The sequence below is a fragment of the Sphingobium chungangianum genome (assembly GCF_977014255.1).
In genome coordinates, this window is record NZ_CDRNIV010000006.1 from 1,730,068 (window position 1) to 1,786,681 (window position 56,614).

The 56,614-nt window shown below is 60.7% G+C and carries 54 protein-coding genes (2 of these 54 running past the window's edge); 19 read left to right on the forward strand and 35 right to left on the reverse strand.

Features of this window, described 5'->3' with window-relative positions:
* Nucleotides 1-579: the 5' end (the start) of an aromatic ring-hydroxylating oxygenase subunit alpha gene (locus tag ACWNC0_RS15600; protein ID WP_449472886.1), read on the reverse strand. The gene continues 636 nt to the left of window position 1, outside the view; only the first 579 of its 1,215 coding nucleotides appear in the window; it begins with the start codon at nt 577-579; its stop codon lies off the left edge, out of view.
* Nucleotides 580-723: 144 nt separating this feature from the next.
* On the opposite strand from ACWNC0_RS15600, the gene ACWNC0_RS15605 reads away from it, so the two are divergent.
* Nucleotides 724-1,818: a phosphotransferase gene (locus ACWNC0_RS15605; protein ID WP_449472887.1), complete on the forward strand. Its 1,095-nt coding sequence runs from the start codon at nt 724-726 to the stop codon at nt 1,816-1,818.
* Nucleotides 1,819-1,831: 13 nt separating this feature from the next.
* Here the strand turns inward: ACWNC0_RS15605 and ACWNC0_RS15610 are convergent, their stop codons facing one another.
* The 4 genes from ACWNC0_RS15610 to ACWNC0_RS15625 are packed head-to-tail and all read right to left on the reverse strand — an operon-like array spanning nt 1,832 to nt 3,750.
* Nucleotides 1,832-2,659 carry an SDR family NAD(P)-dependent oxidoreductase gene (locus tag ACWNC0_RS15610; protein ID WP_449472888.1) on the reverse strand — a complete coding sequence of 276 codons (828 nt, stop codon included), beginning with the start codon at nt 2,657-2,659 and terminating at the stop codon, nt 1,832-1,834.
* A 59-nt stretch (nt 2,660-2,718) separates the two neighbouring features.
* Nucleotides 2,719-3,099, reverse strand: a complete 381-nt coding sequence (locus tag ACWNC0_RS15615) for a VOC family protein (protein WP_449472889.1) — start codon at nt 3,097-3,099, stop codon at nt 2,719-2,721.
* A 16-nt stretch (nt 3,100-3,115) separates the two neighbouring features.
* A complete protein-coding gene (locus tag ACWNC0_RS15620; protein WP_449472890.1) occupies nt 3,116-3,325 on the reverse strand; it encodes an SDR family oxidoreductase in 210 nt (69 codons plus the stop codon).
* Nucleotides 3,322-3,750, reverse strand: a complete 429-nt coding sequence (locus ACWNC0_RS15625) for an SDR family NAD(P)-dependent oxidoreductase (protein ID WP_449472891.1) — start codon at nt 3,748-3,750, stop codon at nt 3,322-3,324. Before ACWNC0_RS15625 ends, ACWNC0_RS15620 begins: the two co-directional genes overlap by 4 nt.
* Nucleotides 3,751-4,087: 337 nt before the next feature.
* Between ACWNC0_RS15625 and ACWNC0_RS15630 the strand changes: the two genes are divergently transcribed.
* Complete coding sequence (locus ACWNC0_RS15630) at nt 4,088-4,720, forward strand: glutathione S-transferase family protein (protein ID WP_449472892.1); 633 nt, start codon at nt 4,088-4,090, stop codon at nt 4,718-4,720.
* Nucleotides 4,721-4,724: 4 nt separating this feature from the next.
* Here ACWNC0_RS15630 and ACWNC0_RS15635 read toward each other — a convergent pair whose 3' ends face one another.
* From ACWNC0_RS15635 to ACWNC0_RS15650, 4 genes are all read right to left on the reverse strand, one after another.
* A complete protein-coding gene (locus tag ACWNC0_RS15635) occupies nt 4,725-5,507 on the reverse strand; it encodes a hypothetical protein (RefSeq protein WP_449472894.1) in 783 nt (260 codons plus the stop codon).
* A 34-nt stretch (nt 5,508-5,541) separates the two neighbouring features.
* On the reverse strand, nt 5,542-6,384 hold the full coding sequence (locus ACWNC0_RS15640) for an SDR family NAD(P)-dependent oxidoreductase (protein WP_449472895.1): 843 nt from the start codon (nt 6,382-6,384) through the stop codon (nt 5,542-5,544).
* Between the two features lie 81 nt (nt 6,385-6,465).
* Nucleotides 6,466-7,836: a phosphotransferase gene (locus ACWNC0_RS15645; RefSeq protein WP_449472897.1), complete on the reverse strand. Its 1,371-nt coding sequence runs from the start codon at nt 7,834-7,836 to the stop codon at nt 6,466-6,468.
* Nucleotides 7,833-8,225, reverse strand: a complete 393-nt coding sequence (locus tag ACWNC0_RS15650) for a nuclear transport factor 2 family protein (protein ID WP_449472899.1) — start codon at nt 8,223-8,225, stop codon at nt 7,833-7,835. Before ACWNC0_RS15650 ends, ACWNC0_RS15645 begins: the two co-directional genes overlap by 4 nt.
* Nucleotides 8,226-8,395: 170 nt before the next feature.
* On the opposite strand from ACWNC0_RS15650, the gene ACWNC0_RS15655 reads away from it, so the two are divergent.
* From ACWNC0_RS15655 to ACWNC0_RS15665, 3 genes are read left to right on the forward strand one after another with little or no spacing between them, the layout of a single operon-like run.
* Complete coding sequence (locus ACWNC0_RS15655) at nt 8,396-9,097, forward strand: hypothetical protein (RefSeq protein WP_449472900.1); 702 nt, start codon at nt 8,396-8,398, stop codon at nt 9,095-9,097.
* Nucleotides 9,097-9,678: a cytochrome c oxidase subunit 3 gene (locus ACWNC0_RS15660; protein WP_449472902.1), complete on the forward strand. Its 582-nt coding sequence runs from the start codon at nt 9,097-9,099 to the stop codon at nt 9,676-9,678. The genes ACWNC0_RS15655 and ACWNC0_RS15660 overlap by 1 nt, the downstream gene beginning before the upstream one ends.
* A 12-nt stretch (nt 9,679-9,690) precedes the next feature.
* Entirely contained in the window at nt 9,691-9,948 is a 258-nt protein-coding gene (locus ACWNC0_RS15665) for a cytochrome C oxidase subunit IV family protein (protein ID WP_449472903.1), read from the forward strand.
* 26 nt (nt 9,949-9,974) lie between these two features.
* Here ACWNC0_RS15665 and ACWNC0_RS15670 read toward each other — a convergent pair whose 3' ends face one another.
* The 5 genes from ACWNC0_RS15670 to ACWNC0_RS15690 all read right to left on the reverse strand — a co-directional run bounded on the left by ACWNC0_RS15670 (nt 9,975) and on the right by ACWNC0_RS15690 (nt 13,780).
* Nucleotides 9,975-10,415 (reverse strand): nuclear transport factor 2 family protein, encoded by a 441-nt coding sequence (locus ACWNC0_RS15670; RefSeq protein WP_449472904.1) that lies wholly within the window; start codon nt 10,413-10,415, stop codon nt 9,975-9,977.
* Between the two features lie 38 nt (nt 10,416-10,453).
* Nucleotides 10,454-11,260, reverse strand: coding sequence for an SDR family NAD(P)-dependent oxidoreductase (locus ACWNC0_RS15675; RefSeq protein ID WP_449472906.1), 807 nt, complete (start codon nt 11,258-11,260; stop codon nt 10,454-10,456).
* Nucleotides 11,261-11,327: 67 nt separating this feature from the next.
* Nucleotides 11,328-12,380, reverse strand: coding sequence for a hypothetical protein (locus ACWNC0_RS15680; protein WP_449472907.1), 1,053 nt, complete (start codon nt 12,378-12,380; stop codon nt 11,328-11,330).
* Entirely contained in the window at nt 12,373-13,395 is a 1,023-nt protein-coding gene (locus tag ACWNC0_RS15685) for an LLM class flavin-dependent oxidoreductase (protein WP_449472909.1), read from the reverse strand. The genes ACWNC0_RS15680 and ACWNC0_RS15685 overlap by 8 nt, the downstream gene beginning before the upstream one ends.
* Before the next feature lie 10 nt (nt 13,396-13,405).
* The gene (locus ACWNC0_RS15690) at nt 13,406-13,780 is read right to left on the reverse strand and encodes a limonene-1,2-epoxide hydrolase family protein (RefSeq protein ID WP_449472911.1); all 375 of its coding nucleotides are present in this window, start codon (nt 13,778-13,780) and stop codon (nt 13,406-13,408) included.
* Between the two features lie 220 nt (nt 13,781-14,000).
* Here ACWNC0_RS15690 and ACWNC0_RS15695 point away from each other — a divergent pair, with 220 nt between their 5' ends.
* From ACWNC0_RS15695 to ACWNC0_RS15705, 3 genes are read left to right on the forward strand one after another with little or no spacing between them, the layout of a single operon-like run.
* Complete coding sequence (locus ACWNC0_RS15695; RefSeq protein WP_449472913.1) at nt 14,001-15,377, forward strand: hypothetical protein; 1,377 nt, start codon at nt 14,001-14,003, stop codon at nt 15,375-15,377.
* Nucleotides 15,378-15,391: 14 nt separating this feature from the next.
* The gene (locus ACWNC0_RS15700; protein WP_449472915.1) at nt 15,392-16,804 is read left to right on the forward strand and encodes an acyl-CoA reductase; all 1,413 of its coding nucleotides are present in this window, start codon (nt 15,392-15,394) and stop codon (nt 16,802-16,804) included.
* A gap of 10 nt (nt 16,805-16,814) precedes the next feature.
* Nucleotides 16,815-17,885 carry an aldo/keto reductase gene (locus ACWNC0_RS15705; protein ID WP_449472917.1) on the forward strand — a complete coding sequence of 357 codons (1,071 nt, stop codon included), beginning with the start codon at nt 16,815-16,817 and terminating at the stop codon, nt 17,883-17,885.
* Here the strand turns inward: ACWNC0_RS15705 and ACWNC0_RS15710 are convergent, their stop codons facing one another.
* Genes ACWNC0_RS15710 through ACWNC0_RS15725 form a run of 4 tightly spaced genes read right to left on the reverse strand, consistent with a single transcriptional unit; the run spans nt 17,886 to nt 22,492 of the window.
* On the reverse strand, nt 17,886-19,598 hold the full coding sequence (locus tag ACWNC0_RS15710; RefSeq protein ID WP_449472919.1) for an N-acyl-D-amino-acid deacylase family protein: 1,713 nt from the start codon (nt 19,596-19,598) through the stop codon (nt 17,886-17,888).
* A 13-nt stretch (nt 19,599-19,611) separates the two neighbouring features.
* Nucleotides 19,612-20,826, reverse strand: a complete 1,215-nt coding sequence (locus ACWNC0_RS15715) for an acyl-CoA reductase (protein ID WP_449472921.1) — start codon at nt 20,824-20,826, stop codon at nt 19,612-19,614.
* Nucleotides 20,796-21,068 (reverse strand): hypothetical protein, encoded by a 273-nt coding sequence (locus tag ACWNC0_RS15720; RefSeq protein ID WP_449472923.1) that lies wholly within the window; start codon nt 21,066-21,068, stop codon nt 20,796-20,798. Before ACWNC0_RS15720 ends, ACWNC0_RS15715 begins: the two co-directional genes overlap by 31 nt.
* Nucleotides 21,069-21,076: 8 nt before the next feature.
* Nucleotides 21,077-22,492, reverse strand: a complete 1,416-nt coding sequence (locus ACWNC0_RS15725; protein ID WP_449472925.1) for a hypothetical protein — start codon at nt 22,490-22,492, stop codon at nt 21,077-21,079.
* Between the two features lie 316 nt (nt 22,493-22,808).
* On the opposite strand from ACWNC0_RS15725, the gene ACWNC0_RS15730 reads away from it, so the two are divergent.
* A complete protein-coding gene (locus tag ACWNC0_RS15730; RefSeq protein ID WP_449472927.1) occupies nt 22,809-23,147 on the forward strand; it encodes a nuclear transport factor 2 family protein in 339 nt (112 codons plus the stop codon).
* A 14-nt stretch (nt 23,148-23,161) separates the two neighbouring features.
* Here ACWNC0_RS15730 and ACWNC0_RS15735 read toward each other — a convergent pair whose 3' ends face one another.
* The 5 genes from ACWNC0_RS15735 to ACWNC0_RS15755 all read right to left on the reverse strand — a co-directional run bounded on the left by ACWNC0_RS15735 (nt 23,162) and on the right by ACWNC0_RS15755 (nt 32,424).
* On the reverse strand, nt 23,162-24,049 hold the full coding sequence (locus ACWNC0_RS15735) for a helix-turn-helix domain-containing protein (RefSeq protein WP_449472929.1): 888 nt from the start codon (nt 24,047-24,049) through the stop codon (nt 23,162-23,164).
* 90 nt (nt 24,050-24,139) lie between these two features.
* Entirely contained in the window at nt 24,140-25,450 is a 1,311-nt protein-coding gene (locus tag ACWNC0_RS15740) for a spinster family MFS transporter (protein WP_449472932.1), read from the reverse strand.
* Between the two features lie 278 nt (nt 25,451-25,728).
* Nucleotides 25,729-28,161: a TonB-dependent receptor gene (locus tag ACWNC0_RS15745; RefSeq protein ID WP_449472933.1), complete on the reverse strand. Its 2,433-nt coding sequence runs from the start codon at nt 28,159-28,161 to the stop codon at nt 25,729-25,731.
* A 382-nt stretch (nt 28,162-28,543) separates the two neighbouring features.
* A complete protein-coding gene (locus tag ACWNC0_RS15750) occupies nt 28,544-29,938 on the reverse strand; it encodes a phosphotransferase (protein WP_449472934.1) in 1,395 nt (464 codons plus the stop codon).
* 110 nt (nt 29,939-30,048) lie between these two features.
* On the reverse strand, nt 30,049-32,424 hold the full coding sequence (locus tag ACWNC0_RS15755) for a TonB-dependent receptor (protein ID WP_449472935.1): 2,376 nt from the start codon (nt 32,422-32,424) through the stop codon (nt 30,049-30,051).
* A gap of 337 nt (nt 32,425-32,761) precedes the next feature.
* Between ACWNC0_RS15755 and ACWNC0_RS15760 the strand changes: the two genes are divergently transcribed.
* The 3 genes from ACWNC0_RS15760 to ACWNC0_RS15770 all read left to right on the forward strand — a co-directional run bounded on the left by ACWNC0_RS15760 (nt 32,762) and on the right by ACWNC0_RS15770 (nt 36,890).
* The gene (locus tag ACWNC0_RS15760) at nt 32,762-33,673 is read left to right on the forward strand and encodes an SMP-30/gluconolactonase/LRE family protein (RefSeq protein ID WP_449472937.1); all 912 of its coding nucleotides are present in this window, start codon (nt 32,762-32,764) and stop codon (nt 33,671-33,673) included.
* 107 nt (nt 33,674-33,780) lie between these two features.
* Nucleotides 33,781-35,403, forward strand: coding sequence for a GMC family oxidoreductase (locus ACWNC0_RS15765; protein ID WP_449472938.1), 1,623 nt, complete (start codon nt 33,781-33,783; stop codon nt 35,401-35,403).
* The gene (locus tag ACWNC0_RS15770; RefSeq protein WP_449472940.1) at nt 35,400-36,890 is read left to right on the forward strand and encodes an aldehyde dehydrogenase family protein; all 1,491 of its coding nucleotides are present in this window, start codon (nt 35,400-35,402) and stop codon (nt 36,888-36,890) included. The genes ACWNC0_RS15765 and ACWNC0_RS15770 overlap by 4 nt, the downstream gene beginning before the upstream one ends.
* A 9-nt stretch (nt 36,891-36,899) precedes the next feature.
* Here ACWNC0_RS15770 and ACWNC0_RS15775 read toward each other — a convergent pair whose 3' ends face one another.
* The 5 genes from ACWNC0_RS15775 to ACWNC0_RS15795 all read right to left on the reverse strand — a co-directional run bounded on the left by ACWNC0_RS15775 (nt 36,900) and on the right by ACWNC0_RS15795 (nt 42,954).
* Nucleotides 36,900-37,649: an SDR family NAD(P)-dependent oxidoreductase gene (locus ACWNC0_RS15775; RefSeq protein ID WP_449472942.1), complete on the reverse strand. Its 750-nt coding sequence runs from the start codon at nt 37,647-37,649 to the stop codon at nt 36,900-36,902.
* Nucleotides 37,650-37,764: 115 nt separating this feature from the next.
* Nucleotides 37,765-38,943 carry a hypothetical protein gene (locus ACWNC0_RS15780; RefSeq protein WP_449472944.1) on the reverse strand — a complete coding sequence of 393 codons (1,179 nt, stop codon included), beginning with the start codon at nt 38,941-38,943 and terminating at the stop codon, nt 37,765-37,767.
* On the reverse strand, nt 38,930-40,075 hold the full coding sequence (locus ACWNC0_RS15785) for a sulfotransferase family protein (protein WP_449472946.1): 1,146 nt from the start codon (nt 40,073-40,075) through the stop codon (nt 38,930-38,932). The genes ACWNC0_RS15780 and ACWNC0_RS15785 overlap by 14 nt, the downstream gene beginning before the upstream one ends.
* Nucleotides 40,076-40,211: 136 nt before the next feature.
* Complete coding sequence (locus ACWNC0_RS15790; protein ID WP_449472948.1) at nt 40,212-40,745, reverse strand: helix-turn-helix domain-containing protein; 534 nt, start codon at nt 40,743-40,745, stop codon at nt 40,212-40,214.
* Between the two features lie 1,951 nt (nt 40,746-42,696).
* Entirely contained in the window at nt 42,697-42,954 is a 258-nt protein-coding gene (locus tag ACWNC0_RS15795) for a hypothetical protein (RefSeq protein WP_449472950.1), read from the reverse strand.
* Nucleotides 42,955-43,479: 525 nt separating this feature from the next.
* On the opposite strand from ACWNC0_RS15795, the gene ACWNC0_RS15800 reads away from it, so the two are divergent.
* From ACWNC0_RS15800 to ACWNC0_RS15820, 5 genes are all read left to right on the forward strand, one after another.
* Nucleotides 43,480-44,190, forward strand: coding sequence for a CoA transferase subunit A (locus tag ACWNC0_RS15800; protein WP_449472952.1), 711 nt, complete (start codon nt 43,480-43,482; stop codon nt 44,188-44,190).
* Complete coding sequence (locus ACWNC0_RS15805) at nt 44,190-44,831, forward strand: CoA transferase subunit B (RefSeq protein ID WP_449472954.1); 642 nt, start codon at nt 44,190-44,192, stop codon at nt 44,829-44,831. Before ACWNC0_RS15800 ends, ACWNC0_RS15805 begins: the two co-directional genes overlap by 1 nt.
* Nucleotides 44,832-45,017: 186 nt before the next feature.
* Entirely contained in the window at nt 45,018-46,022 is a 1,005-nt protein-coding gene (locus tag ACWNC0_RS15810) for a zinc-dependent alcohol dehydrogenase family protein (RefSeq protein WP_449472956.1), read from the forward strand.
* A gap of 519 nt (nt 46,023-46,541) precedes the next feature.
* Nucleotides 46,542-47,714: an acetyl-CoA C-acetyltransferase gene (locus ACWNC0_RS15815; protein WP_449472957.1), complete on the forward strand. Its 1,173-nt coding sequence runs from the start codon at nt 46,542-46,544 to the stop codon at nt 47,712-47,714.
* 162 nt (nt 47,715-47,876) lie between these two features.
* Nucleotides 47,877-48,017: a MucR family transcriptional regulator gene (locus ACWNC0_RS15820; RefSeq protein WP_449472959.1), complete on the forward strand. Its 141-nt coding sequence runs from the start codon at nt 47,877-47,879 to the stop codon at nt 48,015-48,017.
* Between the two features lie 949 nt (nt 48,018-48,966).
* Here ACWNC0_RS15820 and ACWNC0_RS15825 read toward each other — a convergent pair.
* The 6 genes from ACWNC0_RS15825 to ACWNC0_RS15850 all read right to left on the reverse strand — a co-directional run bounded on the left by ACWNC0_RS15825 (nt 48,967) and on the right by ACWNC0_RS15850 (nt 53,790).
* Nucleotides 48,967-49,995, reverse strand: coding sequence for a serine/threonine-protein kinase (locus ACWNC0_RS15825; RefSeq protein ID WP_449472961.1), 1,029 nt, complete (start codon nt 49,993-49,995; stop codon nt 48,967-48,969).
* Nucleotides 49,988-50,443 carry a hypothetical protein gene (locus tag ACWNC0_RS15830; RefSeq protein WP_449472962.1) on the reverse strand — a complete coding sequence of 152 codons (456 nt, stop codon included), beginning with the start codon at nt 50,441-50,443 and terminating at the stop codon, nt 49,988-49,990. Before ACWNC0_RS15830 ends, ACWNC0_RS15825 begins: the two co-directional genes overlap by 8 nt.
* A 259-nt stretch (nt 50,444-50,702) precedes the next feature.
* Nucleotides 50,703-51,842 carry an SAVED domain-containing protein gene (locus tag ACWNC0_RS15835; RefSeq protein WP_449472963.1) on the reverse strand — a complete coding sequence of 380 codons (1,140 nt, stop codon included), beginning with the start codon at nt 51,840-51,842 and terminating at the stop codon, nt 50,703-50,705.
* Nucleotides 51,842-52,303: a hypothetical protein gene (locus ACWNC0_RS15840; RefSeq protein WP_449472964.1), complete on the reverse strand. Its 462-nt coding sequence runs from the start codon at nt 52,301-52,303 to the stop codon at nt 51,842-51,844. Before ACWNC0_RS15840 ends, ACWNC0_RS15835 begins: the two co-directional genes overlap by 1 nt.
* Nucleotides 52,300-53,490, reverse strand: a complete 1,191-nt coding sequence (locus ACWNC0_RS15845) for a nucleotidyltransferase domain-containing protein (RefSeq protein ID WP_449472966.1) — start codon at nt 53,488-53,490, stop codon at nt 52,300-52,302. Before ACWNC0_RS15845 ends, ACWNC0_RS15840 begins: the two co-directional genes overlap by 4 nt.
* Before the next feature lie 66 nt (nt 53,491-53,556).
* On the reverse strand, nt 53,557-53,790 hold the full coding sequence (locus ACWNC0_RS15850) for a DUF2188 domain-containing protein (protein ID WP_449472968.1): 234 nt from the start codon (nt 53,788-53,790) through the stop codon (nt 53,557-53,559).
* A 123-nt stretch (nt 53,791-53,913) separates the two neighbouring features.
* Here ACWNC0_RS15850 and ACWNC0_RS15855 point away from each other — a divergent pair, with 123 nt between their 5' ends.
* Nucleotides 53,914-54,237: a helix-turn-helix domain-containing protein gene (locus ACWNC0_RS15855; RefSeq protein ID WP_449472970.1), complete on the forward strand. Its 324-nt coding sequence runs from the start codon at nt 53,914-53,916 to the stop codon at nt 54,235-54,237.
* Nucleotides 54,238-54,281: 44 nt separating this feature from the next.
* Nucleotides 54,282-55,121, forward strand: a complete 840-nt coding sequence (locus tag ACWNC0_RS15860) for an ImmA/IrrE family metallo-endopeptidase (protein ID WP_449472972.1) — start codon at nt 54,282-54,284, stop codon at nt 55,119-55,121.
* Nucleotides 55,122-56,073: 952 nt separating this feature from the next.
* Here the strand turns inward: ACWNC0_RS15860 and ACWNC0_RS15865 are convergent.
* Nucleotides 56,074-56,614: the 3' portion of an IS91 family transposase gene (locus tag ACWNC0_RS15865; RefSeq protein ID WP_449472974.1), read on the reverse strand. Its footprint extends 653 nt past the window's final position; only the last 541 of its 1,194 coding nucleotides appear in the window; its start codon lies off the right edge, out of view; its stop codon occupies nt 56,074-56,076.

Here is a 56,614-nt window from a genome sequence, read left to right on the forward strand (position 1 = left end):
TACCACCATGCGTTCCAGCGGATAACCCTCTGTCAGCGCGACGAATTCGCCCAAAAAATCCGGTAACGGTTTCGCGTCATCATCGAAATTGATGAAAATGAAGCCGCGATAGGTGTCGCATCGCACTTCGATCAGGCCATTTTGCGCCTTGTCGAGGCAAGCGAAATCATGCTGGCTGGGAATCGATTTGAGTGTTCCTTCAAGGTCGTATCCCCAGGCATGATAGGGGCAAATAAAGCGCATTGCCCGGCCCTGCGGCTCCAGCAGAAGCGGGGAACCGCGGTGACGGCAGCTATTATGGAACGCCCGGATCCGACCGTCCCTGCCGCGCGAGAGAATGACAGAGCGGTCCAGATGCTGGAACAGGCGATAAGAACCCGGCTCCGGCAGTTCCGAAGCAATGCCGGCAAGCAGCCAGGTCCGGTTCCAAAGACCATCTTTCTCCAGCGCCTCGAACCGCGGGTCGGCATATCGGCCGGCGGGAATGGGAGGAAGGGCCGGAAAATCGCTGGGATGCTCGGACCGTTTCAATTGCTCGTCCATTGTGCGGTAGAGCAGTTCCAACGCAGCTTCACGCATAGCCTCTCCTGTATCAAGAAGCCCGCGGGCTCCGTTTCCGCCAGACTGACGACGTCGCCGATCGAGGAACCTGCAATTGGATAGGGTCGCCGCGGTCGCGCCGTCGGCAAGCTGAACCGCCTCTCCGTATCGATGAGTATCCCCATGGCCTTGAAACATCCTACGTCCACCGACGGAATCACCGTCGATTACATCAACCAGCTGCTGGCCACGACGGGAGCGGGCGCGACCGCCGTCCGCCTGCGGATCATCGACGCCAAGACCTATGGCGATCAGATGGTGTCAACCGCCGGACGCGTGTCGATCGAAGTCGATTATAGCGATGACACGCCTCCTGACCTGCCCAACCGCCTGGTGCTCAAACTGACCCGGGCGGTCGATGAGATCATGGCCCCCTTCTACGCCAATGAAGTGGCCTTCTACCGGGGCATCCGGCCGGAACTCACGATGGAGGCGCCGCGCTGTTTCGGTGGCGATTTCGATGCATCTACTACGCATTTCGGCCTGTTGCTCGAAGACCTGAGCGTGCGGGGCGCGACCTTCCCGAATACGACCGTGCGGACCGGGCCGGATGATGTGCGCGCCCTGCTGGATCAGTTGGCCCGGCTGCACGCCCGCTTCTGGGAGTCGCCCCGCTTCAGCGCAGATCTGGCCTGGGTCGAAACCCATCTCGAAGGCGCGGTCGCAACGATGATGAATGAACTCGCACCCGCCTATATCGCGCATGAGGTCGAGACCGAAAATTTCAAACGGGAAATGGTGCAGCGGCTGCGCACGACGCCGGACAGGCTGCTTGCGGGCGTGCAGGCAGTGCAGCGGCATCAATCGACCCTGCCCCAGACGCTGCTGCATGGCGACACCCATCTTGGCAACAGCTACCGCCTGCCCGACGGAACGGCGGGCCTGCTCGACTGGCAGCTCATGGTGCGCGGCTACGCGATGCACGACGTCAACTATATCGTGACCACCGGCCTTTCCATCGCGGACCGGCGGACGCATGAACGCGATCTTCTCCGCTACTATCTGGACCGCCTGGGACAGGAAGGCGTGGCGCGCCCTCCCGCCTTCGACGATGCTTGGGAAGAATATCGGCGGACCCTGATATGGGGCGTCTACATCGGCTGGCTGACGACCCCCGTTGTCAACTATGGCTGGGAGATCAACGTCATAAACCATCTGCGGCTGACAACCGCCTATGAGGATCTTGAAACCGCAAAGCTCGTCGAGGCCCTGCTTTGACGGCGAGGATCCGTTACAACTGATTGCTCCCCGATGCCGCGAACAGGCGCTGGAAATCGACCATCGTGGGCTGGTGCGCGGTAAAGCCGCCGTCCACCGGGATCGTCGCGCCGTTGATGAAGCGGGACTCGTCCGACGCCAGAAAGGCGACGACATGGGCGATGTCGCGCGGGCTGCCGAGGTCGGGATTGAGATGATGGTCGCGCAGCACGTCCTTGATCGCCTGCGGTGTGGTTTCGACGGCCGTATCGCTGAGCACGAAGCCGATGGCGATCACATTGGACCGGATACCCTGCTTGCCATATTGGGTCGCGAGAAAGCGGCTGAGATTGATGAGCGCCGCCTTGGACGCGCCATAGGAAGTCAGCGTCATTTCGCCCAGCAGGCCGAAACCGGAAGCCGAATGGATGAGCGAGCCGCCGCCTCCCGCGATCATGGTCGGCAGCGCATGTTTGCAAAGCAGCATCGGTCCCCGCACATTGACCGCAAAGGCCTTGTCCCATGCGCCGGTGTCGAGATGGACGACATCCCGGTCGAGGGCACGCTGCTCGACCGTCTGATAGGCGGCATTATTGTGTATAACGTCGATCCGCCCGTGCCGGCCCGCGATCCGCGCGACCGCAGCGCAGACGCTGTCCTCGTCGGTCAGATCGAACGTCTCCGCCTCGGCCCGCACGCCCTTGCCGCGCAGCGTCTCCGCCGCCGCCTCCACCCGATCCGCCAATATGTCCGCCAGAATGACGGTCGCGCCGCGCTCCGACAGCACGGTCGCCACCTCCAGTCCGATGCCCTGCGCCGCGCCCGTCACGATCGCCACGCGACCGGCCAATGATCCCATCATTTCATGATCCTCCTATTTCACTTATGAACGCCGGGGCCCGACTATCGATAGCTAATCGTCTATGGCGGGTCGAAGCAGTAGGCGCAGATCTTGTTGTCGTCGGGGTCCAGCAGATAGGCGCCATAGGCATGGGGCACCGCTCCGCGCGGACCCGGCGGCCCGGCATCCCTGCCGCCCGCAGCCCGACCCGCGCGATGAAACAGATCGACCGCCCGGCGATCCGGCGCCTTCAATCCCAACGTCGCACCATTAGAGCATGTCGCCCGACCGTGCAGCGGGCGCAGGATAAGCAATTCGGGCACCCGTCGCCCATAGCCGATGCCCTGATCCAGAAACGGACCGAGGTTGACGATCCCCAACGGCGCAAGCGCCGCATCGTAAAAACGGGCGGACCGCTCCAGATCGTTGCTGCCAAGGCAGACATGCGTGAATATGCCCATCTCGGCTTCTATCCAGTCAGTGCGCCCGAGTCATGCTTTCCAGCATATCCGCGACATAGGGCGTGTGATGAACGATACCGCCGTCCACCCCGATCACCTGCCCGGTGATGAAGGCCGCACCATCCGATGCCAGGAACAGCACCGCGCCGGCAATATCATCCGGCACGCTCTCGCGCGGCAGAAGGACATGCCGCTGGACCATGGCGATCTGATCGGCGGTCATCATCTCCCGGGCAAGGGGGAGAGCACAAGTCCCGGTGCGACCGCATTGACCCGGATGTTGAACCGGCCGAACTGCACGGCGGCATTGCGGGTAAGGGCGTTCACGGCCGCCTTGGATGCGGAATAGGACGGATTGTTGATGTCGCCAGTCAACGAAACGCCCGTCGAGGTGTTGATGATGGAACCGCCGCCGCCTGAAATCATGTACGGAGCGACCGCCTTGATCATCAGCATCGTGCCCCTGGCATTGATGTGGAAGGCGCGATCCCAGGTTGCAGCGTCGAGATCGAGAAGGAAACCATCGGCCGCCATCTGCTCCCGTCGGGTATCGGCGGCATTGTTGTGAAGGATGTCGATCCGCTGGTGCTGCCGCATCACGCCTTCGACCAGCGCGGTGATGCTGTCCTCCTGGGCAAGATCTAGGAACATTGCATGCGCCTTTCCGCCCGATTCCTGGATCGAACTCGGCAACGACCTCTGCCCGCTCGACCGCGATATCCGCCAGGATCACCGCCGCGCCGGCCTTTGCCAAAGCCCGCGCGCAGGCTTCCCCGATATTGGCGCCCGATCCGGTGACGATAGCGACGCGTCCCGATAGATCCATCATGGGCATCTTCTGTCCTGTCAATCATGCATACGAAGCCGCCGGGCTTCCGCCGCAGCAGGACGCTGCCACGGCGCACGCTCCGCGATACCTAGATAAAGATAGGTTTGGCGGAATTCATAAGTGGCCCATCTATGGCGCCCCTCAAGCGGAGAGCCCTCCATGAGCATCACCATCTTTCAACTCGACAGGTCCCGTTCCGAACGCGCGGTTTGGCTGATGGAGGAAGTTGAGAGCCCCTATGATATCCGCTTCTATGCGCGGCTGGAAACGCTTGCGGCGGAGCCGTCCTATAAAGCATTGCACGCGCTAGGCTCTTCTCCCGTGATCGAGGCGGACGGACAGCGCCTCGCCGAAAGCGGGGCGGTCATAGAATATCTCGCGAGGACACAGGGGAGCGGTGCCCTCAGGGCGACCCCTGGCCATCCGGACTATGCGGACTATCTTTTCTGGTTCCATTTCGCCGAATCGTCCCTGATGCCAGCGCTGGTAACCGAGATCATGGCAGAACGCGCCGGCATCGCACAGGATCACCCTTCCCGCATCGCGGGACGAGCCCATGCGGCGCGCCTGCTGAAACTTGTCGACAACCGGCTTTCGCATAAACCATATATGGCGGGCGACCGGTTCACGGCGGCCGACATCATGATGACCTTTCCCTTCACCACCACAAGACTGTTCATGTCCGTCGACGTGGAGGGACATCCGAACATCGCCGCCTATGTCGAGCGGATGGCGGCTCGCCCGGCCTATCGCCGGATGCGCGCCATTGTCGATCGCCCCCCGCCCGCCTGACAGATCAGCTCATCGCCAGCTTTTCCGTGCCGCCGGTGCGTACCCGGTCACCCATGTGGCTACGTGCGCGCTCCTCCTCCGCCAGGGCAGCCGCTGTCGGATGCTGGACATCGTCTTTGGTGAGACGCTGGGTCGCCCGATCCCATTGGGTGACACGGAACCCATCAGGCCTGAGCAGGCCGCTGTTCGCCAGCAGGACGTCCGCACCTCTCCATGCTTCCTGGGCGGCCTCCTGATCGTTGATCTTGTATATCGCGACATAGCGATAGTCGGGCGTGATCGGGATCATCTGGCCATAGATGCGAAAGGTCAGGAAAGCTGCCGATTTAACGCCGGGCCGGGCGGCCGCCTCACGGAAATAGGTTTCCGCATAATCCCGTCTGAAACGATCATCGTTGCCCGCAGGCGGGTTCAACTCCTCCAGGATGACGCCGCCGGAATGCCCGGCGTCCGGATCATTGTCCTGAAAGAGCAGCGGATAATAATGGAAGTCATAAAGCAGGCTGTCATCGATCGCGTCCGAAACCTGCATCCGCGATGTCAGCGCATTGTCCAGGTGCTCACGACTGAAGCGAATCGGATCGAATACATCGTAGAGGGCGAGATACTGCCAATCGAAGCCTTCAGGCGGACAGGGTTGCTCCGCGGCGAGCCGAAAACGCTGGGCCGTTACCGATCCCCGGAAACGCAGCGCATCGCGAATATGGATGTTGGTATACCAATCCTCCATATCGGCCTCCCGGCCCGGAACGGCTTTGGTCAGCACGACCAGCACGGCATCGATCATCGCTTTTGCCTTTCCTCTCCTGATTTCTGTCCTCTCAGCCTTGCCGGACGGACGGCATAAAAGGGGTCGGCGCGCCCATCGTCGCCCGATAGGACAGGGGCTGCTTCCCGTCCGTATCCCGGATGCCGTAGCGCTCCCCCAGTTCCGCGCCGATCAGCGCCTGGCCCGATAGGGAGGCTAGGTCCGGGTCTTGCGCGAGCCGGCCGAGGACGAGGCCGGAAAATTCCGGCGTTTCCCAATGGGGCATCGCGGCGCGCAGGTCTTCTGGGATCATTTCGGGCGGCATGGCTTTCACCGCATCGGTCAGGATGAAGCCCGGCCAGAAGGAGACGACGGAAACGCCATGCGGCGAAAGATCGACCGCCATGTCGGCCGTCATCTTGTCCGTGCCCGCCTTGGCCGCGCCATAGGCCGGCCCGTGAAAATAGGACACCGCGCCATAGAAGGAAATGCTGGCGATCAGGCCCCTGCCCGCCGCCACCATCATCGGCGCGGCATGATAGGCCGCAACATAGCTGGAGCGCAGGCCGATGGTGATCATGTCCGCCAGCCTGAGCGGCTTTTCCCAGAAACCGCCCGGCGCGACCAGTTCGGGTCCGTAAACGGCGGCGGCATTGTTGACGAGCAGGTCCAGCCTGCCATCCGTCCGCTCGGCCAGTTGCGCGAACGCCCTCTCCACTGCGTCGTCGTCACGGTGATCGCATTCCAGCGCGATGCCGTTTCCGCCCGCCCGTTCAATCTCCTTCACGACCTCGGCAAGCTGCGCCCGGTCGCGCCCAGTGACCGCCACCACATGGCCGCGCGAAGCCAGGCCCCGCGCCATGCCGCGCCCCAGCCCGCGCGTCGCGCCCGTCACCAGCACTATCTTTTCGCTCATATCCTGCTCCTGTCCTCAATATTGGTATCGCCATGAAGGACAGCGGCGTGACCTGTCCGACGGCAAGGGCGCGACAGTCCTTCAGTCCAGACGCGTCACCGGCAGGACGACATGGCGCGCCGCTTCGCCCAGCACAGTCGGCCCAAACAGTTGCAGCCGCCGCCCCTCGACCGTCGCGAGCAGAGTGATGAGCGCGGCGTCCTCCTCCGGTCCCGCTTCGATGATATGCGCTTCCAGCGCCTCGGCGGCGTCGACCCAGCGGTCGAAGCGACGGCCGAGAAGCGCGGACACATCCGTGATGTTGCGCGCCACCATATCCGTCCCATGATCGTCGGCGCGCTGCACCCATTCGATCAGTTCGGCGACCTGCGCCTTATGCGTTTCCGCCGCCTCCCCCGTCACCGGAAGCGCCCCGAGCGTATCGGCAAGCTTGGCCAGCAGAGGCGCATTGTCACCCGTGCGCTGTTCCAGCGGCGGCAGTTCGGGCAGCGCTTGCCCCGTCAAGTGCGATAGCGCCAGCAGGATGGAGCGGCGCAGCGCAAGATCGAACATGAGATAGACCGAATGCGGATCGCCGGGGCATGGCTTGCCGACAGTCCCGGTGAATTGCATCGTGCCGAGCAGCGAAAATTGCAGGACGTGGAAAACCACCGCGTCATGATCGACCGGCTCGCCCGTCGCTTCCTCATAATAGCGCACCAGTTCCGGCAACGGCGCGCCCAGCGGTTCATAGCTGTTGCGCATCCCCATGGTAGCGATGTCGACCAGCGGATCGCCGATCATCGAAAATTCGAAATCGTAGAGCTTGGTCATCGCGCCCTGATCGACCAGATACTGGCCCGAATCGAACTGGATGAAGCTGGCGCGCTGGCGGTGCCGCGGCACATTTCGGCGAAGCCATCCGATGACGAATTCCAGCAACGGCTCAGGCCGGCTCTTGGTCCGCCGGTAATGCGGCATATAGGCGTCCAGTCCGACCAGCGCGATCGCCTCGGCGCCCACGGGCCGATGCACGCCGGCGGCCACGAAGGGTTCGACCGGCAACCGGTGCATGGCGGCAACCGCCCGCATATAGACGCGGCCGATGGCGCTCTTCGTCGTGGCATCGAGCGCCGAGAAATCCCGCGTGCCCTCAATCGCCTCCATCACGATGCACGGCGGATCGGCAAGATACCCGTAAATCTCCGGCACCGGCAGTCCCTGCCGGTGAAGCAGGGCGATGACGTCGGCCTCGCGCTTGAGGTCGGGAAAGATGGACACGTCGCCGCCCCGGTCACCGCGCAGGTGCAGGCGGCGGATCGTCCCCTCCCTTTCGACGTCGACGAACCAGGAGGGGCGCCAGCGGACGAGGCGTTCAAGCCCGACAACCTTGCCGCCTGTCAGCTGCTCGACAAAGGCGGTGATCCGGCCGACCGCCGCATCGTCATAATTGAGCGGAGCGGCGTTCGTCACTGCCCGCCCTCCCCCGCCGAAAAGGCCTCGGCCACGGCGCGGGTATCCATATATTCCTTGCCGAAAATGATCTGCCCGTCCCGGATGATCAGCAGATTATGATATTCGTTGCGATAGACCCGATCCGGAAAGACCATCTCGCCCCTGACTTCCACCGCCACCCGGTCCCCTTCGGCGGTTATCCCGACCACCTCGGCCGTCCGCTTCTGCGCGCTCAGCAGTCCGCCCTTCACGCTGGCGATGAAATCGGCCCGGCTCATGTCGCCATGGCCCAATATCCACCACCGGCAATCGGGATGTTGAAGGACCTCGATCGTCTCGACATCGCCTTCCTCCACGGCCCGCATGTAGCGGCGGGCCACCGCCTTGTTCGCCTCAATGTCGCTCATCACCCTCTCCGCTGCTCCTCTGGCGCCGCCTTTGCCGGTGGCCGTGGCAAGAATATTACCCTTGTGCAGGCGGGATCGCCGACAGGAACCCTATCCATGGGCGGGTGGCCTGTGAGCCTTCGCTTCACAATCTTCCGCCTGCACAACAAAACAGGGCAGAGGGAGGCCGCATGACGACCAAGAGCATGACGATGAAGCTATGCACCTATATGGGCGCCATTGCCGGTACGATGATGTTCGTCGGGATATGGCCGGTCGCGCACATGTTCCCGCCGCTGGCCCCGTCCATGCCCGCTGCGGAAGTAGCCGCCTATTATCGCAGCCACCAGATCGGCATATTGGCGGGCGCCATCCTGATCGCTTCCTCCTCCGTGCTGTTCTTCCCCTTTCTCGCCGCGGTCGCTACCTTCATGAAGAAGATCGAAGGCCCGGTTTCGCCTTTGACCTGGGCCTTTGTGATGGTCGTGGCCTTTGGCTTCGTCACTTTATTCTTCGCCGGGCTGATCTTCACGGCGGCCGCCTATCGGCCCGGCCGGCCGGACGCCATTATCAGTGCATTGAGTGATATCGCCTTCCTGCTGTTCGTCATGCCAGCCGTGCCCGCCTTCGTGCAGAATCTGCTGACCGGCTTCGTCATTCTGGGCGACCGCCGCGCGCGGCCCATTCTGCCGCGCTGGCTGGGTTACATGAACCTGTGGACCGGCGTGCTGCTGCTGCCCGGATTGGCGATCGGCCTGTTCAAGACCGGCCCCTTCGCCTGGAATGGCGCCCTTGCTTTCTGGATGCCCGCCGTCGTGTTCGGCCTCTGGTTCAACCTGATGATCTTCGCCATGATCGGAGCGATCAAACGAGACGCGCTGGGCGGGGAATGATGGCTGCTTCGCAAGCCGCCGCTTCACCTCCGCGCGGCCATGTGCCGGGAGAGGAAGGCGTATGGGTGTTCATCGGCGGCGATCTTGTCGTCTTTGCCGTCTTCTTCATCACCTATGCGCTCGCCCGGCAGCAGGAACTGGCGCTGTTCGAAAGCTCGCAGGCGCTGCTCGACCGGAGCCTTGGCCTTCTCAACACGCTTTTGCTGCTGACCAGCAGTCTCCTTGTCGCACACGCTGTCGCGGCGGTTCGCCGGGACGACGACAAGGCGCGATCGCTGCTGCTGGGCGCAATCCTGCTCGGCAGCGGCTTCGTCATCGTCAAGGCGTTCGAATATTCAGCGAAGATCGCACAGGGCTTCACGCTCAACAGCAACAGCTTTTCGATCTATTATTATATGTTTACCGGCATTCATCTGGTGCATGTGCTGATCGGATTGGGGGTGCTGTGCTTTACCCTGTCCCGCTTCGACCGGACCGGCCGGATGCAGGGTGGCGTCGCCCTGATCGAGGGGAGCGGTGCCTTCTGGCATCTGGTGGACCTGCTCTGGATCATCCTCTTCGCCCTGCTCTATCTGCTTTAGGGAATCTGTTTCATGGCCATGATCTGGCGTAGCCGCATCACACTGGTCTGGGGGACGTTGATCGCGGCGACCTTTCTGTCGTTCGAGACGATGGCATTGGGCAACGCCTTTCTGCTTCGTTCCGTGATCCTCGTCATCGCCTTCACGAAGGTTCTGCTCGTCGGGCGCGAGTTCATGGAGTTGCGGCACGCGCCGCGCTGGCTGCTCTGGGGATTTCAGGCTTGGGCGGTCCTGACCTGCGCGGTCCTGATCGCCCTTTTCCAGGACTGACGCAAGATTGCAGCGAGGAGACGTGGTCAGGCCGGCACCTCGGTCCCGCCTGCCGCGGCTTCATCTATGCCCATCTTGCGGGTAAGGTCCGCCATATCGAGATATTCGCGCCAGCGAGAAATCAGCCCGTCCCCGTCAAATTCGTAGATCGCGACCATCTGATGCGGACAGGGCCGTCCCATGATGATGGCAGTGTCGGACCGTTCCTGCATCACCATCCGGTCGTTGGAGAGGATGTTCACCTCATTGCATTTGTTGTTGGTGGCAAAGGCCATCTGCCGCTCAATCTCTGCCCGCAGCGCCGTCTTGCCTTTAACCACGGGACCGCCGGGAACCCATAGCTGCCACTCTGCATCCTCCGCCATCATCGACAGAATCTTCTCTACATCGGGCCGGCTGGCATCGCCGCCGTCGCCCCATGCATCGCAAAATTCCCGTACCTTCTGTTCCAGTTCGACGCCCATCATTCTCTCCTCTTCCTGTTTCCAATATGGATTTATGGCGTTCACCCTCGCGAAAGGTTTCGCGTCACGCTGATGAACGGGACGGTGCAGCTCTGGCCGCCATCGACTGGGTACAGCATGCCGTTGACGTAGCGGGACTCGTCTGACGCAAGGAAAAGCGCCATGGCGGCAATGTCCTCCGGCTCGCCGATAAAGGGGGTGTTGAGCACCTCCAGAAACAGCCGGTCCATCTCGGGCGAGGACCATTGCAGTTTTGCTGGCGTCTGCGTCGGGCCGGGAAGGATCGCATTGCTGCGGATGCCCTGTTTGCCATAGGTGGCGGCAATCGCCTGTACGAACCAGTTAAGCGCCGCTTTTGACGATCCATAGCTGTAGGCGGTGATATCCCCGCCCATGGAACTGCCGGACGAGGTGGAGATGATCGACCCAGTCCCGCGCTCGAGCATATGCGGAATGGCGAGCTTGCTCGCCAGAACCGCGCCCAATACGTTGACCCTCAGATTGGCAAGGAAGATGTCGGGGTCAAAAGCCAGGAAATCCATATCGCGCATGGCGTGGTCCTGATTGACATACAGAGCATTGTTGAAGAGCACGTCAATGCGGCCAAAGTCCGCGACCGTCTGGCCGATCAGGCGTTCAAGGTCGGCCTGTTCACCGACATCAACGGTCATCGCGCGCGCCGATCCGCCTGCGTCGACAATGGCCTGCGCGGTCGCCTCAGATGATTGGGCGCGAATGTCCGCGACGATCACCGTCGCGCCTTCTCGCGCAAACATCAGCGCGCTGGCGCGTCCGATCCCGCTTCCGCTTCCAGTGATGATGCAAATCTTGTCTGCAAGGCGGCCCATGCTGCTTCCTCTCCTTAGTGGTTCGTTGCCGATGGGGGACCAGGCGCCCCGCTCAGCAAATCCCGCTTCAAGCCGGCTTCCTGATGGACAGGATCAGGATGAAGGCACGGCTGCGCTGCGGATCTGCCTCGACGCGGGCCGCCACACGCTGCACCAGATTGGCCAGCAACGCTGCCCGATCGCGGGACGCATCGACGCGTGCAAGGAAATTGGGGCCATTGGCCGCGCCCATCATCCCCCCCCACTTCCGCCCCAGTTCTGCCGCATCACCGGTCTGTTGATAGCCCTCCCAGTAGGGATCGGGGGAGGGGATCGCAGCCAGGCGCTCCAGCACCAGATCGGGCACCTGCCCAACATCGAAAGGCGCCCTCACCTGATCCACTGAGCGCCCCGCCGAGGGAGCGGTCATCCTCAGCGTCTCGTCGGCGCTGAGCAGTCCTTCGCCTTCCATCTCGACGATTGATTGCCAGAAGTTCCCGGCCATCCATTCAAACCCGTGGCTGTCTGGTCCCCGGCCCATGAACTGGCAGATCAGGCGCCCTCCTGGCCGCAATTCAATCGCGCGCGCCTTCAAAAAGCGCAGCCAGTCCTCCGCCAGCACCGCGTCGACTGCGGCACGCGCTTTCGCGGAACCGCTGAAGATCGCCCAGCCATGATCCGCGACGTCGACCGGATTGCGGCTCATCCAGTGCAGCGCGTTGGACGACCAGCCCAAATCCACACTGCCGGGCGGCATAATTGAATCGAAATAGGATCGGCCGATGGCACATGGAAAGACGCACTGCCGGCCCTCAAGATAGCTGGCTGGATCTTGATCCAGCAGCCCGAACAGCGATGTAAAATCGTTGGAGGGCAGGTCCGTATGCACGATCTGAACCGGCCGCTGCGTATCATTCGCGCGAACCAAGTCGATGGCCTTAGCCATCGGCGCCATGGAATTGCGTCCTTGCGATGCGCCATAGTCGACGATGGTGACAGGACCGGCTGAGGCATCGCCAATGGCGCGCGCGGCATCCTCGAGAAAAGGGAGTGCCGATTGCAAGTTCGCCTGTTGCAGGCCCGAATGCCGGTTATAGAGCCCGCCCCCCGCCATGGCCGCGACGGCGGCGGGATCAGCCATAAAATGTCTCCGCGATGCGCTGCGTGTAGATCGCGCTTTTTTCGCGCGAGATGCCATAATGAGGGACAACCGGCGTGATCGCGTCGGCCAGCGCGGCGCGCCGCGCAACCCGGGTCCGCACGTCATCGGCCGTTCCGACCACGGCGATGCTTTCCACCATCTCGTCAGTGCAGGCGGCCGCCATCCCGGCCATGTCGCCCTGCGCGAAGGCGGCCTGGATTGCCGCAGCCTCGCGGCCGAACCCGATTTCTTTGAAATAGCGAAGATATTGGGGCGACTGGCTGTAGTAGGCCACGGTCCCGCGGCAATCCTCGATCGCCTCACGCCTGTCATCAGAAATCGCCGTGAATATCGAAATGTTCAGCGAGAAGTCCTCACGCGCCCGGCCGGCGCGCTCGAGTCCCGCTTTCATCTGGACGACCACTTCCCGCTCGATCCACGCGTCGCTCCACAGAGGGTGCCCGAGCAAGCCATCTGCAATCTCTGCGGCCTGCGCGCAGGCTTTCTGAAAAAGTGCCGGCAGGACGATCGGAATATCGCCGCGCACCGGCTTGTGAAGCAAGCGAAAGTGGGAAAGGTCGAGACGGTGATAGTCTCCCGCAAGTTCGGTCAGTTCACCCGTATCCGCGCGCGCCACGATGGCACGGATCATGCCCACGATCTCGCGCATGTGGGCGAGCGGCTTGCCATAGGAACTGCCGAAAGATCCCTCGATCTGGCTCTGCGCGCTTGAGCCCAACCCCAACACCACCCGACCGTTGCTGATCAGGTCGAGGTCGATGGCGCTGCACGCGGTTTCCAGCGGACTGCGAACGAAAGCCAGCGCAATTCCAGTTCCCAGCTTGATGCGCTGCGTGGCGGGAGCGACGGCGGCTAGGGTCCCGAACGGCGCGCCGAACATTTGCGGCGCCCATACCCCTTCCACGCCCGCCGCTTCATAACCCTGCGCCAGCGCAGACAGATTGGCCCCCGGCATCGGGACGATTTGCGCCCAGACAGCCTTGCGATCGGTCATACCATCCCCTTCAAAAGCCGCTCGTGTGGAAATAGTCGCGCCAGGCGACGATATGGGGACCGTCCATTTCGAGCGCGCCCATCAGCCGCAACGAGAGCATTTCCTGCCCATCCGGCCCATAGAAAATGTCGCTGCGCTCGGTCAGAACGACATTGCCAGTGGCCGCCGCATGATGCACCACGATGGCGCAGTGATCGAACGGGATCCGGCCCAGAAAGCCCTCAATGAACTGCCGTGCCTGATCGCTCCCGACGGTCGTCCCCACCCCGACATTTTCCCAGCACGTGTGCGCCGTAAATCGACGCTCCATGGCGGACAGCATGTCTTCGCGCGAGCCGCTGCTTTCGCGGAAAAATGCCAGTGCTTCGTCCATCGGACCGGGCATATCACCCCCTGCTCCTATGTTGGGCCGCCATCATGGCGCGGGGTGCCCGCCCTCTCCCCTGCCGAAAGATAGCAACCTTGTTTTTGGCAGGGGTTCGGCACGCCACCGGGCGGAAACGTCATGCTGAGAATAGTATGTCCTCTCCATAACAGTGAATCGAGCCGCCAAATATCGGGGGGTGCCCTATACTCCCGTGCATAGCTGAGAGGAGTTTTCACTAATGAGCGCCGTTGACGAACTGATCGCCCTTGCCCAGGCGCCCGACCCGTTCCGGAACGCCCCGGACAATTTGGCCGAACTGCAACTGGAAGCGGCTCGCGAGCGGTTTGCGGAACGGCGCCAGCAGATCAGGGTGCTCGACAAGCGCGCGCGCGAGGCAGGCATTTCTTGCGTCGACAGCTTCGCGGACCTTGTCCCACTGCTCTTTGCCCACACCAATTATAAAAGCTATCCCGAGGCCTTTGTCGATAACGGCCAGTGGAAGAATATGAATTTGTGGCTGGGCACGCTGGCCACCCACCCGACCGACAATATAGACATTTCGGACGTGCGCGACATTGACGGCTGGCTGGACCGCGCGAAGGCGGCGGGCCATCATGTCTTCGCGTCGAGCGGCACTTCGGGGAAGTCGTCCTTTCTTGATCAGTCGACGCAGGACCGGGACCTGTCCGTGGGTGCTTGCCTCGCCGCCGCCGATCTTTCGACGCCCACCTATGCGCCCGATCAGAGCCGGTCCGTCTTCACGATGATGCCGACCCGCGGCACCCACAAGATGATCGACTTCTGCAACGTCCATTTCCCCCGCTGGGCGGCGCCCGGCGAGCTGCACCGCCTCAGCAACGACCCTATCCGCGCCTTCGATGCGATGCGGCCAGCGCAGCTGCGCCGTCTGCTAGCGGCCGGCAAGGTCGGCCCCGGCGAAATCGCATCCTATGAGGCGGAAGTCGCTGCGCGGCAGGAAAAGCGGGCGCATGAACTTGACGCATGGTTGGGCCTGATCGAAGATCGACGCCATCGGCCGCTCTATATCGGCGTCATGTACGGCGTCGCATGGCAGATCGTGCAGGCGCTGCGTGCGCGCGGCGTCAAGGATGGCGACTTCCATCCCGATACGCTGATGAGCTTCGGCGGCGGCACCAAGGGAGCGGTCCTCCCGCCCGACTATAAGGAACAAATTATGGGCTTTTTTGGCGTCACGCCGGACCGCATCACCAGTTCCTATGCGATGGTCGAGATGAGCGGCTTCTGCGCCAAGATCCAGCCGACCGAATCCTACGCCATCCCGCCATGGATCGTACCGCTGGTGCTCGACAAGCCCGGTGAAAAGCTGATCGGCACGACGACGGACAAGGGCACGGTCGAAGGGCGGATGGCGTTTTTCGACATATTGACGGACGGGCGCTGGGGCGGCGTCATCTCCGGCGACAAGGTGCAGGTGGAGTTCGGCTCCGGCCTGGAAGGCGTGAAGACGCCGGTCGTCCACTCGATTGCGCGCTACGCCGATCTGGAGGAAGGCGAGGACAAGCTGAGCTGCGCCGGATCGATCGATTCCTATGTCCGCGGATCAATCTCTTCCCCGCAACCCGTCGCCGCCTGACAAGAGGAGGTTCTATGCTGCTCGAAATCATCCCCCACGACGACAGGCTGCTCGTACCCCATGTCATCAAGGGGGAGGTCCAGCTTGACGCAGCGGTCGAGCATCGCTCGCGCGCCGGCGGCAATCCCGTCATGACCCCGTCGATCGACCTGGATTCGCTGATCTGGCCTCGCAACCAGCCCGGCCCGGCCTTCGACACCCCGATCGCGGAAATCGTCGATTTCCTCTCCGAGGTCGGCAAGGCGCTTGATTTTGATCGGAACATCTATCTTCAGGAGGCCGCCGCCTATAATCTGCGCTGCAACAATCTGGGCGCGCGCATCCTCGAAAATTGCTATCGCGACATAGCATGGTTCTTCACCCGCGAGGCCATCGAGGCAGAGGCCGAACAGTCGCTCGGCTCGCTGGACGTTCTGGACGGCTGGGCGCGGCGCAATATTCAGGGTCAGGCTTTTGACATTCGCGCCTTCCCGCCACGAATGGTTCATGTCCTCGCCGGTAACGCGCCGGTCGTACCGCCAATCACCATCGTCCGGGGCGCAATAAGCAAGGGCGTCCACCTACTAAAGATGCCCTCCAACGACATGTTCACCGCGACCGCGCTGCTGCGCACGATGGCGGATGTCGGCCCCAACCACGCGGTAACGCGCTCCTTCTCCGCCGCTTATTGGCGCGGCGGCGATGCGAGCATTGAAAATCACATCCTGCGATCCCAATATTTCGACAAGCTGGCCGTGTGGGGCGGTGAGGCCGCGGTGCGCCACGCCATGAAATATGCGGCGCCGGGCTTCGAGATCATCTCCTTCGATCCCAAGGTCTCAATTTCGCTGATCGGCCAGGAAGCATTCGAAACCGAGTCCCTGTCGGCTATTGCCGAGCGGAGCGCGGCCGACATCATCGCCTTCAACCAGGATGCGTGCAGCTGCGCCCGCTTCCAGTTCGTCGAAGGATCTAGCGATGATATCGACAGCTATTGCCAAGCGCTGGTCGAGGCGATGAGCAAGGATGGTCGCTATGGTGCCGGGCCTGACGGCCCGAGACCGCCGGAAATATTGATGGATGAGCTCGACATGCTGAGCAATTTGGAGCCAATTTATCGCCTGTTCGGTCGCCCCGACGGGCGAGGCATGGTCATTCGCTCGAGCGAGCCCGTATCATTTAATCCAGGCGGTAAGCTGGTCAACGTGGTCGCTGTCGACCGACTGGCGGACGCGCTGCAGCATGTTACCGTCGCCACGCAGTCGGTAGGCGTCTATCCGCCAGGCCGGATCGCCGAGGTCCGCGACGGGCTTTCCTCGGCCGGGGCGCAACGCATTGTCGGCCTGGGTAATATCAACGCCGGAAAATTCGGCGGCCTACCGCACGACGGGGGATGGCCGGTCAACAGGATGATGCATTGGGTCGTCACGGAAGCAGCGAAATATTGAAGAGAAAAACATGACAGACACGAAGAGCGGAGCGCTATCGCTCGACACCTACCGCCTGCTCGGCCGTTCGGGCCTGCGGGTTTCCCCACTTTCCCTTGGCACCATGACCTTTGGCGAGGAATGGGGCGCGGACGAGAAGGAGTCCCGCCGGATTTTCGACACCTATGTCGACCAGGGCGGCAACTTCATCGATACGGCGGGCTATTATGCCGATGGCGCGTCGGAAACGCTGACCGGCAAATTCGCAGAGGCCAAGCGCGAGCAGTTGGTGCTGTCCACCAAATATTCGCTGACGCATTCGGTCGGCGATCCCAATGCCGGGGGCAACAGCCGCCGCAACATGGTGCAGACGGTCGAAACGAGCCTCAAGCGGCTGCGGACGGACCGGATCGACCTGTTATTCCTCCACGTCTGGGACGACATGACGCCGGCGGATGAAATCCTGCGCGCCTTCGACGATCTCGTGCGGCAGGGCAAGATCCTATATATCGGCCTGTCCGATACGCCAGCCTGGCAAATGGCGCGGCTGCAGACCATGGCGGAGCTGCGCGGATGGACCCAATTTGCGGCGCTTCAGGCCGAATATAATCTGGTGGAGCGCACGGCTGAGCGCGACCTTATCCCCGCCGCCAAGGCGCTGGGCATCGGCGTCATGCCCTGGTCGCCCCTGGCGAGCGGCATGCTGTCCGGCAAATATGCGACCGGCGGCAGCGCCCATGCCGGCGAAGCGGGCGGGCGTGGCGCCTTGCTGCAAGCAGCGGGCAGGGTCGACGCGCGGGTGGTCGCCATTGCCGATACGGTGAAGGGCGTGGCCGACGAGATGGGCGTCACGTCGGCGCAGGTCGCGATTGCCTGGACCCTGGCCAATCCGGCCGTCGTCTCTCCGCTGGTCGGCGCACGAACGATGCGCCAATATGAGGACAATGTCGCCGCACTCGAAGTGACGCTGGACGCGGCGCAACTGGAACGGCTGGATGCGGCCAGCCGCACCCCGCTCGGTTTCCCGCACGACTTCCTGGCCTCACCTTTCATCCGCCACGGCTTCACCGCCGGCGCGACCATCCAGCCGCGCACCGCCTGATCAGGCGGCGCGGACCAGCCTGCCGGGGCGCGCGCCAGTGTCGGCGCCGTCCCGGCGGGTGATGACCCCGCTGACAATGGTCGCGCGGTAGCCGGTCGCGTGCTGGGCCAGACGGCGGCCGCCCCCCGGCAAGTCATGGACGACATAGGGCGCATATAAGGTGAGCGCCGCATGGTCGATCACATTGATGTCCGCCTTCATCCCGACGGCCAGCCTCCCCCGGTCCTTCAGTCCCAGAAAATCGGCATTGTCGGCGCTCAGCGCCTTGACTGCCACCGGGATCGACAGACGTTCGCCCGCCCGATCGCGCGTCCAGTAGGACAGGAGCGTCGTGGGATAGCTGGCATCGCAAATGATGCCGTAATGCGCGCCGCCGTCTCCCAGGCCCACAATGCTGTGCGGGTCGCGCATCATGGTGAGCGCCGGGTCGAGCGACTTTTCCGCATAGTTGGAAAAGGGCATCAGGATCAACGCATGGCCATCCTGCTCCAGCATCAGGTCATAGACCAGCGCGACCGGCTCCACCCCGCGCGCTGTGGCGAGCGCGGCGATGCTCCGCTCCGGCTTCGGCTCATAATCGGGGATAGCGCCGAGCAGATAGATATTATCCCATGTGCGCAGCAGGCGGTGCAGCGGCGTCGGCGTCTCATCCGGCTCTTCAACGATCAGCCGCGCGCGGAAGGCCGGGTCACGCATGATCGCGACTTTTTCCTCCAACGGCAGGTCGGCGATCGCACGATAGCTCGCGCAATGGCTGAAGGCGTTGGCGGAGGTCGACAGGCCGCACATAGCGCCCATCGGCCGGGGGAAGACCTGCGCCATGATGGGCGCGGCGCCGCTGCCATTATGCTCGGCAAAGGCGTCCATGGTGCGCCGCCAGCCCTGCAGGTCGGTGGACCATTGGGCGAGCGAATAGGTGAGCGGCCGGCCGGATGAATGCGACATGCGCTTCATCAGTTCGATGTCGCCACTCCAGTCCGCCGTATCGAGATTAGGGATCATCTGAAGCACGCCCCGGCCCGATTTGCCCACGGAGTGGGCGATCGCCGTCAGTTCGTCGCTGTCCGCCTGGAAGGAGGGGATGAACGCCCCGTCGCCGCGACGGTGAACCAGCGAACGGGATGTGGCGAAGCCGAGCGCCCCGGCCGCCATGCCCTCCTCCACCAACTGCTGCATCCGCGCGATGTCTTCCGCCGTGGCGGGTTCGCGATCCAGCCCGCGCTTCCCCATGGCATAGACGCGCAGGGGTGAATGCGGAATGTAAGCGGCCACGTCGACGTCCCAAGCGCGGGCTTCCAGCGACGCCAGATAATCGGGGAAGGTTTCCCAGTTCCATGGCAGCCCAGTCGCCATCACGGTTTCGGGAATATCCTCCACGCCTTCCATGACATTGACCAGCGCTTCGCGATCAGCCGGCCGGCACGGCGCGAAGCCGACGCCGCAATTGCCGATGACGACAGTCGTGACGCCATGTTCAGCCGAGGGAACCAGAGTGTCCGACCAGGTGACCTGCCCATCATAATGGGTGTGCACGTCCACGAAGCCAGGCATGACGAGCAGGGAGCGGGCATCGATCTCCTGCCTGCCCGGCCCCACAACCGCGCCGATGGCGGCAATGCGTCCATCCACGATGGCGATGTCCGCCTCGAACGGCTCGCCGCCTTGCCCATCGACGATCGTGCCGCCACGGATCACCAGATCAGCTTCAACCACTTGCCTTGCTCCTTCAGCCTGCCAGTGCTGCCAGCATCTCGCCCGAGGCCTGTTCTTCGGTTACCCATTTCACCATGCGACGGACCGGCTCGATCGCGTCCTGCCTCTCCATATTATGCTGCATCGTCGCCGCACCGCCCAGCGACACGATCCGCTGCACGCCCTGAAAGGCAAGGCGGTCGCGCAGCTCCTCCTTGAGGCTTTCGGGGAAGATGCCGATCGTCTGGGTATAGGCGTTGACCGCGCTGACCGCCGTTTCCCTGCTGTCGATGGGCACGATATTGCCCACCCTGCACGCAAGCGTGCGGGAAAAGTCCACCGGATAATCGTCCTGGCTGACGATCACCGCGCCTTCGTTGGTCCGACCGCCGAAGATGCGATAATCTTCATCATTGAGCCGGATGCCGTCGATCTCAGCCTTGAGCGCGCCGTCGAACGCCTTGTGCGGCGTGCTGAGATGATCGGGCAGACGCTGGAGCGCGTCAAAGGTCATTTGCCCCAGCCGATTGGCGCGTTCCAGCCCGGCTTCGTCGGTGCCGCATTCGACATAGATGACGCGGGCAGACACGCAGCCTTCCTGGTTCTGCGCGCCGATGTCGAGCGCCAGACGGCGCGCCACCTGGTCCAGCGTCGCGTCATCGGCGAAGGCTTCGCGACCTATGATCGTTCCCGACAGCTTGGGGTCCTGGGTGATGAGATCGATGCCCGGTTGCAGATAGCGCGTGATGTGCTTGACCGAATCGAACCCACCCCAGGCGACGATCTTTTCGACCCCGCGCGGATCGTAGACCGCAGATTCCACCTGATCGTCACCGCCCTTCCAATAGGCGACGGAGACATGTTTCGACAGCGGATGGTCGGGGTCCATCTCGACCATGGTTCGCACCAGCGCAGCGGCTGTCAGCGGATCGTTCGACGGCAGCTTGATGATCGCATCCGATCGAGTTAGCGCATTGCGGATCACCGTCAGGATCGAAACGATCGGCGCATTGCCGGCGATCACATGCACGGTGCGCGCGCCGAAAGCGCGCGTGCGGGCGGTGAGGCCGGCAAATCTGCCAGCCCCCTGATCCACCCAGCCTTCCAGATAATCGACGCCGCAGGAGCGTTCCATCATCCGCCGCATTTCGGTTCGATCGAAGGCGGCGCCGATATGCTGGAAATGGACACGCAATATGCTCTCCGACAGGCCGGAGGTCAGGCAGGACAGACGAAACGCCTCCTGCAAATGCCGGTTCTGCCCGAAATCCAGCCGCTCCCCAGGGCAACGAGGAAATCCAATATCTCGTCGAAGCTGAGCGAATAGAGATCGGCCATGGCCGAGGGCGTGCGCAGGGGCAGGCGCGCGACATGCTTGGCAATGTCAGGCGCCGAGAAGCTGACGCCGCCCCGGCGGCCGCCATAGTCGACTTCAGCATCATCGATAATCTGGCCCCGGATGATCAGGGGGACGCGGAATTGATCAGTCATGGCTCTACTCACATCGACAGTTCGGCAAGAAATTCGAGCGCACGATCATGCGCTTCCGGCGCGCCGGCGCAGACGATGCGGTCATCGCCGCCCTCTTTCTCGCTGTAGCGCCGCACCGGCGGAATGACGTGCGGCCCGGTGCGGCCACAGGCGCAGGGCTTTTCCCATCCCGACAGCGTGATCTCATCACCCGTCACCAGCCCGGCCCAGTAGGTGTTGGGCATCAGGTCGAACGAGGCGAAGCGACCGGTCAGGCCGTCCTGGCGCGGCAAGGGCTTGCCGCTGGCCGGATCGAGCAGGAATGGGATCTGGATCGGCGGGATGTGATAATGGCCATGCTGGCACATCATGGACAGACCCATCTGTTCGGACGTGGCGTACATTTCATAGATGGTGTCGAAGCCCAGGAACTCCAGCACGCGCTCGCGCCAGTCGTCGGGCAACTCCTTGCCCTTCTTGCCGCCGCCGGTCAGCAGCACGCTGCCCTTGCCAAAGACATTCTTGAGGCCGCGCTTCAGCCCCTCCTCCGCCCAATCGTAGAGGATCGCCCACATCGCCGTCACATAGACGTCGCGCCCGCCGAAGCGTCGTTGCGCCTCGCTGAAGAAATGCTTGAGGTCGTCAGGCCGGCGGCGCTCCAGTTCCAGCAGAGCCTCCCGCCGTTCCAGCAACACCGGCGGAATGTCGATCATGCCGGCCTCACCCCGCGCCTCCGCCGCGCGCAGGCGGCCGCCTAGCGAGGCGATGTCCGCGCTGAAGCGGGCATCCGGGTAGAGGAACAGGGCGTTTTCCTCGCCCTTGGCGTAAAGATCGATCTGTATGCCGTTGCCGCGCTGCGTCGCCGCCGCGCCATAGCGATAGCCCGGAATGATGATCGGCATCCCATCCTTCAAAATGTCCGGCCCGCGGTCCGGCCACCAGTCGCGGATGATGACCGCCGAATGGACGATCGTCTCGCGCCACTGTTTCTTGGTGCGGGGGACGAAGCTCAGCTTGCCGGTCGTGCCCGACGTATGCTGGACGGTCAGGTCGGTTTCCGCGTCGAGCAGGTCGATCCAGTCGTCTATCGTCTCGATGCCGCTCGCATCGACATGGGAAATGTCGCTGGTCGTCAGGCCCGCGAGCCATTTGGTGAGCTTGTCGAAGCGGCTGCGCTCCAGATAGCTGATCGGATAGGATTTGTAGACGGTGTGCGGAAACAGCAGCGGCGCCAGATCGTCAATCGTCTCGATCGTGTCGATGCCCTGCTCGCGCGCCAGCTTGTCCAGTACCGACAGGCCAGGACGAAGCTCGGCAAAGCGTTTGCGCGCGCCTTCCAGATGCAGTCTGTCGATCTCGTCGCGGCTCAGTGTAAAGGCCGGCGCATAAGGCGCGTCATGGAAACTGGTGGGATCGGCGATCAGTCGATCGAGATAGCTGGTCATGGAGAGAATCCGCCTTTCTGTCGGAGACGATTGTGGCGGTGACGGCCCGATCCCCGCAACGCAGATGCCTACAGCCGGAACGCCCAAACATCGTCAGGCGGACATGAAGCGCATCGATCCGGCGCGGCCCAGCCGCCGCGGCATTTCGCTGCAATTGCGGCCACAGCATGCTGCAAGAGGCAAGGACGCTCGGCTCGTGCAACGGCCTGCGCCTTGGGCCAAGGCCATCTCCATGCGGACAAGGGGGTGAACCGATGGGATTGAGCGTAGAGGAACGGCTGGACATTTACGATCTGTTCGCGCGCTATCGCCAAATGTGGATAGCGGCAGGGCAACCGAATGGGTGGACTTATTCGCGAAGGATGGCTGCTTCGAGATTGTCGGCCAGATGACCCTGCAGGGTGCGGGGCAATTGGTCGGAATGCCAGCGATCCTCGCGGAAAAGAGCGGCGGCAAATGGCGTCACCAGATCACCGACATCATGATCGATGCAGGCCCGTCCAATGATATAGCCTATGTCGGCGCCTCCGGCCTCGTGACCAACTGGAGCAATGGCGGCCGCGCCATCATGTTCGCCAATTATCAGGGCGCGCTGAGCAGAATCGACGGGCCCTGGAGGATCGCCAGATTGACCGGGACGATGTTGACGGGCTGAACGGCGGGGATAGCCTATCTGCCGGAGCCGCGTTCTTCCCGATATTCGCGCGGGGTCATGCCGGTGGCCTTGCGGAAAGCGGCGGAAAAGGCGGCGGCGCTCTGGAAACCGCAATTGCCGGCAATCACCTTGATCAGCACATCGTCCCGCGCAAGCTGTTGCTGCGCATGGGCGATCCTGCGGCCGGCGATATAGTCCGACAGGGTCGTGCCGGTGGTCGCTTTGAACGTCCGGATCAGGTGCCGGGGACTGGTGCGAATTTCCGCCGCAAGGTCCGCGACCGACAGATCGTCTGACAGTTCGGCTTCGATCCTGTCCTTGACCCGGCGCAACCGCCAGCCCGGCATTTGTCCATAGCCGCTGCGGTCATCCTCCGAAGCCCGCCGGAAATGCCGGCACAATTCGACGACCAGCAACAGGGCCATGCTCTCCAGCACTATGTCCTGCCCGAAATCGGGGTTGCGCAACTCTTCCAGTAGGCGCGCAAGCCCCTGACGCACCCGCCCAATCTGGACGTCATGGCAGGGCGTCAGATCGGCTAGACTATCATCCTCGAACAGCTGCATCGCCCTTTCATTTTCAAAGGTCAGGCACAGCAGGCTGTGTTCGCCCGGTTCGCTCACAGCCGCAAAAGCGCCGCCCTTGGGTAGGAATACGACGTCACCCGGCGGATCTGCAAGCTGCCGCTCGCTACTGAAGAAGCGCGAATTGGGACAGCGTGGACCGATGGAAAAATCGAGATAATAGGCGTTGGGCTGAAAAACGGATCGGCTGCTCTGGGTCCATCCGAAGTGCCGGATGTCCGCGAAAATACCGTTGGCATGGAGTTGCCGTTCGACATGGAAATGCGAAGCTGTGTGCGGTGCACACAGTGGCATATCAGCGCCGATTGCATTCTGCATCCTCGACCTCCTCTTCATCGGTCGAGTCTTGTCCGACCTGGAAGGGCCAGTCCATTATTTGCCAGTTGATCGAGGATGGCAAGTCAGGGCTCATGATCGCTCATCGATTATCATCCATCGGCTCGCCAGTGCGAACAAACCGGCGGCAAGGATAAAGAAGCAGGATCCGAAGCTGAGCGACATGCGCAATCCCTGCGCGCTCGCGGCTTCACAGGCCTCGACCGACCGCTTCACACATTCGGCTAGGCTCAGGCCCGCAGATACCCGAGCGGCTTCTCCCAATATATCGCTGACGAGCCCGATCAGCGGCGGACCCAGCCCGTATCCCAAGAAAGAGCTTGTGGCGATGATGATCGCAGACGCCATCGCTCGCATAGGTGGCGGTGCGACATCCTGTCCGTGCGCATACATGGCGGGCATGTAGAAATGCTGCCCCATCGAGGCGAGCACCATCAACGCAAGGGCGGGCGCCACCGTCGGCAGCTGAAAGGCGACCGCATACAGCGACCCGCACCAAAGCAAGCCGACAGACGGCAGCCACCCTTTGATCCGTGGATAGCGCCGCCTCCCCACATCCATCAACGGTCCGCCCAGAAGCGTGAAGACAATGCCCACACCTCCGATCACCAATCCCATCAGCAGTGATGCGCTAGCCAGGGAAAGGCCGTGCCCGCGCATGAGGAAGGACACCATATATTGCTGGTTGGAGTAGCTGCCGATCCCGGCGATGCCCCCTGCAGCCGCGACCAGGGCAAAGCTGCGCCGGACGAGCAGCTGGCGGATCGTATCGAGGAAAGACGCCGGGTGGGTGGGCGGGGGCTGGCTCCGCTGCGGTTCCGGCACTGTGGCCCGAAACAGCAAGGCCAGGGCTATGCCGAACACTCCGCATACAAGAAAAGCCGTGCGCCAACCGTAGGCGGCGATAAGCGCGCCACCGGCTACTGCAGCAACAATGGCTCCGAACGGGCCGGCCACGCCGAAAATGGCAATAACAGTCGTCCGGCGCCGCGCGGGGAATGCATCGGAAATCAGGGAATGGGACGCCGGCGTACATCCCGCTTCCCCAATGCTGACGGCTGCTCTCCCGACAAGCATCTGGAGGAAATTAGTCGCTATTCCACAAAACGCGGTCATGGCGCTCCACAGCATCAGCGAAACAGCAATGATCCCGACCCGTTGACCGCGGTCAGCCGCTCGGGCGATCGGGAAACTGAAAAGCGTGTAAAGTATGGCGAATGCCGGTCCGCCGATCAGGCCCAGTTGAAAATCGCTGAGGTGAAGATCGACTTTGATCATTTCTTGCGCGACGGAAAAGAGCAGGCGGTCGATATAATTGAGACAGTTCAGGAGAAACAGCGCGACAATTGTCCAGGAAAGAAGCGATGCCTTAGGGGGTGGCATAGGCACATCATGAAGTGCCGATCCTTGAGCGATATCCACGGATGAAGAATTGTGCATCACGCGTCCCAGATCATTTGTGTCAGCTGACTGGTTATTATGTCAGGGCGGCGTTGAATGCCGACGCCAAGACCATCGCAAGCAGGACAGATATCGGGTAGAGGACATATTCACCTCAAAAATACTCGTCCCGCATCACCGAGAAGGTCGGAGCCAAGCGGTCACCGAATATTGCTTGTGGGGCGGGCATGGCCCGCCCCACTGATGCCGAAGCGCGTATGTCAGAAACGGTAAGACGCTGTTGCACCCCATGTGCGTGGTGCCGCGGTAAAGCCGATCGCAGTGCCGAAGGTGCCATAGCCATTGAAGATGGCGTTGTAATATTTCTCCTGCGTCAAGTTACGCCCCCACAAGGTGAACTCCATGCCGCCGTCGATCTTGAAACCGATACTTCCATTTAGCACACCATAGGCCTTGAGCCGGCTAAAACTGTTCTGCCGATTGACGAAGTTGACCGCAGCTGCACGCTCTGCGGCATCGTTGATGCCGTCGTTAAGCCCTGGCGCCGTCAAATCAGCGGTGGCGTAATCCTGATAGACTGCCGAGGTATAAGCATAGTCGGCGTGCAAGGCGATTTCGCCACCCTTGAGCGGAATACGCTGCGTCGCGCCGATATTCCAGGTCCATCTTGGCGCTCGCGGAACCACCTCGCCACTCCGATCAACGGTACCTCCAAGGCCCGCCGCAGTAAATGATCCCGCGGCATATTTCGCCTTCAGATAAGCTAGGGCACCGCTGACCTCCATGCCCTGCCAAGGGATGAGCGTGCCTTCGAACTCGACGCCATATGCTTTGACATCGCCCGCGTTCTGGACAAACTGCGTCAGATTGCCGCCGACCAAAGCATTGACGATATTCTGCGCACCGTTCCGCCAGATATAGAACGCCGCGAGATTGGTCCGCAAATGCCTGTCGAAAAAGTCACCCTTGAATCCGATCTCGGCATCCTTAACCTTTTCCGGTGCAAAGGAACTGGCGTCGGGCGGAGTCGGACGCGAGTTGAGACCGCCGGCCAAGGCGGCGCCTCCTGTCTTGGCATAGACGAATTTGCCCTCCCCCAGTTGATAATCAATACTGATAAGCCACGCGGGATAATCGAATTTGGCGGTCACAGGGTCCGTACAGTTGGGCCCGGGAGGAACCAGATTTGCATTGGCACCAACGGCGCACAGACCCGTGGGGGGAAGCGTGATCAGTCGGCCGTTCGATACGAAAGAGCCGGAAAAGCCTGGTATCCCGCCAATATAGCCCATGCGATTGATGGAGCGCTTGTCCCAAGTATAGCGAAATCCGCCTGTCACACGCAGTCGTTCGGTCAGGTTATAATTGGCTTGCGCAAATAGCGCCTTTGACTCTGATTTATAGGTGGCGAGATTGGTGTTGGCGGGCGCAAGGTTGAATCCAAAATCCGTGTCCTGAAACACGAGAGACTGGGATTGTTCGTCGCCCGTTTCCTTGAAGTAAAAGGCTCCCAGGATGAATTCCAGTTCCCCCAGCGCACCTGAGAATTGAAGCTCCTCGCTACGCTGCTTCTGGGAATAGTCGCTGGCATAGGACGCAATCTTGGCTGGTGTACCGTCCAGATCGGTGCCGTCTCCGGTTTCAGCCTCTCGGTAGGCTGTTATGGATTTTATTTTGAAGTCACCAAGATCATATTCTACCGTCGCACGCAGGCCCCATGTCTTGTTATAATTAAACGGCGTATCTATATTGGGATTACCTGTATTAGGATTGTTATAAGTCGTGTAAAAACGGCTTTCATCTTGCAGGAAGCTGGCTAGGTCGAATTGATTGGAATAGAGAGCCAAACCGGGACCAGCCGGATTTATACCACGCAAGGCTACATTGTTATAGGTATCCTTGATGTCGGCCCAATCGGCAGACAAAGAAACGGTGACAGGGATCGAGGATGGTTCCCAGTTCAGCGTGGCGCGAGTCGCGATGTCATGATCGATCCGCGCCGCATCCACACCTCGTATCGGGTTCGGGCCAAAGCCCCTACCCCGCTCACCATAACGTCCTGCCAAGCGTAGCGACAATTCATCACCGGCGATAGGCAAAGTCAGTGCGGATTCGATCGACCAGCTTTCATAATTGCCGATACGGGCCGTAACATAGCCTCCGAAGGTGCCGTTCGGTTGAACGGTCGTCATGTTCAGGGCGCCACCTGTGGTGTTGCGTCCGAACAATGTCCCTTGGGTTCCGCGCAGGACTTCGACAGAGGCAAGGTCGAGGAGACCCAAATTGCCGGCAATCGGTCGCCCATAATAAACGCCGTCGACATAGATGCCCACCGCAGGATCGGAAAATGAATTGGGACTATTCTGAGCGTTACCCCGGATCGCCAGATAAATCAGCGACGCGTTGCCAGTACCGCCGGACTGGACCGATAAACCCGGTGCAGCACGGCCCACGTCCGCGACCTCGACAATCTGGCGTTCAAGCAGGGCTGTTGGGTCGAGCGCAGTAACGGCCACGGGGACAGTTTGAAGGTTTTCCGAAGTGCGGCGAGCCGTCACGATGATGTCACGCACCGCGCTATTGTCGTCACCACTGGAACTCTGCTCGGCAGGTTGCGCTGTCTGGGCTGCGGCAATGCCGCATGAACCCCAAGCAGCGGTGGCCATAAGAATCGCTCGGTATATCTTACCCATTTCATCCCCTCCAGTGGTAACAAGTTTGAATTCGCGATTTATGATACTTCATTATGTTGTTTCATTTTGCGAAATATTATCAATATTAATTATTCTTATTCTTCATGTATATTACGCCCACCGTGCCGCCGTACGATCGAAAAATGTGCCAGCAGGTAGATGCTTTGCATCCGAAGCGGAGGCGCTTCCTGTCTCCGCAGACGGCGCGATAGTGGCTGCTCGGTGAAACCCCTTCTTATTCTGCCGGCACCAGAACTCGCCGACATGGCACTGTATTTTGCAGTTCGAGATGACGCACATACCATTGGATAGGTAGCTGGCCTGGAGCCTCCCATTCCAGGATGGTGGAGGGACCGGTAATTCATACCGGCGGCATAGCAGCCTAATCTCGCCGCAACGGCTCCATGGGAACCAGAACCAGATGATCGTCATTCGCGTCAGGACCTGCGATCACCAGACACTGGCGCAGCATCCTCCGATGAAAGAAACGCGTGAGGGGAACGTCGTCGGCAGGCGCGCTGTTTTCGATGAAGCGCATCAATGCCGTCTCGCCTTCGGCCGGATCGGCATGGGCTGCACCCAGCAGAGCCTCAATATCCTTGCGATCCTCGTCCCGCAACCAGTCGCGATATCGCAACTGATCCTGGAGATAGTGCGGTATGGAGGCAAGGATATTGCGTTGCCAACCCTGTAACGAACCGCTTTCCGGCAAGCGTTCGATCTCCGCCTGCAATTTCTGAAGCGCCAGATCGTTCTGATCGACGCCGGCAGGCGGTGGCAGCGCGACGTCATCGAGCGTCACGCCCAATATCTCGGCAAGCGCCTCCATGCAGCGTCGCCCAATCATCGACACTTGCACCGCAGCTTCAACCCAGTCGCCGCCGCGTCCCGTTTCGTAAAGCCCAAACAGAGGACCATAAATCGCCTCAGCCAGGAAAGAGACAGTGTGATAAGCGATTGCATCATAATCGAGGGGCACACCGATTGCGCGTTCGTAGTGACGGAACAATGCGGCAACGTCGCCCATATTCTCGATCGGATGGCGCCCCCGGAAGCAGGCGAGATCGCGCATCGGATCGCCTAGATGACCGATTTCCACATCCAATATGCCGGTGACCTGGGCGCCCTGCGAAAGGAATTGCCCGCAATCGCCCGTAACGAAGGAGATGGATTCCCGATGTCGGGGATAGTTGCGGCGCAGCCACCGCGCGCAAAATTCCAGCAGCGGATCGGTGATGCCCTGCTCGGCCGTCATGGCATGAAAGCGTTCGAAATTGTGGAGCGCAATCTCGCGCGGCCCCTGCGGCAAATAGGCTCCCTCTTCAACGAAGGGACGATTTGGAAGACGATGTATGTCCGCCAAAATCTCCATATAGCGGAGGGAGGCGGCCCATCGATCTTCGGTCATGACCGACGCGCTTTCGATCGCCTGCTGAACCAGACCAGGGTCCCGCCCCCCTTCTATCCATTCCATCACAATGGTGTTGGGCTGGTCGCACATGCCCAATATGGCGGGAATGGGCACGCCATTTTCATGGAGCGCGCGCTGCATGCGCATTTCATAATCGAGCGGATACGGATGGGTTGGCCAGGTCCGATCGCCCTTGAGCAGAAAGTCGCGCTTCACACCATTCTGCTGCGCACTGGCGCGCCATACCGGACGCCAGCGCCGTTGCTTTTCCAGCACGACCTTAGAACAGCCCAGCACATCCTCCAGCCATCGGCTAAGCTGTTCGCGGCTTTCGGCTTGATCCTGATCAGCTTCGGTCTGCGCCATCGGCGGCCCTCCCCATAATCCTGCTTTGTCTATGCTGGTCGGTGCGTCATCCGCTTCTTGGCCTGCCATCGCGGTCAGGACGGGTGACGCACCGTCATCAGCTCCTGTCGTCAGTCGCCAAACCGATAGCGAACCTCGACGCCATAGGTACGCGGGGCGCCATAAAAGCCGCTGAATATCCCCAGCGCAGCCGATCCTACATTGCTCGACGCCAGATATTTCTTATCAAACAGGTTACGCACGAAAAAGCTGATATCGGCATTGCTGCCGCCTACGCCGTTCAGGTCCAGCCGTCCGTTGACCAGATCATAGGCGGGCAGAACCTGATCGGAGGAGCGGACCTTACTAGAATGGTAATAGTCCATGCTGACCACGGTTTCCCCAAGCGAGCGTGGTACGGGGAGCGTCCAGCGCAGGCCGGCGGTCACAGTTGTCTTCGCGACCAGATTGAACGGCACCTCGAGCGCGGCGAGATAGGGTTGCAGCGCTACAGGCACTGTCAGCGACCGCGACTTGAGATCGAGGAAGGTCGCGCCCGCGTCGAATGACAATGTCGCAGTCGGCTGAATCCGGGTCGAAAGGTCAATGCCCGCAACACGGGTCTTGCCGGCATTGACGAGTAGCGTCCCGCCGCTCGGATCGTTGCTGGCGTCGCAATCGCCGTCCGGTGATCTTGGCGGGTTCGTGCCGCCGGCTACTGTCGTGCTGCAACTCGCCTGCGTATTGAGGCCCGAAATCGGCACCTGCACATTATTATACCAGCCGACAAATGGCGACGCGTTAAACTGCAACTTGACGTCACCCATAGCAAAGTCGGAGCGGATACCGACCTCCACATCCGTCACCTTTTCCGGGGCGAAAGACTGGAACGGCGCCAGCCTGCCGGCCAGCGTCGGACTGTTGATCCCGCCCGCGCGATAGCCCCGGCGCGTGACCGCATAGAGGAAGATCGCATCCGACGCCTTCCAGTCGACGCCCAGTTGCCAAGTCAGCGCCCTGGACGAGGTCTTGTTGACGCCAGAATTGCGGATAGTTGCTGCCCCGTCCGCGCATTCTTCGGGCGAAACGATGGGCTGGTTATTAAGGCCGCCGCCGACGCAGGCCTCGATCTTGTCCCAGGTGTGGCGAACACCCAGGTTGACGCGCAGCCCGTCGGTGATCTCATAATTGACATTGCCAAACAGCGCCCGGCTCTTTTCATTGTAGAAACTGTAGTTGAAGCGCGCGTCGGTAATACCGGGCAGGATGAAGACAGGAATATAGGTGCCCGACGGCCCGAGCGGTTTGCTGTCAAGGTAGAAGGCGCCGACCAGCCAGTCGAGGCGGTTACCAAGTGCCGACCCCTTCAACTGCACTTCGTCACTGATCTGCCGAACATCCGATGTCTGACGGCCGCCGACGATCGTCACTGGAAGTCCAGCGGGGATCGCGCCGCTGCCGTCGGCGATCAGTGTCGGCAATCCGTCGACACTGGAATAATAGTCAATCTTGGTGCGTCGATAGCCGAAGATATTGAGGAAAGTGATATCGTCGGACAGGTCAAATTCGGTCCGGTTGGTGATACCGAAACGCTTGACCCTCTCGAACGCGTCGACGTCTGAATTGATCACGCGCGGACCGCGTGCCCGCTGCAACGCCAACTGCGCCATCGCCGCATTGGCCGTGCCCGTCGCCGTCAGCCCGTTGGGTCCGGGCAGCACATCGGTCAGCACGGACGCGCCGCCGACGGCGTCATTATGATAATAGTCCACAATGGCCGTGTTGCGGAATGCGGCACTCGGCTCGAACAAGATCGAGGCGCGGATCGCATGCGAGTTCAGATCATCGGGGTCGCCGCCGATACCGATATTCTTCGTCCAGCCGTCGCGCTTCTGGATCTGACCGGCAATCCGAATGGCCAGCCTATCTGATATCACCGGTAGGTTGACTGCGGCTTCCAGCAGCCTGGCGTCGTAATTGCCGTAGGACGCCTTAGCATACCCCTCTAGCTTGTAGTCGGGTGCAGTCGGATAATAGAGGATTGCGCCGCCGGTCGTGTTACGGCCGAACAGCGTCCCCTGCGGTCCCTTGAGGACCTGAACCGAGGACAGGTCGTAGGTCGGGATGCTGGAACCTGTGGTGGGGGAAGGCACTTCGGCGAAATAGCTGATGACGCCCGGCGCGCTGTTGCCGGCCAGCGCCTTGGACTGGCCCCGAATGGAGAAGTTGGTGTTTTCGCGCCCGCCCGACCCGGCGAGAAAAACTCCTGGCGTCTTGATCAACAGATCCTGTGTATCCCGAATATTGGCCTGCCGCAGCGAATCTGCCCCAAAAGCCACCACGGAAACTGGCGTTTCCTGAATATTCTCGGCGGTCCGCCGTGCGGTCACCACGATGTCACTGCTAGCATCCTCCTGCGGCGCGGCGGTGGCCGACTGCGCCAATGCCGCCTCAGATGTCGTTAGCAACAGGCCCAATGGCAATATGAAACCCCGTATTCCGTTCATTCTTCTTCTCCCTGATGGCCAAAGCGTGACCGTTCTGATTGAGAGCCGGTCTATTGCCGGCCTTTCGCCTCTGTAGGATGGCAACATGGGCTTGGCCGGATGCCGCCGGTCAGCTCCTGCCGCCGACGGCGCATTCCAGGCGACCCCCTGCGTGCGAGCCACGTTGCTATCCCCTCGGCATTTTCCTCCTGGATCGGGTGCGCGGCGAATATGACGCCAGTTAGCCCTCTCAATTACCTGTCGAAAGGTGGGTCCAACGTCTGATCATGCCAATATTCAGCAGATAGGAGGGTGGCGCACGATCCTCAGACATCGTTGGTCCATGGGAGAGGACGAGATGACCTGTTTCGCAAGCGGACTGCTGATGCCCGAGGGGCCGATCGCGCTGGCGGATGGCGGCCTGATATTGGTGGAGGTGCTCGGCGGCCGCCTGTCTCGCCTCACGTCGGACGGCACGCGCACCACAGTGGCCGATCTGGGCGGCGGTCCCAATGGCGCGGCGATCGGTCCTGACGGACGCATCTATGTCTGTAACAATGGCGGCTTCGGCAAAGTGACCCTGCCGGATGGCGGACTTCTGCCGGTCGAAGCGCCTCTCGACACGCCACCTGGGATGATCCAGGTCGTCGATCCCGTCAGCGGCGTTTTCGAAACTTTGTACGAGTCCACCAAATCCACGCCCTTCTGGGGACCGAATGATCTTGTCTTCGATGAAGAGGGAGGCTTCTGGTTTACCGATTTCGGGAGGGATCGCGGCGCGGCGCGAATGCGCGGCGCGCTTTATTATGCCAAGGCGGACGGGTCGGAGATCCGGCTGGCCGCAGGACCTTTAGACGGGGCGAATGGCGTCGGCCTCTCACCCGATGGACGCACACTCTATGTGGCGCTCACCTATGAGGCACATCTGCTGCGCTATCGGTTGTCGGCACCCGGCGTGATCGATAAAGCGGCATCGCCCACCCCGGACGGGCACAGCATCGTCGGCCGGGCCGGGGCCGGTCATTATCTCGATAGTCTGGCCGTTGACAGCGCCGGGCGCATCTGCTGCGCCTCGCCGGGCAAGGGCGCGATACTGATCTTCCCACCGGAAGGCGGAGCGCCCGAGCAGATTGAAACCGGCGACTTCCTGACCACCAATATCTGCTTTGGCGGCGCTGACGGGCGCGTGGCGTTCGTCACGTTGGGCTGTTCCGGCCAGGTCATATGCTTCCACTGGGACGTGCCCGGCCTGCCCTTGGCATTCGGCTGATCGCGGTCGTCTGGAAATGTAATACCCAGCCCGTAACCCTGCCATCTGGCAGGTCAGACGGACATCCATTGCTGTTTCCTTGCGACATGCCCGAGAAAAGAGCGAATATGCCGTCTGATTGCTATGACTATATCATCGTGGGAGCGGGATCGTCCGGCTGCGTACTGGCCAATCGTTTGTCGGCGGACCCGACCGTCGAGGTTCTGCTGGTAGAGGCCGGGCCAGACGACAGCAGTCCATTGATCGCCATGCCGCGCGGCATCGGCAAGCTGCTGGCGCCGGGCAATCCCCACGTCTGGGATTACGCCGTATCGCCCGGTGGGAACGCGCCCCCGGAAATATGGCTGAAAGGCCGCGCGGTGGGCGGATCCAGTTCGATCAACGGCATGGTCTATGTTCGGGGCGCTCCGGCAGATTACGACGGTTGGGAAGCGGCGGGCTGCACCGGCTGGGGCTGGCAGAGGATGGGCCAACATTTTGTCACGCTGGAGGACCATGCCTTGGGTGCCAAGGCATGGCGTGGTACTGGCGGGCCGCTCAAGGTCAGCGTCCACCCTTCCGGCGACCCGCTTTGCGAAGCCTTCCTGATCGCCGCCCAGCAGGCCGGGACGCAACGGGTGGATGATATGAACGACATGCCGGCCGTGACTGAGGGCGGCATGGCCTATCAACCAACATCCACCTATCGCGGCAGGCGATTCTCGGCTTCCCGCGCCTTTTTGAGGCCGGTGCGCGGACGCCCGAACCTGGATGTCGTGCCCCAGACCGACGTCCTGCGCATCCTGTTCGACGGGCAGCGGGCTAGCGGCGTCCTGCTGCGCGGTAAGGATGGCGTGCATGAGGTCGCGGCGCGGCGGGAGATCATTCTTTCCGCCGGCGCTGTGCAGAGCCCCAAGCTGCTGCAATTGTCGGGCGTCGGGCCCCGCGCCCTGCTCGAATCGCTGGACATCCCGATTGTCGCTGATGCTCCCGCCGTCGGCGCTAACCTTCGCGAACATCGCTATTTGGGCTTCAATTACAGGGTTCGCGGGAACAGCCTGAATCAGAAGCTGTCCGGCCTGGGCCTCGTCATGTCGGCTTTGCGCTATGCCTTCCGGTCAGAAGGTCCACTGACTCATGCGGCACATGAAGTGGGCGGCTTCGTAAAGACCGATGCCGCGCTCGACAGGCCGGACGCGCAGGTCGGTATGGGACTCTATTCATTTCACACGGACGACAAGGGGGCGGTGGCGCTGGACCCCTATCCCGGGATGACCGTCATCGCCTATTATATGCGGCCAGACAGCCAGGGCCATATCAGGATAAGCTCGGCCGATCCGGATGTTGCGCCAGTCATCAACGCCAATCATCTGGCCACCGACGCGGACCGGAGCCATTTCGTCGCCTTGTTTCGGTGGCTCCGCCGGCTAGCGCAACAGCCCGCGCTCAAGGACTGGATCATCGAGGAAACAGGCAAGACCGTCGGCATAGAGGCGGACGAAGACATTCTTGCCAACGCCATGGCCCTTGGCGGCACGTCTTTCCATATTTGCGGGACATGCCGCATGGGCGCGGATGAAGCCTCTGTCGTCGATCCGCAACTTCGCGTTCGCGGCGTCACGGGTCTGCGGGTCGTCGATACTTCCATCATGCCGACGATCGTGTCGGGCAATACCAATGCGCCGGCCATGGCCATCGCGCTCAACGCCGCGGACATGATCCTGCGGCCCAATCAGGACCCCGCCATATGACCGTGCCGTTCACCACATTCGACAAGCTTTATATCGATGGCTCATGGGTCAACGGCGGGGACGAGCGCGACCCCATCATCAATCCCGCCACCGAAGCGGTCATCGGCCACGCGCCGGTGGGCAATGCCGCCGCTGTTCAGGCCGCGATTGCGGCGGCACGCGATGCATTCGATACGGGCCCCTGGCCGCGCTTAGCCATGTCCGAACGAGCGACGTACCTGCGCCGGATGCATGCCGCGCTAAATGCTCGCAGGCAGCAGATCGCAGCGCTGATCGTCGCGGAAGTCGGCTGTTCGCAGGGCATCACGCAGGGGATGCAGGTCGCCAATCCGCTTGACCATCTGCTGGCCGCCGTCGAACATTCGACGCGCGACGACAGCGTCCGCCTGCCCATCGACATCACCCCCGATCCCTTGAACCCCGACGGGCCGAAGAAAATAGGCGGCACCACCGTGGTGCGCGAGCCGGTGGGCGTCGTTGCCGCCATCACAGGCTATAATTTCCCTTTCCTGATCAATTTGGCGAAGATCGTGCCAGCATTGCTCGCCGGCAATACGATGGTGCTGAAGCCGTCGCCCTTCACGCCCTTTTCCGCGCTGTTGTTCGGGGAGATCGCCGAAGAGATCGCTCTGCCAAAAGGGGTGCTGAACATCGTGACTGGTGGGCCGGAGGTGGGGATGAGCCTGACCAGCGATCCGCGCGTCGATCTCGTCACCTTCACGGGTTCCGAAGGCGTGGGCGCCGCGATCATGGCGCAAGCCGCCCCCACATTGAAGCGCGTGCACCTTGAGCTGGGTGGCAAGTCGGCGCTGATCGTCCGTGAGGATGCCGACGTCGCCCGCGCCGCAGGCATGGCGGTCGCGGTGCTCTCGGTCAATGCGGGCCAGGGTTGCGCCCTGCTCACGCGCCTCGTCGTCCATAACAGCATCAGGAAGGCGTTTGTCGAAACAGCCTGCGCCATCGCCAGCCAGTTCAGGATCGGCGACCCCGCCGATCCCGGGGTGGCGATGGGGCCGCTGATCCGCGAATCCCAACGCCAAAAGGTCGAAAGGCTGATCGCCATTGGCCGCGACGAAGGGGCGCGGATCGTGCATGGCGGTGGGCGTCCGGCGGGCCTCGACAAGGGCTTCTTCACGGACATCACGATTTTTGACGATGTCGACAATAGCATGACCATTGCCCAGGAAGAGGTGTTCGGTCCCGTCGGCTGCGTCATCGGTTTCGATACGGACGAAGAGGCGATCCGCATCGCCAACGATTCCCGCTATGGCCTGAACGGCGGTATCGAGACCGCCGACGCCGCCAAGGGCTATGATATGGCGATGCAGATCCGCGCGGGCAGCGTCATGCTCAATGGCGGGACGGGGCGCATGACCTATGCACCGATCGGCGGCTACAAGCGCTCCGGCATCGGAAGGGAATATGGCCCGGACTGGCTGCATGAGTATCAAAATCAGAAGTCGGTCTTCTATCCCATCGGCGGATAGAGCCACTGCCTAGCCGGCGGTAATGCCGCCGTCGACCGCCCAGCACGCGCCATGCACATGGCGCGCGCGATCGGACGCGAGGAACAGAAGCGGCTCCGCCACATCCTCGGGCAGACAGGGCGGCCGCATGCCTGTGTAGCGTGCGAGCAGTTGCGGATCGGCGAACTCGGGGAAGGACATGCCCTGCGTCATTTCCGTCCGCATGGGGCCGGGCGAGAGGATGTTGATCCGCACGGGACTGTTCATCATCTCCATCGCGAGCGACAGCGTCAAACCGACCAAGCCGAATTTCGAGGCAGTATAGGGCGCCAGATAAGCCTGCCCCATGAAACCGGCAGTCGAGGCCACACAGATGATGTTGCCCCTGCTCTCGATCAGGTGCGGCATGGCCGCCTGCATGAGAAAGAAGGGACCGGACAGGTTGGAGGCAATGGTCCGGTGCCATTCCTCCTCCTTGATGTCGGACAAGCGGTGAAACATGACATCGGCGGCGATATTGCACAGAACGTCCAGCCGGCCGAATGCCTTCATCGCCCCTTCGATCACCTCCCTACAACCGCCCGGCTCGCCAAGATCGCAAGCCAGTTCGACACATCGCCCCCCCGCGTCGTGGATCAATCGCCCGGTCTCTTCGAGCTTGGCCCGGCTGCGCCCGACAAGGCAAAGTACCGCACCTTCCCGCGCGAAGGCTAAACTCGTCGCCCGGCCCAGGCCCGACCCGGCGCCGGTGACCAGTACGACCTTGCCTGCAAAGTCCATCCGCATACTCTTTCCAAAACGGGTCGTCAGCGGGATCAAAAAAATGCCGCGCTGAACGCCAGGCATATCGGTGATTACGACGCGTCCAACCTTTCGCCGGATGGGGTAGATTCCGTCACCAGCGCCGTCGCCATTGCGCGCCACGCCGGCGGTGACGGATCGTCTCGTCCCGCTGCTCCGGCGTGACCAGTGGCGTGTCGCCGGGAAGATGCGACCGAAGCTCTGCGGCGGGCACGATCCTGAGCGTCGGCTCCGGCCCGGAACTCGCGCCGGTCCAGCGCAACATCAGCGACCCTTCGTTGCGGCCTGCCGGATCCAGCCAGTTGGGCACGCCCGGATCGTCCAGTGCGATGACGGCGCGGAAGCGGCCATCGCCGTCGAGCCGCGCCTGCGCTGCGTTGAGGCTGCTCTGATGGTTGATCCAGTCGATCGTGTTCCACAACGGATCGTTGAGCTGCACGTTCCAGTAGCGCACCTGATCGGGCACTGCCGTGTCAATGATCATCGCCTCCCCCGGCTCCAACCGGAAGATGCCCTGATAATAATGCTGCCCGGCAACGCCGCCGCGACCGGCCCAGTCGTCATATTCCAGCCTGTTGACGAAGCCCTGCGCCCGCTGCCGCTGGCCATAGCCCAGCGCAAATGCGGCATAGCGTTCGACGAAGGCCGACAGGCGATCGAGCCGATGGGCGATCTCGGCCGCGGGCACCGGACCGCCACCGACGCGCCGGTCCACCCGTTCTATTGCGATGCGCAGATCGCGCCCCGCGCCCCAGTCATAATAGGCATGGCGCAGGCCGATGGTGACCGCGCGCGGGTCGAGCGGAAACCAGTCGCCCGCATGCCCCTCCGGCCGCTCGCCGCCCAACAGGATGTCGAACACTCCGTCGGGGGCCAATGTGCAGGCATCCAGATCGATCATGCCCACCGAAGGCCCCAGATCCTCCATCGGTCCCAGACCGCCCGCGACCAGATCGAGAAACACGAAAACCCCGTCCCCGCGCGTGCCGGACAACCTGTAAACGCCGCTGCCGTCGATCCGCGCCGCGCCATAGATGAAGTCGGGATTGACCCCGACCGTGTTCAGCACACTGCTGACCGACGGCACGAAATCGGGATGATCCGGATCGGCGAATGCCGTCTGGTAGCCGGTGGCGAGGATAGCGAAGAACAGCCGATGGACCTCAGCCCGGGCCTGTGGGTCGCCGGGATCGGCCAGCCTGTCCAGCACGCTTTCCGCCCGCGCCATCCGCTCCAGCCACGTGCGCCATGGAGAGGTTTCAGAGATAGGCACGGTAAGTCTCGATATATTCGGCGAACCTGTCGCTCACCTGTTCGGCGGTCAGGCCATAATCGGCCAGCGTGTAGCTGCGCGGCCCATGTTTGCCCGCCGGATTCTCCCGCAGCCAGCCCAGAATGCCTTTTTCCGAGTCTGGCGTGAAATCCCAGCCGAAATGGTGATAGGCGGCCCGGATGGTCGAAACCGGGTCGGCAACGAGATCCTTGTAGCGCATGTCGTAAATCGGCAGGTCCGGATGCGCCTTGCGATAGTCCATGCAGCACTTCACCCCGTCCCACCAGAGTTGCAGGAATTCGGCGCCCAGCGCATGCAGGTCGAGTTGGTCGTATGATGGCCCACGGATGACGCTGACCAGTTGGGAGATGGAGGCGATGACGGTGGTCGGGTCGCGATGCGGCTGGATGAAGATCGCATCGGGATAGACGTGACGCAGCGCCGGGAGTTTATACATATGCTCCTGAATCTTGAGCACCCAATGCCTGCCGGGATGCCGCCAGCCCAGATGCTGAAGCCACATCTTATGGACCTCGTAGCGAAAGGTCGCGTCTATTCCCTTGAACCAGTCGTAGAAGCGCGGAAGATGCTGGAACATGCACGGATTGCTGCTCTGAAACGAGGTCGTCATGAACGATCCGCATTCCTGCGGGATTTTAGCGCCGAGCGGATGGGCTTTGAGCAATTCGTCGGCATCACCGCCGAGTTGCGCGCGCAGATGCTCATCGAAGCGGGCGATGCGCGGGTCCGTATCGGCGGTTGCGGCTTCGGGCGGGGGCGATGGCTCTGCCACTTCCCACATCAGCGGCGTGCGAACCTGCGGGTCGCCTTCCATCAGGGCATGCAGGAAACTGGTGCCGCATCGGGGGAGGCCGAGGATGAAAAGCGGCTGCCTGATTTCGACATCGGCAATGTCGGGATAACGCGCCCGGTCGTCCGCGATCGCCTTCAGCCGGGACAAGTCATCGGCGATGATATGCAGCGCCCGGGCATGGCCATTGGCGTTAAGTGCCCGGTCTTCCGCCATCGAAGCGAGCAGTTGCTCCAGCCCCGGCCGCACATTGTCCCGTAAATAATCGGGCAGCGGATATTGCGCCAGTAGCGCGTCCGCGGCCGGAAATTGAAATGTCATCGCCATCCTCTCTCAATCCAGTCTGATGACCGTTCTAAGCAGGGTGGCTTTTCTGGACGCGGATGAAAAGCGTCGGCGGCTCCGATGTCGCCTCACGAAAACAGATGTCGGAAATTGCGGCTACTGGGACGGGCGATCAGTGGATCGAAAGCCGGTCACGGAACTGCTGCGGCGAGCACCCCTCCATCTGCCGGAAGGCCACACTGAAGCTTGCCGTGTTCGCAAAGCCGCAGCGATAGGCGATTTCCTTGACCAGAAGCGATCGGTCCATCAACAGGTCCTTGGCTAAAGCCAGCGTATGACGGCGACAAAACGCCGCCGGGCTTTCGCCCGTCGCTGCGTGGAAAAGGCGTTCATAATGGCGGACGCTGATACCGCGTTCGGCCGCCAACTGCCCGATCTCGACTTTGCCGGGCTGCTCCCGGATATGTGTGACAAGGCCGGCTAGATAGCATTGGTCGAACGCCCGGCGACTGGTGAATTGGGCTTGCGCTTCTGGAGCGAATCTTTGCATCATTTCGGCTGCCAGGCCAACGCTGATCGAATCTAGAACGAGTTGCGAACACATCCCTGGCGTCACCAGTTCCTGCTGCGCCCTTAGAAGCAGTGCCGTTACGTGGGGAATGCGCACGTCTATCGTCTCTCGCAGTTGCTGATCGGAAAGTTCCATCGGCAATCCGGTAATCGCGGGGATATCTATTCGGCAAAATAGCGATCTTTGCTCGCGTTCCTGCCAATGCATTTGGAACGGACGCGCGCCCGCATAAAAGCGCACTTCACCTTGCTCGCGATAGTCACACGCAGAAGCGAGATAACGGCCAACAGAGGGGAATCGGGTCATTTCGAAGTAGCTACACGGCGGCGTGAAAGCGATGTCGCTCCGGTCACGCCAAAAAAACCTCCGAACTTCGAAACGGGCGCCTGCGGCAGGACGGGCAGCATCGAGAGACGTCTCCAATTCCTGCGGGAATACGAAGTCCAGATTTGCGGTTCCAGAACGATCGGTATCACGATAAAGTCCTTGCGACATATCTGCCTTGTCCTCACTTCCTTTTCCTGAAATTCCAAGTCTCACCACTAACTATGTGGCGACAGCGATGGGCGTAGGATTCCCCCGATTACAACAATATTAGCTGTGTTCACACACATGGCTTATATGAATAGCAAGGCCATCAACCCAACCAAAATATGTCCGTCATTGTAGGGAGACCTCAAGCGAATGATGAATGCTCCGCTCCAACGGCTGCACCGACAAGAACTGACCTGCTCCACCGGTTGCGCTGGTTGACCCGCTGGTGGGCTTAGATTTCCTTCGCCTCAGTAAAGCTGATCGAAACGAGCCCAAATGTGGCTGTGACATTGTTTCCTCGCCTGGAGTCGCGAACCGGCGACTGTGTTGCGGATGTAGGATCTCATCAAGCCAGCGGGGTTCGATCGACACCATGTCCATGAAGCTATGCAAAGAGCCTGATGGAGCTATCAGATGCCCATGTGATCCGGCGATTTGTTGCGTTTTCACGCCAACGGACCTAGCCTATTCTCGTCGCCGTTTGCGACATTCAGCGCCAAGGTCCGTTCCTTGCTCCGCCTTTAATTGATGGAGCATCTTGAGTTCATTAACTCTTTCAATGCGGGACCCACGAAAGAACCGAGTCGCTCGACCCCACACTGCACAGGAGCATAGCGTTCGCTATTCACCCCTATGAGATCAACAAGAAACTGTCGGATGACGGAGATGAAAATCGGAGATTGAATAGGGTTTTATCTGCTATAAGCACAAAAATGGCATATCCCTCCAATCTATACTCTTACGACGAGAAGAAAAATCGCGTAGGAACTAGGTAAAATCATGTTCAATACATGTCGAACTTCAAATCAATTTTCAGTTTGATATTTCATTCGTTTTTGCTGCCCGTTTGGGTGCGCGATAATCCCGTAGGATCCGGGTCCGCAGCAGCAGCGAAACTCTCGCAAAGACGCGCAAGAAAACTCATGAACCACTTCATGATACTCTCCTATACGTCCCAATTGGATCAAGGTGTAGAGTAATCCGGCAACGCGGACGATGCAACTTAGTAGCGCGGCTACTGAGTATAAGCCTCCGGTGTCGCCAAGAGATATGCTTAGGGTCCCCCAATAGCACGATATGGGTCCTGACCAAGCCTGGATCATCTGCAGGCTTGAAATCCCGGAGCACGCCGACACCTGCGACGTCGAGCACCAGAGACGTTGTATCCCGATGCTGCTTCCATAATACTGCTTCGGCGCCCCCAAGACCTCGTCAAGATTGTCCAGTTCAGGCGCGCATGTGGAAAATCGGGCACTCAGCCAATCAGGACATGGTTTCACAGATTGTGGCGAGCTGGCAGGTGCCTGCTGCGTTCCACATGTTCTAGGGAAGCATAAAGATGCAGGCGAAGCCGCTGCACGGACAGGTTGCCGCGTTGCGGCCGGCTGAGCATCACGGCCATGGCGGCTTCACGCTTCGATGGGATTGGGGAATCCCGGACGCCCTCACGACATCAGGCGAATGCCTGGACGCTGAGCATGGAAAGCGCCAGGCGCGCGTAGCCACGTCCTGACTCCTCCGCCACAGAAATCCGTACATGACCGCTTAGGCTCTACCGTTCGCCCTTGACCTCAACTACGGCCAGCGCTGTGCCTTCGATGCATTCTGCATGCCGGAACAGCGACGTGCCTCGATGGGTAACGAGGCGTTCCATGCCAATCTGTTCAAACAATGCTGCGTCGAGCGTCTGCGCCAGTCGATACAGCGGTCGCGAAATGATTGTCGCACCCATTCCGACCGAAGGAGCCGCAGGCACTATCTGCCGTGCCACGGCCAGGAACAGGCGCAAATCACCCAGGCGAACATTCATGGATGCTGCAAAAGTGCAGACCGTATATGCAAAAATGAGCTGTTGAATGCATTATCGCGTTCAGCCATGCCATCGTGCGTCAGTTTATGGAGTGCAACCAGCACGGCATGGAAAGCGTGAAGTTCTAGACGAAGGTCAAATCTGTGACGGAGCGCCGCCCGATGGCAGTGCGTCGGGCAGCAGCGCGTTCATCATCCGACAATGAGGATGATGATGCGTCGGGAGTTTGCGACACTCCGCGCCCCCAAAGGCGCATAAAGCCTCTGGCGAATCTATAGACCCGCCGTGCCGTTTGAAAGCACGCCCGCATAGCAGGGCTGAGAGATGATGACCCAGTTCGACCTTGCTGACGATCAGCGCGCATGATCGGGATGCTTGAAGGATAGAGCTCCTCATAACCAGGTGCTGGTCGTGTCAGATTAGCAGATGAGCACCCTTAAATTATTGCGGTTACGAGATCGCGCTGTTCGAAAGGCAGATCTCGCAAATACTTACCAACGTCCTAGCGCGGAGGATCCAAAAATCATGGTGAAGAAGCTCTATCCCGATGCTGCATCTGCGTTGGAGGGCCTTCTTTTCGACGGCATGCACCTTTGCGCGGGTGGTTTCGGCCTGTGCGGTATTCCTGAACGGCTGATCGACGCCATCCGCGATTCAGGCGTCAAGGACCTGACCATCGCTTCGAACAATGCCGGTATCGACGGCGAGGGGCTGGGCAAGCTGCTGCGCACCCGGCAGGTGAAGAAGATGATCTCCTCCTATGTCGGCGAGAACAAGGAGTTCGAGCGGCAATATCTGAGCGGCGAACTGGAGGTGGAGTTTTCGCCTCAAGGCACGCTCGCCGAACGCTGCCGCGCTGGCGGGGCGGGCATTCCGGGCTTCTACACCAAGACGGGCGTGGGCACGGCCGTGGCGGAAGGCAAGGAGGTCAAGGTCGTCGACGGGCAGGAATATATATTGGAGCGCGGCATCTTCGCCGATCTGTCCATCATCAAGGGGTGGAAGGCTGACGAGAGCGGCAACCTGATCTTCCGCAAGACCGCGCGAAACTTCAACGCGCCGATGGCGACCGCCGCGAAAATCTGCGTGGCAGAGGTGGAGGAGGTGATGCGGGTCGGCAGCCTGGACCCCGACAGCATCCATCTGCCCGGCATTTATGTGAAGCGCATGATCGTCGGCGCGCCCTATGACAAGAAGATCGAATTCCGCACTGTGCGCCAGAGGGAGACCGCCTGATGCCCTGGACTCGTGACGAGATGGCCGCGCGGGCGGCGAAGGAGCTGAAGGACGGCTTCTACGTGAACCTTGGGATCGGTATTCCGACGCTGGTGGCGAACCATATCCCGGCCGGGGTGGAAGTCACGCTGCAGTCGGAAAACGGCATGCTCAGCATCGGCCCCTTCCCCTATGAGGGCGAGGAGGATGCCGACCTCATCAATGCGGGTAAGCAGACGATCAGCGAACTGCCGAATACCGTCTATTTCTCCAGCGCCGACAGCTTCGCCATGATCCGTGGCGGGCATATCGACTTGACCGTGCTTGGCGCGATGGAAGTCGCGGAAAATGGCGACATCGCCAACTGGATGATCCCAGGCAAGATGATCAAGGGCATGGGCGGCGCGATGGACCTGGTCGCGGGCGTCAAGAAGATCATCGTCGTCATGGAACACACCTCCAAAAATGGCGATCCCAAGTTCATTCCGGCCTGCACCCTGCCGCTGACGGGCAGGAATGTGGTGGACATGATCGTCACCGACCTTTGCGTGTTCCAGCGGCCGGACCATGACAGCCCCTTCAAGCTCATCGAACTCGCGCCGGGCGTGACGGCGGAGGAAGTCGCCGCTAAGACTACGGCTCACATCAATTGGAATGGATAAGCACACTCCAACAGCTCAACGGTTGGTAGAGGTTGACGGGTTCCTCTCACAAGAGCCTCGGCGGCAATGCACGCCCTTGGCCAGAAACCGGCTGGAGTTACGGAGTACGAGACCATGCGTGTAGGGTGGCCTGAGAAGCGGCAGGCAAGAGCGGCGGCTCGCAAACAGCTTGCTTAGGAAAGTTTGATGAAGATCGTTCGCAAGCGAGGCCCAGGCGGGCTCGAAACACTGGAAGTTCACGAGGGACCAGAGCCCAGGTGTGCCCGCGCCGACGAGATCCTTGTGCGGATCCGGGCCAGTTCACTCAACTACCACGACTTTGCTGTCGCCAGCGGGCTGATACCAACCGCAGCTGGCCGAATTCCGATGTCAGACGGTGCAGGTGAGGTGATCGCGGTCGGCGACGGCGTCACTGAGCATAAAGTCGGCGACATGGTGATCTCCACATTCTTTCGGGACTGGCTAGATGGCAAGGTGATTAGCAACGGCATGGAGCAGGTGCCTGGTGACGGTATCGATGGCTTCGCGTGCGAGATGGTATGCGCACCAGCCGTCGCTTTCACGCGGAGTCCTGCAGGCTACACGCATGAACAGGCTGCTACGCTGCCCTGCGCTGCGCTCACTGCATGGCGTGCGATCGTCGTGGAGGGCCAAATCAAGCCGGGGGATTGGGTATTGGTGCAGGGCACAGGCGGTGTGTCAATATTTGCGCTGCAGTTCGCGAAGGCGATCGGCGCGCGGGTGGTCGCGACTTCCTCCTCGCCTCAGAAGCTGGAACGACTCAAAGCAATGGGCGCGGATCACGTCCTTAACTACCGGGAGGAAATCACATGGGGCGATAGCGTCCGACGACTGTCAGGCGGAGGAGTGGATCATGTCGTCGAGGTTGGCGGATCCGGCACGCTTCCTCAGTCAATTGCAGCCGCGCGCAGTGGCGCTCACATTGCGCAGATCGGTGTTCTGTCGGGAGGGAGAGGCCCTATGCCAACCGCCGTTTTCATGAGCAAGCAATTGCGAATGACCGGGATCACCGTAGGAACGCGGCGATCGCAGCTCGACATGATATCCGCGATCGAAACGTTGGGAATCAAGCCGGTAATCGATCGGCAGTTTCCGCTGGAAGCGCTTGCCGACGCGTTCCGCTACCAAGAATCTGGCCAACATTTTGGGAAGATCGTAGTGCAAATTTAAGTCCCCGGACGCTAGCCAGCGCTCGCTCCAACCGAATGACACACCCCATTTGCGTCTGAATCTGTACCGACACGTTAGAGACAGCTTCGCAGCAGTGGCTGTAGTGGGCCAACTGAGATCCTCAGTAATCCCAACCCCGCCCAGTTCCCGCAGGAGAAATGCCTCAGGCGCCGCAGCCCGCGCACATCGACCATGCTCCTCGAAAAATTGCGCAACGAACACCGCGCCGACTGTCCGCCGAAATATTATCCCGCAAATGCGAGCATTTTTAGGATTGATGAAGCGCATCGAAGAAGGATCGAGCTTACTGACCTACTCCACTTCACCAACTATATGAGCTGCTCAGAGGAGCCAAGAACGGCGGAAAGTGGAAGATTCGCCGATCGTCCATCCGCATCATTATCGGCGGCTGGACCAATATTCGCCGTGTAAATGATACCAAATCGGCGTTGCAGCTGCAGAGCGCAATGGTATGTGCACCTGCTAAAACAAACATCATTGAACGTGAGGATCAGGACATTGTCAGACATCGTCATCACCGCTGCCAAGCGCACCGCAGTCGGCAGCTTCATGGGCGCGTTCGGGTCCACACCCGCGCATGAACTCGGCCGTACCGCGATCGTGGCGGCGCTGGCGCAGGCCGGGGTCTCGCCTGACGAGGTCGATGAAGTCATATTGGGGCAGGTCCTGACGGCAGCCCAAGGACAAAATCCCGCGCGCCAGGCGGCGGTCAATGCGGGCATTCCGGTCGAGCGGACGGCGATCGGCCTCAATCAGCTGTGTGGGTCGGGACTACGCGCCGTCGCGCTGGCGGCTCAAGCGATCAAGGCCGGGGACGCACGCATCATGGTGGCAGGCGGGCAGGAAAGCATGTCGCTTGCGCCGCACGCCCAATATCTGCGTGGCGGCGCTAAGATGGGGCCGATCTCCCTGGTCGATACGATGACGCATGACGGCCTGACCGACGCGTTCAACAACTACCACATGGGGGTCACCGCCGAAAATCTGGCGGAGAAATATCAGATCAGCCGCGATGCGCAGGACCAGTTCGCCGTCGCCAGCCAAAACAAGGCGGAGGCTGCGCGTGCATCGGGCCGCTTCAAGGATGAGATCGTCCCCGTCACGATTAAGGGCCGCAAGGGCGACACGGTGGTCGATGCCGATGAATATATTCGGGCAGGCGCGACGCTGGAGGCGATGCAGGGCCTACGCCCGGCCTTCAAGAAGGATGGAACCGTGACAGCGGGGAACGCGAGCGGCATCAACGATGGTGCGGCCGCGCTGGTCCTCATGACGGCAGCAGATGCGGCTCAGCGTAACGCGCCGGTGCTTGGGCGCATCGCTGGCTTTGCGACCTGCGGCGTCGATCCTGCGATCATGGGTATCGGCCCCGCCCCCGCGTCGCGCAACGCCCTAGCGAAGGCAGGCTGGTCGCTCGCCGACCTCGACCTGATCGAAGCCAATGAAGCTTTCGCCGCTCAGGCGCTTGCTGTTGGGCAGGAACTTGGCTGGGACCCGGAGAAGGTGAATGTGAACGGCGGCGCGATCGCGATCGGGCATCCGATCGGCGCATCGGGTGCCCGCGTGTTGACGACCCTGCTCTATGAAATGCAGAAGCGAGACGCGAAGAAGGGCCTCGCCACCCTCTGTATCGGCGGCGGCATGGGTGTCGCCATGTGCATCGAACGCTGAGCTAAGCTTCCCTTCACAAACACGGCCGCCGCTCCCATGGATCGGCGGCTAGTATGATTTAGTGTTCCATCGAACAAATGATAGCTTCATTGATCTAGAGCGGAATCTGATCACTGTGGCTCATTTCCTGTAGCGGTGAAGTAGTTTGCGCATTCTTCGGGGGTGAAGAGTGCGCGCTATAATCTGCCCGCATCCTATCCGATGGTTGCGCCCAGCTATTCCGAAGCCCGACGCGCTGTGGCCCAAAAGCGTGGGCTGGGCCGAAAGTCGGCATTTGATGCAATGGCAAGCCTGTTGCGGTAACCGTCGCCCAGGCCGGAGGGCCAGCGCCGAGGAGCCAATTTACCAGGCTTCTGCAAAGAAAACAGCAGCCAAGGGCACGGCCAAGGCGAAGACAGTCGCACGCAAGCGCTTATCGCTTCGAGGGCCGAAGGATGATCAGTCAGCAAACACCATCGATGCCCCTTCCTCCGTAGCTAGGGCGAGAACGCCAGCTATGCCCAAGGATCCGACAACGGCAAAAACAAACTCCAAGCCAATGTCGTACGCATCCGATAGCGGCCGCCTGACCCAACCGTCCAGTCGCTAGCGGCAGTGCAAACTACGATGCTTGCCCTGCCGCTAACTCGCGCGACTGCTCCCCTATCGTAAGGCGGTCGCTATCGGATGCGTACGCCTTTTATGAAAGCAGCTTCGATTTTCTGCGCGGATGCGGAATTCCGACATTTGACATGAAGCAACCAGGTTTGCCCAAGCGAACAACTGCGGCAGGTTATTGAGGCTTTTCACCACCGCGGAGCTTCTCCGACCCTTGGTAGCCGTTCAGCCTACGGTTTCAAAACTCCGACACCGGACATTAATGGGCGCCCGACAAATGGCTGAAACGAGCCGCTAGCGGCCTTACTGCTTCTGGACAGTTAGGAGTCGAAAGTCTCCATCCGCTCATCGGGCGCGCAACTGTTAATCGAACAGCGGATCTGGGCCGTGAGCCGCCCGCTGAAGGCAATGGAGTGACGGAAAACAGACTTCGGCCCATCTCGCCTCTGACGCCGCTACAACGCAATAAATCGTTGCGCAGGCCACGCGAATCAAAAACTCACAAAGCCTCGCTTGAGCGAAGCGAGCCTGGAAGCGATCTCCTTTGCCCGCTTAGGATCCGGCATCCTGTGGCGGTCTGAGGGGTTAACCAACGAACCTTCTACAAGGTTTGATCGGCGAATGTACAGGCTCCGGTCATTCCTAATTTTGGCCATCACGTGTCACCCAAGAACGTACGAATATCACTGTCAGTCACGGTACGGCACATAGCCTTGACACGTCGCTCAGTGCCCGCAGCAGACTTCTTTGAACATGTAGCGTTACCCGTTGCATCAACCTCAAGCCTGATGTTTGTTCCTTTTTCGTTCTTTTCCCAAATGCGTACTCCGTTGTTCTCTGTCAACTGCCAATCCAGCTCAGGGCCATCAATCAGGGCCAGCGCGTTTGCCGCCTCAACGGCGCTCCGATATCGCTCTGTCGGGTTAACCTTGAGACACTTCTTAATCACTGAGCGCAGTCGCGACGGCACATGTGGGGGGAAAGCCTTCCGATCAGGAAACTTTCCGCCCATCACATCCGCAATAAATGCATCCTTATCGGTATAGCGTCGAAACTGCCGGTTGAACTCCTCATTGCCAACGCACATCCGATAGAGCGTTAGTCCCATCTGGTAGACGTCGTATGTCAAATCGAATGCGGAATGGCCGGCTAGCACCTCGGGCGGAACCATGGGAGTATAGAACTTGCCAGGATGCGCCACACCTCCCGTCATCTGCTTCGCCAAACCGAAGTCCGACAGCATCGCGTCGCCTCGGTCGGAAAGCAGGATATTGTCCGGCTTCACGTCGAAATGAATAAGTCCCTTTGAGTGAATGTTGTGCAGACCGCTAAGGGTTTGGCAGGCCAGCGTGACGATCCTGCGCACAGTCAGATGCGCTTTCTGTGAAATTAGAGGCTTAACTGAGCCCTTCGAGTAAAAGGGCATGGCGATGAAAACGTACGATGCGTCTTGGCACGCATAGTGGAGCTGGACCACATTCGGATGAGTGCTTGCATACAGCGCACGTGACTCGTTGAAAAAGTCGTGGGCAGAAGCGAGGCTCGCTTTTGCGATTTGCTTGATCACGATTTCGGCGTTCAACTGGAGGTCGTGGGCCGTGAACGTCTTGGAGTTTTTTCCATCTTGACCAATCTCGGTGATTTTCTTGAAGGAGACTTGACCAACGTCATACGGATTAAGCATGGACCGCCCCCATAGCACAAAGGATCGCTTCCCGCTCAATGCTAGAATGCTGCGACCAGTTCTCTATCCCGAGATCCTTTACCCCTGTCGTCAAGAGCTTAAACTCGGTCCGTTCCATGCCGAGCCGAGCGCTAATCGAGGAAATTTGCCCAACATAGTAGGCGTAGACCGTGCTGCTCGCGAAAGCCTCCTGCACGACGCCTTCGATCTGGATGCGCTCGACGCTCATGCCCTGCGCATTGGGCTCGGTCACCCGGACGCCGGCCTGCGCCACTGAATACTCGCGCAGCACGTCCAACAGATTGCTGCGGAGATATTTCAGTCCCTCCGGAACCGTGAAGGCACTTGGAATTTTGATATCCTCGACGTTGAGAACTTCCTGTGCATCGCTGTCGAATATTGCGAAGGTGAGTCCATTCGGCTGCGCGCGGATGCCGATCGTAATCATGCGCACTGTCTCCCAGAGCTCCTAGCCGATCTCGGCTGCACAGCTATTCGTCTACATACGACCTTATAATTTCGCTATTGAAATAACTTAACCGGCATCGGATATCTTGTAAGGCGATCGAGCGCACAAGCGTTGAACCGTTGCGGACTGGCCGATTTCCGGCGAGTGATGCGAAAGCCTGCCTCGCACACCGACAGATTGGAAATTGGAGCGATTGCGACTTTTGTCGGCCGCAACGGGTCGCACGCGACGCAGGCGGTTATCGTTCCCCAATAGTGAAAGTCTCGACGAAACCGCGACCCCTCACTTCGTCAAAGAGCTTCAGCGCCAGATCTGCCTTCGGCATCCATACCCGTCCGGTTTCGACTGCCAGCGAAACAGGAAGCACCGGAAATACATTGATCATCTTACCTTCGCCGTAACGAACCTTAATGTCTCGGTATACACCGCGCATGACCTTTCGAAATGCAGCCAGGTCTTCTGGTCGCCTTACAACATCATTTCCCGGTTCGGGAATCGAGAGCGACCAAATCTCCGCGTCCGCACCGAGAACATCACGGATGCGCGCCTCATTTACGGGCGCGCTAACCGCAAGCTTTAAGGCGATCTGACCATTCGTAGCGGCCTGCGGCTCATGCACGATGAATTCTAGAGGGGCCCCGTCCTCAGCCCATCGCCAACCTTTCGGCTCGCGGTGAAGCTGACGAACATCCGTCGCAACAATATCGCCGAGGAGCCGGCCTAGTTCAATCAATAGCGGCTGAGGTGCCAAGCCGAACACTGACAGGTGTCGGACTTCGCGCGACTCTATGCGGCCGCGGACCTTGGTTGCAAATTGGCGTCCGAGGTTCTCGCGGTGGAAAGCCCAATAGGCCAGCTCATGATCCTGGATGGCGCAGCCGAGCATTTCCAGGTCGAGCGTCTGTCGGCCAGTTGCGGGATAGCGATCCGGGAGCATCGCTATGCTCATTTGCTCATAAGCGACGGGCGATTCGTGCTGACCTATATTGGCGGCATATCGCAGTACATGAGATGCGCGATCACCATCGATGTCAGTAGCGATTGCATTTCGACGTTCGTGGTCAGCCTTGATGGCGAGGAGTCTAGATTCTGGGAAATCACCTACTTGATCTACGTCGATCACCTTGTGATGAACGCCGCACAGAAGCATTAGATTGCTTGGGTCATTGCATAACGCCGGAGACCGGACAGGATCGCCACGGGGGCCGCCCGGAATATCTGCCACGATGTGCGCGATGAATCCAAAATTGCGATCCTCCAGGCCCGTGATCAGATCGCCGGTCAGGTCCTGATTGCAGCCTGGAAACATGCAGCGCCCTGCTGCACGCGCCCAAATCGCGTTGCGAACCCGAGGAGAAACGCCCTTTGTACGAGCCATCATTCGCGCCTTCCAAAAGACCGGCGACGCCGGCGGGCTCCAACCTCGGGATGCTCACCTCCACCTTTCCAGTCGTCGGAGATTAGCCACTCCTCAAAATAGAAGAGCCACAACGCGATCCAAGGTACGACCGTCTCATCGAGCCGCATCCAGTCTTGCCATTCGAACGTCCGGGGTAAGTAGAGACAAAGGCGGGTCGGCTTTTGTGAATAGACATGCGGAATCGAGCGCCCGTCAGCCAGGAGGACTAGGTCCGGGTCTTCGACAAAGACGCGAGGCACCAATCCTTGGCGATATTCAAGCCTCACCCGGTAGTTTCGGCTGAGCGGTGTCGGCCGCATCGAGAAATGCCAGATCAGGCCGCCGGCATGCAGCGAGCCCTCGCCTGCACACGTGGGATTACGGCGCAGATGCGCGAACTGCTGGGCAGCTGTGAGCAGACGAGGGGCGTTCGGGATCACCGCAGTGGCGCGCCAAAGAAGGTATTGGCGCGAACCGGCACGGACGTGGCCGCGACGCTGAGGCCGGCGGTGGGTGCGAGGCCGAGCAAGCCAGTTCGCCGGGCCGTCGCCACCTCTTCGTTGATGCGCCCAAATACATTATCGACCGGGGCGGCACCAAACGCGTCGCGAAGCCCCTTGTTGAGCCTGTCCATCCCCTCGATTTCGTTCAGGGCATCAAGATCGGCCGACAGTCGTCGATGCCAGGAGAAAAACGCTTCCGCTCGTTCGGGGTGCTTATTCCATTTCTCTGCGAAGTTCTCTCCGGCCGTCGTGTCGTTCCAGATGAACCACTGGGGCTGGCCGTCAACTCGGCGCTCTTCGATGAAGGCCGGCATGTGGCGAACGACTTCACAGGCGAGATCAAGTTCCAACTCATACACCTTCGCGGCAACGCAATACTCATAGGACCAAGCCGCCAGAGTAGTGATGATGACCGAGATCGGTGCCAAGCACGGATCCAAATCGACGAAGTGGATGTCCCGGTGCCGCTTGCCGATCTGCACCATTCGGCGAAGCACACCCTTGAAGCCTGTAGCGACCGGATAGGGTTCGACATTCGCGTCGGCCCGCTTGGCGTCGAACTGGAGGGACTTGTTCAACCGGAACTGAGGCTTGAGCGCGGCACGGCGCTCAAACTCACGCTTGTAGCCTTTGGGGTTAGAAGCTTTCCAGCAGCGAAGCGCCTTGTCCGGCACCAACTCGCCGCCGTTTGAACACTGCGCATTGGGTATCGCGGGCGTGATATCCATGTGAAATTCATTGGCATAGACCAGGCGCCAGCAGCGCGGCATCTCCTCGAGCAGTGGAGCGTAATGGCCATTCTCACGCAGACGGTCGCCAATCGCCTTTTTGAGAACAGCTGGTTCGACTGCCTCACAGGATGGACGATGGGCGACAAGATCGACGTCGTGCTCGTTGTGCCCGATCGGCTTGACGGTTGTCCCGAGCGCGGTCGAGCCCTGGAGATAGATGTAGAGATCCCGCAGCATCGACACGCCGCTGGAGGCAAGCCATCGACCAGCAGCCTCATAGCGCTGCTGTGCAAGTTCGCGCTGGTAAGGACTGATTTCCAAGCCTCCCATCATTTCGTCAAGGATGGTTACAATCCGCGCTTTGCGGTCGAACCCTGCATGATCAAGCAACATTGATAATCTCCAAGGGCCGAGTCTGCTTGGGAAACGGCCCCGCGCAGCCGGATCCGATTTTATGGTTCAGCCGCGCGGCGGATTCGGGTCGTTACCGTGGCTATCGCTGCTAGCGATGCGACCATCCCGATTGTGGATGCGCAGTTCAGTGCCTTGGTTGCGGCTTATTTCGCGCCCGCGGTCGACTGCCTGTGCCTTCGTGTCGAAGTGGCCGCTCGCGCGCTCCCCTCCGCCGCGCTTCACATCCCAGCCCCCAGCTGGGTTCGGTACCACATGATGAGACTTCGGTCCTTTGGCCATTACGACTTCCTGAAAAAAGGCGATACAACTTATATCGCTACTCCGAACAAACTGGATATTTGCTGTTTGCTTGTCAAGGTGCTAAAGTACGCCTAGTCCGAACATAACCTGACCCGGAGAAAAATGACATCCGCGAACCCCCTCGGCGACCGCATTCGCAATCTGCGCAAGGAGAAGGGTCTGACGCTTGATCGGCTCGCTGAGCAAAGCGGGTCGAGCAAAAGCTACATTTGGGAGCTGGAGAACAAAAGCCCACCTCGACCTTCCGCCGAGAAGCTAGCGAAGATCGCTGACAAGCTCGGGACCACCATAGAATTCCTGCTTCAGGGAGAAACTTCCCAGGAAAAGGCTGCCGACGCCCATTTCTACCGCAGCTATCAAAAGATGGATGAGCCGACCAAAGCTAAGATCCGACAGATGGTCCAGTTGTGGGGTGATGACGAGTGACCCCTCCGTCGTCCGCTAATCGTTGGGCGGCGGACCTAACGCGGATGCTGGATCAGGTCTATGCGGATGGCTTAGGGCGGTTTCCAGTCGATGTGCCGGTAATCGCTCGCGACTTCAGCGCGCACCGGTTCTCCAAAGATGCGATTACCCTGGTGAAAGGCGCAAGCCTCGGAGAATTTGACGGCGCTCTTTATCGGGCTCCTACCGGCAAATCAGGTTGGGGAATCATTTACAACGACGCGATTGCTTCCAAAGGCCGGATCAATTTTACTCTCGCCCATGAATTCGGTCACTATCTGTTGCACCGCTTAGAACATCCTGATGGTATAGAGTGCGGCCAGCAGGACATTGTGCGATGGGACGCCGCATATCGCGAGATCGAGCAGCAAGCGAATTGCTTCGCTGCGGGGCTGCTAATGCCATTGAACGATTTCCGAACCCAAATTCCAGCAAAGGCGCGGCCTACACTCGATGATCTCGCTGCCTGTGGCGAACGCTACGGGGTATCGCTGATTGCGGCAACGTTGCGCTGGGTCGAATATGCCGAACGCCGGTCGGTACTCGTTGTTTCGCGTGACGGGTTCATCCTCTGGGCACGCTCCAGTAAAAGCGCGCTCAAGACGGGTGCCTTTTATCGAACGGTGAATCGGGCACCTATCGAGGTGCCGACGGCCTCGCTCGCGGCAACCGCAGGCTTTGGCGGAGGGAAACTGGTCGCCGAACATGACAGGGCCTGGTTCGGCGAACCCTCAACCGAAGTCGCGCTTGTATCCGACCACTATGATTTCACGATATCGCTCGTCCATCTCGGCGACGCCGTCTGGCGTCCTTGGGACGATTCAGAAGAAGAGCCCGATACTTTTGATTTGATGCAGCGTGGCTAGAGTATGGCTCGCGCACCGAGAATTCAGGAAGGCGCGACCCGCCGAATTGGTGAAATCTGGGGCCAGCAACGCATCCCCGTTCTCCTTCGACCGCACAAGGAGCCGCCCCTATTTGTGCGTCTCCCATATGCGGTCGACAATCGCGCCTGGCTTCAGGCGTGCGGCAGGATCAATCCCAAAAGCGTCCGCAGCCCTAAAACCGGCAAGACCCATTGGGAAGTTCCTATGGCCTGGTTCGGACCGCTCATTCGCCGCTGCGTTACGCGATATGGTCGAGTGTATGTCGTTCAGCCGCTTAATCGGGCGGAGATTTGCGCGGAATCCTGTTGGAACGCCAAACGCGATCTCTGTGAATGCTCTTGCCTCGGCACCAATCACGGCGGCGGCAAGCCTGAGGGAAATTGGAAAGAAATCAGCGAAGCCTTCGCCATTCAGTGGTCTGGCGGCGAACTCGCCTGTCGCTTGATCGTTCGCTTATCAATGTAGCCAACGGTTGTCAGCGCTCGATGCTTCGCCGGACCTTTGAAAGGCGATTTTTGAGGCGGGCAAGAGCGGGGTCGAAGGGAAAGAAGGGCGCAAAGCGGACATTACCCTATCGGCGGGATTTGTCCGTTATCTGGTTGGCGCTGCTCCGGAGCCGACCGAGCAGAAAGTCGAAGAGTTTCGGGCGCCGTCAGGCGTACGAAAGCCTGACATGTACGACCCGCGGTGCCGCCAGCGATGAGTTATGGGGATTTCGGTTTTCGGTGCAGCCTGTATGCCGCTGAGGCGATCACGGGGCATAGGGATCTGTCCATTGTCAGGTCATTCCGATGGTGATCCGGAACAGCCAGACGCCGCGTTTCGCCTGGTTTTAATCGTCCTTTCCCGTCGGAGATGCCGACACGCACAAGGATGATCGTGTCCCGCGAGGGCGGTCTCGCGGGGGAGATTACGGATGAGTCATGCCGGGTCATGACACAAGCTCCCGGGCAGGTAGAGTCGCCATCGGTGGAGCGCGAGGCTGCCGCCACCGCTCGAAGGTCTCGATGATGACCATGTGACCGCCGCAGCATGGGCATGGCGGGCGCGGATCGGCCGGATCTTCGGCACTGTGCTCCTCGGGTTCGGTCGCGACATCGAGCAGTTGGCGGGCGAGGGCGAGGTTGTTCTTGCGGGCAGAGCTGGCGAGCAGGCCATAATGCCGGATGCGGTGGAAGCCACGCGGCAGGACGTGGAGCAGGAATCGGCGGATAAACTCATCGGCTGCAAGCGTCATGACGCGCTGGCGATTGGCGCCGTCCTTGCGATAGTCCTTATAGCCAAGGGTAACGCTGGCGCCGTCAAAGGCCAGGAGGCGCCGGTTCGATATGGCAACGCGGTGAGTGTAACGCGACAGATAGGCGAGCACCGCCTCCGGTCCGGCGAAGGGTGGTTTGGCATAGACCACCCAGCGCTTCTTTCGGACGGGAGCGATATGACGTAGGAAGGCCCGTCGTTCAGCGAGCGGAGCA

Bases quoted from the DNA above. Each gene is read 5' to 3' on its own strand.
- ACWNC0_RS15605 (WP_449472887.1), top strand. From the start codon at position 724: ATGGCCTTGAAACATCCTACGTCCACCGACGGAATCACCGTCGATTAC.
- ACWNC0_RS15610 (WP_449472888.1), bottom strand. From the start codon at position 2,659: ATGATGGGATCATTGGCCGGTCGCGTGGCGATCGTGACGGGCGCGGCG.
- ACWNC0_RS15615 (WP_449472889.1), bottom strand. From the start codon at position 3,099: ATGGGCATATTCACGCATGTCTGCCTTGGCAGCAACGATCTGGAGCGG.
- ACWNC0_RS15620 (WP_449472890.1), bottom strand. From the start codon at position 3,325: ATGATGACCGCCGATCAGATCGCCATGGTCCAGCGGCATGTCCTTCTG.
- ACWNC0_RS15625 (WP_449472891.1), bottom strand. From the start codon at position 3,750: ATGTTCCTAGATCTTGCCCAGGAGGACAGCATCACCGCGCTGGTCGAA.
- ACWNC0_RS15630 (WP_449472892.1), top strand. From the start codon at position 4,088: ATGAGCATCACCATCTTTCAACTCGACAGGTCCCGTTCCGAACGCGCG.
- ACWNC0_RS15635 (WP_449472894.1), bottom strand. From the start codon at position 5,507: ATGATCGATGCCGTGCTGGTCGTGCTGACCAAAGCCGTTCCGGGCCGG.
- ACWNC0_RS15640 (WP_449472895.1), bottom strand. From the start codon at position 6,384: ATGAGCGAAAAGATAGTGCTGGTGACGGGCGCGACGCGCGGGCTGGGG.
- ACWNC0_RS15650 (WP_449472899.1), bottom strand. From the start codon at position 8,225: ATGAGCGACATTGAGGCGAACAAGGCGGTGGCCCGCCGCTACATGCGG.
- ACWNC0_RS15655 (WP_449472900.1), top strand. From the start codon at position 8,396: ATGACGACCAAGAGCATGACGATGAAGCTATGCACCTATATGGGCGCC.
- ACWNC0_RS15660 (WP_449472902.1), top strand. From the start codon at position 9,097: ATGGCTGCTTCGCAAGCCGCCGCTTCACCTCCGCGCGGCCATGTGCCG.
- ACWNC0_RS15665 (WP_449472903.1), top strand. From the start codon at position 9,691: ATGGCCATGATCTGGCGTAGCCGCATCACACTGGTCTGGGGGACGTTG.
- ACWNC0_RS15670 (WP_449472904.1), bottom strand. From the start codon at position 10,415: ATGATGGGCGTCGAACTGGAACAGAAGGTACGGGAATTTTGCGATGCA.
- ACWNC0_RS15675 (WP_449472906.1), bottom strand. From the start codon at position 11,260: ATGGGCCGCCTTGCAGACAAGATTTGCATCATCACTGGAAGCGGAAGC.
- ACWNC0_RS15680 (WP_449472907.1), bottom strand. From the start codon at position 12,380: ATGGCTGATCCCGCCGCCGTCGCGGCCATGGCGGGGGGCGGGCTCTAT.
- ACWNC0_RS15685 (WP_449472909.1), bottom strand. From the start codon at position 13,395: ATGACCGATCGCAAGGCTGTCTGGGCGCAAATCGTCCCGATGCCGGGG.
- ACWNC0_RS15690 (WP_449472911.1), bottom strand. From the start codon at position 13,780: ATGCCCGGTCCGATGGACGAAGCACTGGCATTTTTCCGCGAAAGCAGC.
- ACWNC0_RS15695 (WP_449472913.1), top strand. From the start codon at position 14,001: ATGAGCGCCGTTGACGAACTGATCGCCCTTGCCCAGGCGCCCGACCCG.
- ACWNC0_RS15700 (WP_449472915.1), top strand. From the start codon at position 15,392: ATGCTGCTCGAAATCATCCCCCACGACGACAGGCTGCTCGTACCCCAT.
- ACWNC0_RS15705 (WP_449472917.1), top strand. From the start codon at position 16,815: ATGACAGACACGAAGAGCGGAGCGCTATCGCTCGACACCTACCGCCTG.
- ACWNC0_RS15720 (WP_449472923.1), bottom strand. From the start codon at position 21,068: ATGACTGATCAATTCCGCGTCCCCCTGATCATCCGGGGCCAGATTATC.
- ACWNC0_RS15725 (WP_449472925.1), bottom strand. From the start codon at position 22,492: ATGACCAGCTATCTCGATCGACTGATCGCCGATCCCACCAGTTTCCAT.
- ACWNC0_RS15735 (WP_449472929.1), bottom strand. From the start codon at position 24,049: ATGCAGAATGCAATCGGCGCTGATATGCCACTGTGTGCACCGCACACA.
- ACWNC0_RS15740 (WP_449472932.1), bottom strand. From the start codon at position 25,450: ATGCCACCCCCTAAGGCATCGCTTCTTTCCTGGACAATTGTCGCGCTG.
- ACWNC0_RS15745 (WP_449472933.1), bottom strand. From the start codon at position 28,161: ATGGGTAAGATATACCGAGCGATTCTTATGGCCACCGCTGCTTGGGGT.
- ACWNC0_RS15750 (WP_449472934.1), bottom strand. From the start codon at position 29,938: ATGGCGCAGACCGAAGCTGATCAGGATCAAGCCGAAAGCCGCGAACAG.
- ACWNC0_RS15755 (WP_449472935.1), bottom strand. From the start codon at position 32,424: ATGAACGGAATACGGGGTTTCATATTGCCATTGGGCCTGTTGCTAACG.
- ACWNC0_RS15760 (WP_449472937.1), top strand. From the start codon at position 32,762: ATGACCTGTTTCGCAAGCGGACTGCTGATGCCCGAGGGGCCGATCGCG.
- ACWNC0_RS15765 (WP_449472938.1), top strand. From the start codon at position 33,781: ATGCCGTCTGATTGCTATGACTATATCATCGTGGGAGCGGGATCGTCC.
- ACWNC0_RS15770 (WP_449472940.1), top strand. From the start codon at position 35,400: ATGACCGTGCCGTTCACCACATTCGACAAGCTTTATATCGATGGCTCA.
- ACWNC0_RS15775 (WP_449472942.1), bottom strand. From the start codon at position 37,649: ATGGACTTTGCAGGCAAGGTCGTACTGGTCACCGGCGCCGGGTCGGGC.
- ACWNC0_RS15785 (WP_449472946.1), bottom strand. From the start codon at position 40,075: ATGACATTTCAATTTCCGGCCGCGGACGCGCTACTGGCGCAATATCCG.
- ACWNC0_RS15790 (WP_449472948.1), bottom strand. From the start codon at position 40,745: ATGGAACTTTCCGATCAGCAACTGCGAGAGACGATAGACGTGCGCATT.
- ACWNC0_RS15795 (WP_449472950.1), bottom strand. From the start codon at position 42,954: ATGAATGTTCGCCTGGGTGATTTGCGCCTGTTCCTGGCCGTGGCACGG.
- ACWNC0_RS15800 (WP_449472952.1), top strand. From the start codon at position 43,480: ATGGTGAAGAAGCTCTATCCCGATGCTGCATCTGCGTTGGAGGGCCTT.
- ACWNC0_RS15805 (WP_449472954.1), top strand. From the start codon at position 44,190: ATGCCCTGGACTCGTGACGAGATGGCCGCGCGGGCGGCGAAGGAGCTG.
- ACWNC0_RS15810 (WP_449472956.1), top strand. From the start codon at position 45,018: ATGAAGATCGTTCGCAAGCGAGGCCCAGGCGGGCTCGAAACACTGGAA.
- ACWNC0_RS15825 (WP_449472961.1), bottom strand. From the start codon at position 49,995: ATGCTTAATCCGTATGACGTTGGTCAAGTCTCCTTCAAGAAAATCACC.
- ACWNC0_RS15830 (WP_449472962.1), bottom strand. From the start codon at position 50,443: ATGATTACGATCGGCATCCGCGCGCAGCCGAATGGACTCACCTTCGCA.
- ACWNC0_RS15835 (WP_449472963.1), bottom strand. From the start codon at position 51,842: ATGGCTCGTACAAAGGGCGTTTCTCCTCGGGTTCGCAACGCGATTTGG.
- ACWNC0_RS15845 (WP_449472966.1), bottom strand. From the start codon at position 53,490: ATGTTGCTTGATCATGCAGGGTTCGACCGCAAAGCGCGGATTGTAACC.
- ACWNC0_RS15850 (WP_449472968.1), bottom strand. From the start codon at position 53,790: ATGGCCAAAGGACCGAAGTCTCATCATGTGGTACCGAACCCAGCTGGG.
- ACWNC0_RS15855 (WP_449472970.1), top strand. From the start codon at position 53,914: ATGACATCCGCGAACCCCCTCGGCGACCGCATTCGCAATCTGCGCAAG.
- ACWNC0_RS15860 (WP_449472972.1), top strand. From the start codon at position 54,282: ATGCTGGATCAGGTCTATGCGGATGGCTTAGGGCGGTTTCCAGTCGAT.